This window comes from Aeromonas crassostreae (assembly GCF_054052445.1).
On sequence record NZ_JBSTYM010000023.1, the window covers coordinates 1 to 52,399 of the forward strand.

General features: G+C 62.9%; 40 protein-coding genes, 5 tRNA genes, 1 pseudogene and 1 riboswitch. Of the genes and pseudogenes, 24 read left to right on the forward strand and 22 right to left on the reverse strand.

Features of this window, described 5'->3' with window-relative positions:
* On the forward strand, positions 1-3,279 hold a 3,279-nt coding region (locus ACW5W4_RS15550), incomplete at its 5' end, for a VWA domain-containing protein (RefSeq protein WP_456689991.1).
* A gap of 237 nt (positions 3,280-3,516) precedes the next feature.
* Here the strand turns inward: ACW5W4_RS15550 and ACW5W4_RS15555 are convergent.
* The 3 genes from ACW5W4_RS15555 to ACW5W4_RS15565 all read right to left on the reverse strand — a co-directional run bounded on the left by ACW5W4_RS15555 (position 3,517) and on the right by ACW5W4_RS15565 (position 6,656).
* On the reverse strand, positions 3,517-3,726 hold the full coding sequence (locus tag ACW5W4_RS15555) for a cold-shock protein (RefSeq protein ID WP_041998347.1): 210 nt from the start codon (positions 3,724-3,726) through the stop codon (positions 3,517-3,519).
* Positions 3,727-4,012: 286 nt separating this feature from the next.
* Positions 4,013-4,684: a LysM-like peptidoglycan-binding domain-containing protein gene (locus ACW5W4_RS15560; RefSeq protein WP_456689992.1), complete on the reverse strand. Its 672-nt coding sequence runs from the start codon at positions 4,682-4,684 to the stop codon at positions 4,013-4,015.
* Positions 4,685-4,784: 100 nt separating this feature from the next.
* Positions 4,785-6,656, reverse strand: a complete 1,872-nt coding sequence (locus ACW5W4_RS15565) for a methyl-accepting chemotaxis protein (protein ID WP_456689993.1) — start codon at positions 6,654-6,656, stop codon at positions 4,785-4,787.
* 279 nt (positions 6,657-6,935) lie between these two features.
* Here ACW5W4_RS15565 and gltX point away from each other — a divergent pair, with 279 nt between their 5' ends.
* The 9 genes and pseudogenes from gltX (at position 6,936) to ACW5W4_RS15610 (ending at position 14,115) form a co-directional block, all read left to right on the forward strand.
* A complete protein-coding gene (gltX, locus tag ACW5W4_RS15570; RefSeq protein ID WP_456689994.1) occupies positions 6,936-8,351 on the forward strand; it encodes a glutamate--tRNA ligase in 1,416 nt (471 codons plus the stop codon).
* 30 nt (positions 8,352-8,381) lie between these two features.
* Positions 8,382-8,486 (forward strand): annotated as a pseudogene (locus ACW5W4_RS15575) (glutamyl-tRNA synthetase); the annotation flags it as partial.
* 279 nt (positions 8,487-8,765) lie between these two features.
* Positions 8,766-8,841 (forward strand) — tRNA-Ala (locus tag ACW5W4_RS15580).
* 28 nt (positions 8,842-8,869) lie between these two features.
* Positions 8,870-8,945, forward strand: a tRNA-Ala gene (locus tag ACW5W4_RS15585).
* Between the two features lie 64 nt (positions 8,946-9,009).
* A tRNA-Ala gene (locus ACW5W4_RS15590) sits at positions 9,010-9,085 on the forward strand.
* A gap of 72 nt (positions 9,086-9,157) precedes the next feature.
* Positions 9,158-9,233 (forward strand) — tRNA-Ala (locus ACW5W4_RS15595).
* 40 nt (positions 9,234-9,273) lie between these two features.
* A tRNA-Ala gene (locus ACW5W4_RS15600) sits at positions 9,274-9,349 on the forward strand.
* A 361-nt stretch (positions 9,350-9,710) separates the two neighbouring features.
* Positions 9,711-9,794: riboswitch (cyclic di-GMP riboswitch) on the forward strand.
* 115 nt (positions 9,795-9,909) lie between these two features.
* Positions 9,910-12,954, forward strand: a complete 3,045-nt coding sequence (locus tag ACW5W4_RS15605) for a glycosyl hydrolase family 18 protein (protein WP_456689995.1) — start codon at positions 9,910-9,912, stop codon at positions 12,952-12,954.
* A gap of 219 nt (positions 12,955-13,173) precedes the next feature.
* Complete coding sequence (locus ACW5W4_RS15610; RefSeq protein ID WP_456689996.1) at positions 13,174-14,115, forward strand: chemotaxis protein CheV; 942 nt, start codon at positions 13,174-13,176, stop codon at positions 14,113-14,115.
* Between the two features lie 67 nt (positions 14,116-14,182).
* On the opposite strand, the gene ACW5W4_RS15615 is transcribed toward ACW5W4_RS15610, so the two are convergent.
* Entirely contained in the window at positions 14,183-14,788 is a 606-nt protein-coding gene (locus tag ACW5W4_RS15615) for an arylesterase (protein ID WP_456689997.1), read from the reverse strand.
* Here ACW5W4_RS15615 and ACW5W4_RS15620 point away from each other — a divergent pair.
* Together ACW5W4_RS15620 and ACW5W4_RS15625 are read left to right on the forward strand one after the other, a co-directional pair.
* Complete coding sequence (locus ACW5W4_RS15620) at positions 14,787-15,509, forward strand: ABC transporter ATP-binding protein (protein ID WP_456689998.1); 723 nt, start codon at positions 14,787-14,789, stop codon at positions 15,507-15,509. The genes ACW5W4_RS15615 and ACW5W4_RS15620 overlap by 2 nt on opposite strands.
* A gap of 53 nt (positions 15,510-15,562) precedes the next feature.
* On the forward strand, positions 15,563-18,001 hold the full coding sequence (locus ACW5W4_RS15625; protein WP_456689999.1) for an ABC transporter permease: 2,439 nt from the start codon (positions 15,563-15,565) through the stop codon (positions 17,999-18,001).
* Positions 18,002-18,088: 87 nt separating this feature from the next.
* Here ACW5W4_RS15625 and ACW5W4_RS15630 read toward each other — a convergent pair whose 3' ends face one another.
* From ACW5W4_RS15630 to ACW5W4_RS15640, 3 genes are all read right to left on the reverse strand, one after another.
* Entirely contained in the window at positions 18,089-19,003 is a 915-nt protein-coding gene (locus ACW5W4_RS15630) for a TIGR01777 family oxidoreductase (protein WP_456690000.1), read from the reverse strand.
* A 415-nt stretch (positions 19,004-19,418) separates the two neighbouring features.
* A complete protein-coding gene (gene pta, locus ACW5W4_RS15635; RefSeq protein ID WP_456690001.1) occupies positions 19,419-21,572 on the reverse strand; it encodes a phosphate acetyltransferase in 2,154 nt (717 codons plus the stop codon).
* A gap of 69 nt (positions 21,573-21,641) precedes the next feature.
* Entirely contained in the window at positions 21,642-22,844 is a 1,203-nt protein-coding gene (locus ACW5W4_RS15640) for an acetate kinase (RefSeq protein WP_041998369.1), read from the reverse strand.
* Positions 22,845-23,148: 304 nt separating this feature from the next.
* Here ACW5W4_RS15640 and yfbV point away from each other — a divergent pair, with 304 nt between their 5' ends.
* A complete protein-coding gene (gene yfbV, locus ACW5W4_RS15645; RefSeq protein ID WP_111873473.1) occupies positions 23,149-23,589 on the forward strand; it encodes a terminus macrodomain insulation protein YfbV in 441 nt (146 codons plus the stop codon).
* A gap of 51 nt (positions 23,590-23,640) precedes the next feature.
* On the opposite strand, the gene ACW5W4_RS15650 is transcribed toward yfbV, so the two are convergent.
* From ACW5W4_RS15650 to ACW5W4_RS15660, 3 genes are all read right to left on the reverse strand, one after another.
* Positions 23,641-24,141 (reverse strand): YfbU family protein, encoded by a 501-nt coding sequence (locus ACW5W4_RS15650; RefSeq protein ID WP_456690002.1) that lies wholly within the window; start codon positions 24,139-24,141, stop codon positions 23,641-23,643.
* Between the two features lie 184 nt (positions 24,142-24,325).
* Positions 24,326-24,790, reverse strand: a complete 465-nt coding sequence (gene bcp / locus ACW5W4_RS15655; RefSeq protein WP_456690013.1) for a thioredoxin-dependent thiol peroxidase — start codon at positions 24,788-24,790, stop codon at positions 24,326-24,328.
* Between the two features lie 71 nt (positions 24,791-24,861).
* Complete coding sequence (locus tag ACW5W4_RS15660) at positions 24,862-25,395, reverse strand: glycine cleavage system protein R (protein ID WP_041998376.1); 534 nt, start codon at positions 25,393-25,395, stop codon at positions 24,862-24,864.
* Positions 25,396-25,570: 175 nt separating this feature from the next.
* Between ACW5W4_RS15660 and dapA the strand changes: the two genes are divergently transcribed.
* From dapA to ACW5W4_RS15690, 6 genes are all read left to right on the forward strand, one after another.
* On the forward strand, positions 25,571-26,458 hold the full coding sequence (gene dapA, locus ACW5W4_RS15665; RefSeq protein ID WP_041998379.1) for a 4-hydroxy-tetrahydrodipicolinate synthase: 888 nt from the start codon (positions 25,571-25,573) through the stop codon (positions 26,456-26,458).
* A complete protein-coding gene (gene bamC / locus ACW5W4_RS15670) occupies positions 26,451-27,572 on the forward strand; it encodes an outer membrane protein assembly factor BamC (protein WP_456690003.1) in 1,122 nt (373 codons plus the stop codon). Before dapA ends, bamC begins: the two co-directional genes overlap by 8 nt.
* A gap of 148 nt (positions 27,573-27,720) precedes the next feature.
* Complete coding sequence (locus ACW5W4_RS15675; RefSeq protein WP_456690004.1) at positions 27,721-28,824, forward strand: phosphoribosylaminoimidazolesuccinocarboxamide synthase; 1,104 nt, start codon at positions 27,721-27,723, stop codon at positions 28,822-28,824.
* A gap of 284 nt (positions 28,825-29,108) precedes the next feature.
* A complete protein-coding gene (locus tag ACW5W4_RS15680; RefSeq protein WP_456690005.1) occupies positions 29,109-29,738 on the forward strand; it encodes a DUF2057 domain-containing protein in 630 nt (209 codons plus the stop codon).
* 105 nt (positions 29,739-29,843) lie between these two features.
* Positions 29,844-30,281 (forward strand): HIT domain-containing protein, encoded by a 438-nt coding sequence (locus ACW5W4_RS15685; RefSeq protein WP_456690006.1) that lies wholly within the window; start codon positions 29,844-29,846, stop codon positions 30,279-30,281.
* A 98-nt stretch (positions 30,282-30,379) separates the two neighbouring features.
* Positions 30,380-31,078 carry a DUF3334 family protein gene (locus ACW5W4_RS15690; protein WP_427261512.1) on the forward strand — a complete coding sequence of 233 codons (699 nt, stop codon included), beginning with the start codon at positions 30,380-30,382 and terminating at the stop codon, positions 31,076-31,078.
* Between the two features lie 72 nt (positions 31,079-31,150).
* Here the strand turns inward: ACW5W4_RS15690 and ACW5W4_RS15695 are convergent, their stop codons facing one another.
* Positions 31,151-32,137, reverse strand: coding sequence for a DUF2860 family protein (locus ACW5W4_RS15695; protein WP_427261511.1), 987 nt, complete (start codon positions 32,135-32,137; stop codon positions 31,151-31,153).
* A gap of 280 nt (positions 32,138-32,417) precedes the next feature.
* Here ACW5W4_RS15695 and arcB point away from each other — a divergent pair, with 280 nt between their 5' ends.
* From arcB to ACW5W4_RS15715, 4 genes are all read left to right on the forward strand, one after another.
* A complete protein-coding gene (gene arcB, locus ACW5W4_RS15700) occupies positions 32,418-34,733 on the forward strand; it encodes an aerobic respiration two-component sensor histidine kinase ArcB (protein WP_456690007.1) in 2,316 nt (771 codons plus the stop codon).
* A gap of 52 nt (positions 34,734-34,785) precedes the next feature.
* A complete protein-coding gene (gene dgt / locus ACW5W4_RS15705) occupies positions 34,786-36,147 on the forward strand; it encodes a dGTPase (RefSeq protein ID WP_456690008.1) in 1,362 nt (453 codons plus the stop codon).
* Between the two features lie 519 nt (positions 36,148-36,666).
* Complete coding sequence (locus ACW5W4_RS15710) at positions 36,667-36,870, forward strand: DUF1127 domain-containing protein (RefSeq protein WP_041998408.1); 204 nt, start codon at positions 36,667-36,669, stop codon at positions 36,868-36,870.
* A gap of 412 nt (positions 36,871-37,282) precedes the next feature.
* On the forward strand, positions 37,283-39,256 hold the full coding sequence (locus ACW5W4_RS15715) for a HAMP domain-containing methyl-accepting chemotaxis protein (protein WP_456690009.1): 1,974 nt from the start codon (positions 37,283-37,285) through the stop codon (positions 39,254-39,256).
* Positions 39,257-39,334: 78 nt separating this feature from the next.
* Here ACW5W4_RS15715 and rfaH read toward each other — a convergent pair whose 3' ends face one another.
* The 11 genes from rfaH to ACW5W4_RS15770 all read right to left on the reverse strand — a co-directional run bounded on the left by rfaH (position 39,335) and on the right by ACW5W4_RS15770 (position 50,547).
* A complete protein-coding gene (gene rfaH / locus ACW5W4_RS15720) occupies positions 39,335-39,835 on the reverse strand; it encodes a transcription/translation regulatory transformer protein RfaH (RefSeq protein ID WP_427261507.1) in 501 nt (166 codons plus the stop codon).
* Positions 39,836-39,930: 95 nt separating this feature from the next.
* Entirely contained in the window at positions 39,931-40,731 is an 801-nt protein-coding gene (metQ, locus tag ACW5W4_RS15725) for a methionine ABC transporter substrate-binding lipoprotein MetQ (RefSeq protein WP_427261506.1), read from the reverse strand.
* A 26-nt stretch (positions 40,732-40,757) separates the two neighbouring features.
* Positions 40,758-41,411, reverse strand: a complete 654-nt coding sequence (locus ACW5W4_RS15730) for a methionine ABC transporter permease (protein WP_427261505.1) — start codon at positions 41,409-41,411, stop codon at positions 40,758-40,760.
* 77 nt (positions 41,412-41,488) lie between these two features.
* Entirely contained in the window at positions 41,489-42,532 is a 1,044-nt protein-coding gene (gene metN / locus ACW5W4_RS15735; RefSeq protein ID WP_408797294.1) for a methionine ABC transporter ATP-binding protein MetN, read from the reverse strand.
* Between the two features lie 251 nt (positions 42,533-42,783).
* On the reverse strand, positions 42,784-44,028 hold the full coding sequence (locus tag ACW5W4_RS15740; RefSeq protein WP_456690010.1) for a tetratricopeptide repeat protein: 1,245 nt from the start codon (positions 44,026-44,028) through the stop codon (positions 42,784-42,786).
* A gap of 11 nt (positions 44,029-44,039) precedes the next feature.
* Entirely contained in the window at positions 44,040-44,675 is a 636-nt protein-coding gene (locus ACW5W4_RS15745; protein ID WP_456690011.1) for an energy transducer TonB, read from the reverse strand.
* Between the two features lie 15 nt (positions 44,676-44,690).
* Positions 44,691-45,098, reverse strand: a complete 408-nt coding sequence (locus ACW5W4_RS15750; protein ID WP_041998428.1) for an ExbD/TolR family protein — start codon at positions 45,096-45,098, stop codon at positions 44,691-44,693.
* A 64-nt stretch (positions 45,099-45,162) separates the two neighbouring features.
* Positions 45,163-45,690, reverse strand: coding sequence for a MotA/TolQ/ExbB proton channel family protein (locus ACW5W4_RS15755; protein WP_427261502.1), 528 nt, complete (start codon positions 45,688-45,690; stop codon positions 45,163-45,165).
* A gap of 10 nt (positions 45,691-45,700) precedes the next feature.
* Positions 45,701-47,074, reverse strand: coding sequence for a MotA/TolQ/ExbB proton channel family protein (locus tag ACW5W4_RS15760; protein WP_427261501.1), 1,374 nt, complete (start codon positions 47,072-47,074; stop codon positions 45,701-45,703).
* A complete protein-coding gene (locus tag ACW5W4_RS15765; protein ID WP_408797287.1) occupies positions 47,071-47,835 on the reverse strand; it encodes a DUF3450 domain-containing protein in 765 nt (254 codons plus the stop codon). Before ACW5W4_RS15765 ends, ACW5W4_RS15760 begins: the two co-directional genes overlap by 4 nt.
* A 105-nt stretch (positions 47,836-47,940) precedes the next feature.
* Complete coding sequence (locus tag ACW5W4_RS15770) at positions 47,941-50,547, reverse strand: TonB-dependent receptor plug domain-containing protein (protein WP_456690012.1); 2,607 nt, start codon at positions 50,545-50,547, stop codon at positions 47,941-47,943.
* Positions 50,548-51,297: 750 nt separating this feature from the next.
* On the opposite strand from ACW5W4_RS15770, the gene ACW5W4_RS15775 reads away from it, so the two are divergent.
* Positions 51,298-52,323 (forward strand): ABC transporter permease subunit, encoded by a 1,026-nt coding sequence (locus ACW5W4_RS15775; RefSeq protein ID WP_427261499.1) that lies wholly within the window; start codon positions 51,298-51,300, stop codon positions 52,321-52,323.
* Positions 52,324-52,399 lie beyond the last annotated feature (76 nt).

A 52,399-nucleotide genomic window follows, 5' to 3' on the forward strand; every position in this document is an offset into this window, starting at 1 on the left:
AAGGTGAGCGGCCAGGCCGACCGCCTGTTGAGCGATGCCGATATCCTTGCGGGCAAGGTGGGCTACGAGTTTGACCGTCCGGCCGATGGCGAGGCGCTGACCGTGACCGCCACCCTGGTGGATGCGGCGGGCAACGAATCCCAGCCGGGCAGCGACAGCGCCACCATGTACCACGATGCTCCCCCGGTGACCACGGGTGGTCATAGCATTGGCATGGAAGACACTCCCCTGGTGCTGGCATGGGACCAATTTGGTGCCAGTGATGACCAGGCCGACGGGGATCTGAGTGTGGTGATTGGCTCCTTGCCGCAAAACGGCACCCTGCAGTACCTCAATGGGGCGGGTCAGTGGGTGGCAGTGAAGGTGGGGGATAGCATCACCTCAGGCGAGATAGAGGCGGGCCAATTGCGCCTGGTGCCAGGCAGTCATGAGTCCAGCACCGACAACCGCAACGGGCAGGGCAACGACAGCGGCAACCTCAAGGGGGACTATGCCAGCTTCGAGTTCAAGGTAAGTGACGGCACCCAGCTCAGCAACAGCGGCACCTTGGTGATCGACATTGAGGCCGTGGCCGACAAGCCCATGGTGGAGGTGACCCTGAGCGGCAATGGCACCCTCCTCTACCAGGGGTTCCCGAGCTTTGGCATCAGCACCGACAGTTTCCAGTCAGGCAATATCGACCATAACGCTCTGGGAGTCGGCGCTCCGAAGCGGGACGCCAGCAGCAGCAATGATCAGTTGAATGGTTTCAATACCAAGAATGACTACCTGCTGAGCAGCAAGGGTGGCGGCGACATGCTCTACGGCAAGGGGGGAGATGATCTGCTGGTTGGCGGCAACGCAGCGCAGGGCGATTCCCTCTATGGCGGGGCTGACGACGACATCCTGGTGGCCGGTCTGGGCAACGATGGTCTCTATGGTGGCGCGGGCGATGATATTGCCGTGTTGCGCGGCAACCGGGCCGATTACGTGGTTCAGAAAGGGAGCGGCCACTCGGTCCATGATGCCTGGTTTGATTTCCGCGTGAATGAAGGGGACGCAGGGGTCATCAAGGCACTCCATGATATCGAGCTCGTACAGTTTGATGATGGCATTTACGCCATCAGTCAGGTCACGGGGGAGCTGACCATGGTGCAGCCGACCCAGGTCGATTACCCGGTCGATATCAATGTCTCCCTCACGGACCGCGATGGCAGTGAAGTGCTCGACAGCCTGTTGCTGAGCGGCATGCCGGCAGGGAGCAAGCTCTATCAGGGCCATGATCTGCTCGGCATCGTTGGGGCGGGCGGCACACTCAGCCTGTCTGGGAGCCGCGGCCTGTGGAGCGGCAATGCCCTGGATGTCTCCCTGACTGGCCTCGTCCTTAAGGTGCCTGGTGCCCAGGCGGGTCAGGTGGATCTCAAGGTGGAGGCAACCACGCGGGAGCTGCATACGGATCAGGCCAACACGGCCAGTGATGATGACAGCATACGGCTGAGTTATTTCCAGGGCACGGAAGGGGAGCAGGGGGATCAGACTCGCAGCTATGGCAGCGAGCACAACATAGTGGTGGGGGATCTGGACGGCAGCGTGGTGCTGTCGGGTCAGAACTACAACATCGCCTTCATCGTCGACAGTTCCGGCAGTATCGGTGACGAGGCGATGGAGACGATCCGCACCCAGCTGGAGCAGGTCTTTACCAGCCTCAAGACCAGTGCGGGCACCGACAATGCGGGTACCGTCAATCTCTTGCTCGTGGATTTCGATACCACGACCCGCGGTAGCGTCAGTGTCAATCTGGCCGATAGCGGGGCATTGAAGACCTTGCTCGATGCCCTCGAGGGGATGTCCGCAAATGGTGGCACCAACTACGAGGCCGCATTCAGCAAGGCGGCGGACTGGTTTGCCGCCAGCACGGCGACAAGCAATGTGGATGCGAAGAACCTGGCCTACTTCATCACCGATGGCGAGCCGACCTATTATGTTCTCGCCACGACAGCAAAGTTGAATGAAATCAAGATCTTTGATGGGTTTTACGAAAGTGATACCTATCTCAGTACTACCTCTTTGAACCTCAGCAGCTATGTGATCGGCAATACCGTGACTTATCACGGGCGTGAAGTGGTCAACGAAAAGGGAGAAGTGATCAAGTGGGCTCAAAACATCCTTGGCGGTTGGTCTCCTGTGAAGACGTTGGGCGTCATCGTCAAGGGCAGCAACGGCCAGAACCAGATCCAGCTGCTGGGTGGGGATGGTCGAAACAGCACCGATGACGTTCGCGCCGACGCCTTGCTGGGTTATCAGCTGTTGACCTCAATAGGAGTGATTGTTGAAGCCATCGGCTTGGGAGCGAACATCTCCGAGGACGACCTCAGATCCTATGACTCGGATGGGGTCACCCATACCAATGTGGACGCCAGCGATCTGGCCAGCACCATACTGGGCTCCACCAACAGCAACCTGCCTGGCAGCGACAGGTTTGATGGCGGGGCCGGTGATGACATCCTGTTCGGGGATGCGGTGCACTTCAACGGCATAGCGGGAGAGGGATACGCGGCCATCAAGCAGTATGTGGCGGACAAGTTGAACCAGAGCGTCGTCCTGGATGCCGAGGTGCACCGTTACATCCAGCAGCATGCCAGCGAGTTCGATCAATCATCCGGCAATGACAAGGCGGATGTACTGATGGGGGGCGAGGGGAGCGACATCCTCTACGGTCAGGAAGGCAATGACATCCTGGACGGCGGCGCCGGGGATGACATCCTGTTTGGCGGAACCGGGGATGACTCCCTGTACGGCGGTCTGGGGGACGACAGCCTCCATGGTGGCAGCGGCACAGACACCCTGTATGGCGGAGAAGGCGATGACATCCTCAATGGCGGTACCGGTGATGACCTGCTCATCGGCGGGCTGGGCAACGATATCCTGACCGGAGGTGACGGATCCGACATCTTCATCTGGAGCAAAGGCGATATCGAGGAGGGCAAGCTGATGGTGGATACCATCACAGACTTCAACCCGAGCCGCGATGACGCCTCACTGCGAGACAAGCTGGATCTGCGGGATCTGCTGGATCAGGACGACACTCAGCAGCCGGACGATCTGAAGAGCCTGCTCTCCGTGTTCCAGGACGATGAAGGGGTTCACCTGCAGGTCAAGACATCGGCCAGCAGCGAGGTGAGCCAGGAGATAGTGCTGGTGAACCACAGCTTCGATACCCTGACCGGCAACAGCGGGGCCACCTCGAGCCAGGTGATCGACTTCATGCTCAACAATCACATGCTGGAGATCGACAAATAAGGGTGCGACCCATCCACGGCAAAAACGGTGGCTCAGGCCACCGTTTTTCTTGGTGCGGACCCCGCGCAGGGAAGCGGTGTGGGGCAAGGGAGCAAAACGGCAAGGGGACGGCGTGGTGTTCGAGGCAAGGAACAAGGGCCCTTGACGCGGCGGATCGGGAAGGGGGGCTGGCGAGCAGCGGGAGGCAAATAGAGCGGGCAAATAGGAGGAGAGGACTCCTCCTAGCAAGGCGGCGGCTTAGAGAAGGGTGACGTTCTCAGCCTGCGGGCCTTTCTGACCCTGAGTCACGGTGAACTGAACCTTCTGGCCTTCGGCCAGGGTCTTGAAACCCGTGCTCTGGATGGAGGAGAAGTGAACGAAAACGTCCGGTCCCTGAGCTTGCTCGATGAAGCCAAAACCCTTGGTTTCGTTGAACCATTTGACTTGGCCGGTGCGAATGTCAGACATGTGTAAGTCCTATCTATTGCAAAATGAAACTAACGCCTGGTACAGGCAGGGTTTGCCTAAAAGACAGGGAGAGCCATGACTGACCTGCTGATGTGTCTCAGTCCTACTCAACGGTCCCTGTTAAAAGCAAAACGATTGTACGTGAGCGCCGATCCTTGTCAAACATCGGCCATTCAATCTTTGAGCAAGGTAAAACTATTGCGCTATCAAGCCGTTGCCTATGGGCCGCCGCCATGAAAAAGGAGGCATGACGCCTCCTTTATCTCGATGGGATCCCTCTGGGGGATCACTCCTTGAGGGCGAATCCCTCACCCTGGCGATCGTAGCGATAGAGCACCTGGAAGTCGTCCCGGATCTCGACGCGCTGAATGCGCCTGTCATCCCCGACGAGTATGTTGACGCTCTTGCCGGTCTGCATCCGGGTCAGGGGCCTGTCCGGCCCCTCGATGGCGATGAGCCGACTGAGCTCGACCCCGGGCAGCTGGAACTGGCGGAAGAGGGAGAAGAGAGTCTCACCCGCCGCGACCTTGTGGTTGAGCCACTTGCCGTTCACCGGCTCGGGTTCCGGCGCGGCCACGGCGCCAGTCTCGGGCTGGCGCAGCTCGCCCTGGCCCTGGCCCTGGGCCGGGATGGCGATGGGCACGCTCAGGGAACCCGAGGGGGCCGATTGCGGTGCGCCGGGGGCGGGTTCCCAGGCCAGCAAGATCAGCCAGAGGGGGATCAGGATCAGCAGGGCGATGCCATGTTTGCGGGGCAGGGGACTTTGCCACTGGCGGCCCTCGCTCGCCCTGGCCTTGGGGGCCTCCCTGTTTTTCAGCCGCGCCAGGGTCTGACCCAGTTGCTGGCGCAGGGGCAGGGTGGCTGCATTGATGCGTTCAAGCAGGGATCCTTGTGACTCGTCTCTATGACGCTGTGCTCGTCTGTTATGGCCACGGGGGCGACGATCCGGGGTGGGCACGGCAGTTACCTCTCACTACAATTGCCTGCCATCAGGCAAATCAGGCGCCTATGGTAAACGGACTCGCCCCCGAGGGGGAGAGCCCCTGGCAGGAAATTTATCAGCGCAAGCGGAATTGCCCCAGCAGGTGCTGCAATCGCTCCGCCCCCTGGCGCAGGGCCTGGCTGGCCTGGGCGGTATCGGTTGCGTCCCTGGCGATGTCGTTTGCCAGCATGTTGGTCTTGGCCAGGTTGCCAGACACCGTCTCGGCGACCGAGCTCTGCTCCTCGGCGGCGGAGGCTATCTGGTAGGTCATGTCGTTGATGGTGGCGATGGCCTGGAAGATGCTGGCGAGGGCCGCCTCCGCCAGATCCGCCTCGCTCACCGCTTGCTGCGTCAACTGCTGGCTCAGGGTGATGGCGCCGACGGCATTGGTCGAACTGTGACGTATCTTCTCGATCAGGTCCTGGGTGCTCTGCACCGCCTGCTGGGTATTGCGGGCCAGCTGACGCACCTCGTCCGCCGCACCCTGGGCCTGTTTGGCGGAATCGGCGGTGTTGTTGGCATGGGTGGCTACCTCCTGGCTGACGTAAGACATCTCCTGCACCGCGGTCAGCATCTGTTCCATTTCGGCCTGATGGGATTGCAGGTTGCGATCCGTCTGCCCCGCGATGCGGTCGGTATCCCCGGCGTGGCGATGGACCTCGCTCGCGGTTTTCTGCACGTCGCCGAGCAGCCCCTGCAACTTGTCGATGAAGCGGTTGATGCCGCGGGCCAGTGCGCCCAGCTCGTCCTGGGCCCGGGTGTTCAGGCGCTTGGTGAGATCCCCCTCCCCATCGGCGATGTCATCCACCAGGCTGACCATCTGGCGGATGGGGCCCGTGATGGTGCGGGCGATCACCAGCATGGCGAGCAGGGCCAGCCCCAGCACGATGAGGGCACCGATGAGCTGCTGGCTCATGGCGGCCCGGTTCATCTCGTTGAGCCGGGCCTCCAGCCGATCCGCCCCCGCCAGCACCACCTGATAGGGCAGGGTGACGATGATGGCCCAGTTGCGGGCCATGCCGGGTACAGCGATGGGCACAGAGATGCGAAATGCGCCATCCAGCTCCTGGCGCTGCAGCTCGGGTGTCAGGTATTGCGACCACCCCTCGCCGAGCAGGGTGTCGGCACGCGTGCCAAGCAGGCTGGCATCGCCACTGGTGCCGGTGATGACGCCGGCGGCACTGATGATCAGTGTCTCTCCCTTGCCGTCATAGATGTTGTCGTTGAGCCGCCTGGCTTGCTGGTTGATGGCATCCACCGCCAGATCCAGGGCGGCAATGCCCTTGAACTGGCCGCCCGCCAGGATGGGGCTGGTGATGGTGCTCACCAGCACCTGCTGGCCGTTGATGTCCACCTTGAAGGGATCGATGAGGCAGGCCTGGCCCTGTTGCCTGGGGCAGGCATAGTAGTCGTTGGCGGGATTGCCGAACTCATCGGGTTCGCCCTTTTCGATGGAGAGCAGCAGATCCGAGCCTATGCTGGCACCGTCCCGATAGAAGTAGGGGACGAAGCGCCCCTTGTCGTCGCTGCCAATGGCGCTCTGGCCTGTGAAGGCGCTGTCCTGGCCGTCGAAACCGTCGGGCTCGAAGCCCGCGAAGGCGCCATAGAGCTGGGGCTCCAGGCCAAGCTGGGCCTTGAGCAGCTCGATAACCTGCTGGCGATCCAGGGGCAGCTTGCCCTCCTGTTGCAGGGCCAGGACGCTGGCCAGTTGCTGGGCATAGGAGAGCCCCTTTTGCAGCAACTGGGTGATGGCGGCTGCCTCGGCGCGGGCCTCGGCACCCACCTTCTGCCACGCCTCCTCCTGCAAGGCGGCGCGGCTGGAGTCGACGGTCAGTTGCTGGGTCTGGCGACCAGAATACTGGGTCTGCAGGATCAGGATCACCAGGGCCGTGGTCATGGCAATCCCGGTCATCACCAGGATGCGGTGTGCGATAGAGCGAAACTGCATCATGCCTTCCTTGTCTTAGCGTTAAGTTGGTTGAAATATCGGCTTGGTAGATGAAATATCCAGCCGTTGTTGCAAGTAGAGCCGAAAATGCCAGTGATTTTTGCGATCCCCCTCATGTCCGGGAGGGGAAGGGGCATGGCAAGGCCCTATCCCAGGGTTTTTTGCCATCCGGCGCTGGCCGTGCCGGATGTGCGGGTTTTCCCATCCGTCATTGTCGGTGCTAAAATGCGGCGGTTTTTCTAACGCATTGGCCCAAGGCCCTCTACACAAGGCTTAAAGATGAAAGTCAAAACCCGTTTTGCTCCCAGCCCGACCGGTTTCCTGCACGTCGGCGGTGCCCGTACCGCGCTCTACTCCTGGCTCTACGCGAAAAGCCAGGGCGGCGAGTTCGTGCTGCGTATCGAGGATACCGACCTGGAACGTTCCACTCAGGAGGCGATCGACGCCATCATTGAGGGCATGGAATGGCTGGAGCTGAACTGGGATGAGGGCCCCTACTACCAGACCAAGCGCTTCGACCGATACAACGGCCTCATCGACGAGATGCTGGCCGATGGCCGCGCCTACAAGTGCTACTGCTCCAAGGAGCGTCTGGAGGCGCTGCGCGAAGGCCAGATGGCGAGCGGCGAGAAGCCCCGCTATGACGGCAAGTGCCGCGATGGTGCCCACGATCACCCGGCCGATGCGCCCCACGTCATTCGCTTTCGCAACCCCACCGAAGGCTCAGTGGTGTTCGATGACCACGTCCGCGGCCGCATCGAGTTCGCCAACACCGAGCTCGACGATCTCATCATCCGCCGCACCGACGGCGCGCCCACCTACAACTTCTGCGTGGTGGTGGACGACTGGGACATGGCGATCACTCACGTGGTGCGTGGCGAAGACCATATCAACAACACCCCGCGCCAGATCAACATCTACAAGGCGCTGAACGCGCCTGTGCCGGAGTTTGCCCACGTCTCCATGATCCTGGGTGACGACGGTGCCAAGCTCTCCAAGCGCCACGGTGCAGTCTCCGTCATGCAGTACCGCGACGACGGCTACCTGCCGGAAGCCCTGCTCAACTATCTGGTGCGTCTGGGTTGGTCCCACGGCGATCAGGAGATCTTCACCCTGGACGAGATGATCAAGCTGTTCAGCCTGGATGCCATCTCCAAGTCTGCCTCCGCCTTCAACACCGACAAGCTGCTGTGGCTGAACAACCACTACATGCGCAGCCTGGATCCGGCCTATGTGGCCAAGCATCTGGCCTGGCACATGGAAAACCAGCAGATCGACACCAGCAATGGCCCGGCACTGGCCGACGTGGTGACCCTGCAGGCCGAGCGCTGCAACACCCTGGTGGAGATGGCCGCCCAGAGCCGCTATCTGTTCGAAGATTTTGAGGCGATCGACGAAGCGGCCGCCAAGAAGCACCTGCGCGGCGTCGCCGCCGAGCCGCTGGCTCTGGCCAAGACCAAGCTGGCGGCCCTGGAGACCTGGACCACGGAAGCGCTGCACGAGCTGATTGAAGCCACCGCCGCCGAGCTGGGTCAGGGCATGGGCAAGGTCGGCATGCCGCTGCGCGTGGCCGTCACAGGTCTGGGTCAGTCCCCGGCCATCGACGCCGTGATGGCACTGGTGGGCAAGGAGCGGGTGCTGGCCCGCATCGACCGCGCCCTGGCATACATCGAAGCGCGCATGGCAGCCGAGTAATTCAGAGCGCCGGTACGGGTCAGTCCCCCTCCTGGCATCGCCGACGCCGTGATGGCGCTGGTGGGCAAGGAGCGGGTGCTGGCCCGTATCGACCGGGCGCTTGCCTATATCGAAGCGCGCATGGCCGCCGAGTAAGTCTGCCGCAGTGTGTCATCGGTCTGGTCATGGCCGCTGAATAAACCCTGTTGCCGATGTGAAAGGGCTCCTGCAAAGGAGCCCTTTGTTTTTGTGTTGCGCTCAGATTCATGACATAAAACAGCGACATAGCGACGAGATTGACGGTAAAAACAGCTAACTGACTGAATTTTGACTAAACGCTTCAACGGGGGTTATTTTTGGGTTGACAGCAAAGCGGTCGATGCCTATCATGCGCCTCCGTTGCCAGAGATAACTTTGGTAGCGCCGAGGTGAGTTGGGGTTATAGCTCAGCTGGGAGAGCGCTTGCATGGCATGCAAGAGGTCCGCGGTTCGATCCCGCGTAGCTCCACCAAATTCTCCTCGAACAATCTGGAATCAAAGGGGTTATAGCTCAGCTGGGAGAGCGCTTGCATGGCATGCAAGAGGTCCGCGGTTCGATCCCGCGTAGCTCCACCAGGTTCCAAATTGACAATGCAGTACCCAGGGCAGTGTGGTGTGTATCACCCAGGCCGACCTTTGTGGGGTTATAGCTCAGCTGGGAGAGCGCTTGCATGGCATGCAAGAGGTCCGCGGTTCGATCCCGCGTAGCTCCACCACTATTTGATATTTGAATGGCAGAGTGAGGGCAACCGGCCGCCAGAACCGGTTGTCTAATGAAGAAAGAATTTGGGGCTATAGCTCAGCTGGGAGAGCGCTTGCATGGCATGCAAGAGGTCCGCGGTTCGATCCCGCGTAGCTCCACCAAATTCAGAGTGAAGGTCTTGACCTTGATTCGCCACAACTTGGGGTTATAGCTCAGCTGGGAGAGCGCTTGCATGGCATGCAAGAGGTCCGCGGTTCGATCCCGCGTAGCTCCACCAAATTCTCGTCACGAGAAGCAAAAAGGCCACCGTTATCGCGGTGGCCTTTTTGTCATGGGCGCGTCGGCGCCACGCCATGTTTTGCCTTATCCTGCATCCGGCGCTCGCCGGCCACTCCCATCAAGCACCAAATTCATATGGCGCCATGAGATGGTTCACAGTTTCGCGTCATCACCCCTTGCTTCATGATGGTGACAAATTTGCGGCGGCAGGCTGACATTGTGGTCATGTGCCAGGCGTTGGCGACACGATCGCAGCCGTTCGCCGGTTTCCTCATGACCGGGCAAACATATTTCTCTTTGTGAATGAAGATTGAGCATTTGCGTCGGACTTTCTATACTCGAGCCGTTCCTCACGGAACCCAGGTAAAGGGCAAACCGGCAGTGATGCCGGGACGCAAAGCCTCCGATCTGTCCCATCCGGGCCAGACAGCGGGGTTTCCCAGGGTGACATGAGGGTATGTGGCCCCGTCCAAGGCCTGTTGTCGTTCCCTTTTACCTCCCTGTTGCGATTGCGCTTTCCCGGTCTTAACGCCAAGACAAAACAAGGAAGATAACAATATGCAACAGATCTTGAGGCCCAGCAGGCTTGCCATGCTGGTCGCCCTTGCGGCCGTCCCTGCCTGGGCGCAGGCCGCTTACCCCGCCTATCAGGCCGGCACAGCCTACAAGGCTGGCGACATCGTCAGCAACGTCGGCAACCTCTACGAGTGCAAGGCATTCCCTTATTCCGGCTGGTGCGGGGCTTCCCCTTATCACTACGAGCCCGGTGTCGGCGCCGTCTGGGCCGATGCCTGGACCCTGTCTCAGGACCCCAATCCGCCCGGGCCCGAGCCGCTTGAGCTCGCCCTCTCTTCCCCCGCCGCAGGTAGCTCGGTGAGCGAAGGGGCCGAACTGGCCCTGGCCGTGACCCTGACTGGTGGCAACACAGCGGTCGCCCAGGTGGCCTACCTGGTGGATGGCAGCCAGGTAGCCCTGGCCACGGCCGCCCCCTGGTCCGCCAGATGGTCCGCCAGCGGCGTCGGCCCTCATCAGGTGACGGCCCGCGCCCTGGACAAGGATGGCAACAGCCTGGATGAAGCCCAGGCCGCCGTGACCGTGACCGCCGTGGTCGCCCCCGAGGCGCCTCGGGTCAGCATCGCCAGCCCCGCCGCGGGTGCCAAGCTGACCCTGGGCCGTGCCCTCACAGTGACCGGCAATGTGACCGACGCCAATGACGACGTCGCCAAGGTCGAGCTGTTCGTCGATGGCAAGAAGGTGGGCGAGGACAGCAGCGCCCCCTGGCAGCTGGGCTGGACCCCGCAAACCAAGGGCAGTGTCACCCTGACCCTGGTTGCCGTGGACAGTCAGAGCCTGTCCGACGAGTCGGCTCCCGTGTCGGTCAGCGTCGAAGAGGCCGCCCTGCCGCCCACCGGCGACAACCTCTCCTGCGACGTGCGCCAGATCTACCGCGCCGACGGCAGCGAGTGCATGGGGGATGACCATGGTCGCCGCGTCATCGGTTACTTCACCTCCTGGCGCACCGGCAAGAACGGCCTGCCCTCCTACCTGGTGGGCGACATCCCCTGGGACAAGATCACCCACATCAACTACGCCTTCGCGGCGGTGGACGAACAGAGTCACACCATCAAGGTGGATGATGCCGCCACCAAGCTGACCTGGGACGGGGTGCCGGGCGCCGAAATGGATCCCGAGTTCGCCTACCAGGGCCACTTCAACCTGCTGTCGAAGTACAAGAAGCAGTATCCGGACGTGAAGACCCTGATCTCCGTGGGGGGGTGGGCCGATACCCGTGGCTTCTACACCGCCACCACCAAGGGCGACTGTTCGGTCAACACTGCCGGCATCAACGCCTTCGCCGACTCGGCGGTGGGCTTCATCCGCCAGTACGGCTTCGATGGGGTGGATATCGACTACGAGTACCCCACCTCCATGAAGGATGCGGGCAACCCCAACGACTTCCCGCTCTCCAACCAGTGCCGCGGCAAGCTGTTTGCGAACTATGAAGTGCTGATGAAGACACTGCGCGAGCGGCTCGACAGCGCCGGCAGCGAGGATGGTCGCAAGTACATGCTGACCATCGCCTCGCCGGCGTCGGCCTACCTGCTGCGCGGCATGGAAAACTTCCAGGTCACCCAGTATCTGGATTACGTCAACCTGATGACCTATGACTTCCACGGCGCCTGGAACCACTTCGTCGGCCACAACGCCGCCCTGTTCGACAACAAGGCGGATCCCGAGCTGGCCCAGTGGGGCGTCTACAACCAGGCCCAGTTCGGTGCCATCGGCTACCTGAACTCCGCCTGGGCGGCCCACTATTTCCGTGGCGCCATGGCGGCGGGCAAGATCAACATAGGGGTGCCCTATTACACCCGTGGCTGGCAGGGGGTCACCGGTGGCACCCATGGCCTGGGTGGCAAGGCGGCGCTGCCGAGCCAGAGCGACTGCCAGCCGGGCACGGGTGGTAGCACCATTCCCTGCGGCAACGGCGCGGTCGGCATCGACAACATCTGGCATGATCTTGACAAGAACGGCAACGAGATCGGCGGTGGCGCCGTGCCCATGTGGCACGCCAAGAACCTGGAGCACGCGGCCAGCCTCGGCATCACCAGCATGCCGAGCTATGGCGCGGCCTGGGGGCTGGATGCCAACAACCCGGCCGATGTGATGCAGGGTCAGTACGTGCGTTACTATGACGACAAGGCCCACTCGCCCTGGCTGTGGAACGAGCAGAAGAAGGTGTTCCTCTCCACCGAAGATGAGGAGTCCATGGGTCACAAGCTGGACTACATCATCAAGCGCGGGCTGGGGGGCGTCATGTTCTGGGAGATGGCGGGGGACTATGATTTTGATCCCGCCAAGAACGAGTACGTGATGGGCAGCACCCTCACCAGCCTGGCGTATGACAAGTTCGCCACGGCGAGCAAGGCCAACTTGCAGCAGAACGATCTGCCTGCGCCTGCGGCCCAGCTCGACATCGGCGTCAGCCTCTCCGGCTTCAAGGAAGGGGATTCCAACTACCCCATCAACCCGACCCTCAAGCTCACCAACAACTCGACCCAGACCATACCGGGCGGCACCCGCATCGAGTTCCTGATGCCCACCTCCACCTCCGACACCATCACCGACCAGAGCGGCATGGGGCTGGCCGTGGTGGAGAGCGGCGGCAACCAGAACTCCGACGGCATCGCCAATGAGAAGGACTTCCACAAGGTGGCCCTGACGCTGCCGGGCTGGAAGGCCTGGGCGCCGGGCACCGAGGTGGAAGTGGCCATGACCTACTACCTGCCGGCCGCCGGTGTGCCGAGCGGCATGCGCCTGGCTGCCGGCAGCCAGACCATAGGCCTGAAGTCCGACTTCCCGGCCCTGGCCGAGGCGGTGCTGGGGGGCAGCAGTGGCGGTGACGGCGGCAGCGGTGACACCAGCTGCGCCAGCCAGAGCGTGGATCCGGCGGCCTATCCGGCCTACCCGAGCTGGCCGCGCGGGGATCATGCCAGTGGCAGCGATCGCATGACCAACGGCAAGGCGGTGTGGCAGGCCAACTGGTGGACCAGCAGCGAGCCCAAGGCGGGCGACGGCAGCTGGAAGCTGGTCTGCAACTACTGAGTTGTCCCGGTCGCTGTGTCAGCTGCGAGCCCAGAGCGGGCGATGGCAGCGGGTCTGCAGCGGTTTAGACGGGCATTGACGACGCAAACGGGGCCTCAGGCCCCGTTTTTTTATCAAGAAAATCCATGGGCCGGCCGACATAACATAGCAAGAGCCATGGTAGCGGGATCGGCGAGTCCCTATACTGGGCCAGCATTCTGAAAGGGAGAAAGGGGAGTCATGGCGAGCATATTGGATTCAGTGGATCAACGTACCCAACTGGTAGGGGAGAATCGCCTGGAGCTGTTGCTGTTTCGACTCGGCTCCCGCCAGCTGTTTGCCATCAATGTGTTCAAGGTGCGGGAGGTGGTCAAGCTGCCCCGCCTGAACAAGATGCCGGGGTCCCACCACAACATCAGTGGGGTGGCCAACATCCGCGGGGTCTCCATTCCCGTCATCGACCTGCGCAGCGCCATCGGCATGCGGGGTCAGGGCGTCGAGGGGGAGGCCAATCTCATCATCACCGAGTACAACCGCACCATACAGGGCTTCCTGGTCGGCCAGGTGGCCAACATAGTCAACATGACCTGGAAGGACATACTGCCGCCGCCCCGTTCGGCCGGGCGGGCCAACTATCTCACCGCCATCACCCGGTTGCGGGAGGGGGAGAGCGAGCAGATCGTCGAGATCATCGACGTGGAGAAGGTGCTGGCGGAGATCATCACCTACGACATCCGCATCTCTGAGTCCGTGCTGGACAGGGCACTGCTGCCGCAGATGGCGGGGCGCAAGGTGCTGATCGTCGATGACTCCAGCACGGCACGCAACCTCATCCGTGACACCCTGGCCCAGCTCGGGCTCGAGGTGATCGAATGCCAGGATGGCCTGCAGGCCCTGACGCTGCTCAAACGCTGGTGCGATGAAGGCAAGAGGGTGACCGACGAGCTATTGCTGATGATCACCGATGCCGAGATGCCCGAGATGGATGGCTATCGGCTCACCCACGAGGTGCGCAGCGATCCGCGCATGGGGGATCTCTTCATCACTCTCAATACCTCCCTGAGCGGCAACTTCAACGAGGCCATGGTCAAGAAGGTGGGCTGCGATCGCTTCATCTCCAAGTTCCAGCCAGATCTGCTGGTGGGGGTGGCACAGGAGCGGCTGCGCCAGTTGCTGGGCTGAGGAGCAAGACAGATTGACGAACAGAGGGTCGGCCTGCGCCGGCCCTCTGTTCATTGGCAGGATGCCATCACTGGCTCAGCAGGGGCTCGACGAAGCGGGCGACCTTGTCGCGGATCAGCGGCTGCGCCTCGGCCTTGGGGTGGATGCCATCATTCAGCATGAGTTCAGGGCGGGTGACAATATCATCGAGGAAGAAGGGCAGCAGCGGTCGCGCCTGCTCGGCGGCGAGCTCAGGGAAGATCTGCTCGAACTGGCGCAGGTAGCGGGCCCCATAGTTGGGGGGCAGCTGGATCTGGGTCAGTATGGTGCGGATCCCTTGCCGTTCGGCCATCACCAGCATCTTCGCCAGGTTTTGGCGGGTGAGGGCAGGGGGGAAACCCCGCAGGCCATCGTTGCCCCCCAGCTCGATCAGCAACCAGTCCGGCTTGTGCTCCTCGAGCAAGACGGGCAGTCTGGTGAGGGCCCCCTGAGTGGTTTCGCCGCTGATGCTGGCATTGATCAGCCGGTGCTGTCCGCCCGCCTCCTGCCACTGCTGCCCGAGCAGGGCAGGCCAACTCTGGTCGGCCGGCATCTGGTAACCGGCGCTCAGGCTGTCGCCCAGCACCAGCAGGGTCTGCGCCTGCAATGAAGCGGTTGCCATCATCCACATTAAGGCGAACAGGATACGCGCCATGACTTCAACTCCCATCATTTCGATTAATAACCTCGGCAAGTCGGTGCGCCTCGGCAGTGACAACCTGACCATCCTTGAGGGGATCTCGCTGCAAGTCAAGGCGGGGGAGACCCTGGCCCTGGTCGGGGCCTCCGGATCGGGCAAGTCGACCCTGCTCGGCCTCTTGGCCGGGCTGGACTTGCCGAGCAGCGGCGAGATCCGCATCCAGGGCCACTCCCTCGGCGAGCTCGATGAGGAGGGGCGTGCCCGGCTGCGGGCCGACCATATCGGATTCGTGTTTCAATCCTTCCTGCTGCTGCCGACCCTGAGCGCCCTGGAGAACGTCATGTTGCCCGCCGAGCTGCGGGGCGAACAGGATTGCGAACCCAGGGCCCAGGAGCTGCTGGCGGCGGTGGGCCTGAAAGAGAGGGTGGATCACCTGCCGCCCCGCCTGTCCGGCGGCGAGCAGCAGCGGGTCGCCATCGCCCGGGCCTTCATGACCCGCCCCAGCCTGCTGCTGGCGGATGAGCCGACCGGCAACCTCGACAGCAAGACCGGCGAGACCGTCATCGAGCTCTTGTTCGATCTCAATCGCCGCCATGGCACCACCCTGGTGGTGGTCACGCACGATCTGGCCCTGGCCCAGCGCTGTCAGCGTCAGCTGACCATGGCCGGCGGCCGCTTGCAGGATGACGCCGGGGTGGATGCCTGGGTGCAGCCGAGCCCGGCCTCCGTTAGCTAACGTGGGATGACACACCCGGGGTGGCAGGCATGCCCGTTCGATAGGGAGCAAGAATGACTCATGTACGATTGGCGCTGCGATTGCTGCGCCGGGAAGGGGCCAGCGGCGAGTTGCGCTGGTTCGTGCTGGCGCTGGCGCTCTGTGTCGCCTGTGTGCTGAGCGTGGCCCTGGTGGCGGATCGGCTGGATGCAGGCCTCAAGGCCTCGGGCCGCGATTTTATCGGGGCGGATCGGGCCATCGGCACGGGGCGGGCCCTGGATCCAGCCTGGCTGGCGCGGGCGCAGCAGGAGCAGGTGGCGGTGCAGGCCACCGTCAGCTTCAACAGCATGCTGTTTCACGGCGACGCCTTTCAGCTCGCCTCCATCCGCGCGGTACCCGACGGCTTTCCCTTCTACGGCAAGCTGGAGCTGGAACCCCAGCGCGCCCCCAGGCCCGGGGAGATCTGGCTGTCGGCCCGGCTGATGCAGCTGCTGGGCGCCAGCACAGGGGAGGTATTGGAGGTGGGCAACACCCATCTCAAGGTGGCAGGCCTGCTCGGCCGGGAGCCGGATCAGGGCTTCAGCCCCTTCCTGCTGGCCCCCAGGGCGCTGATCCACAGCGATGACATAGAGGCGACCGGTGCCCTGCTGCCTGCCAGCCGCCAGCAGTGGCGTTATCTGTTCCAGGGGGAGCGGGCCGACATAGGCCGCTTCGAAGCCTGGATCAAGCCCAAGCTGGTGGCGGGCCAGAAGTGGGTGACCCCGGACGATCAGGGCTCCCAGGTCGGCCGCTCCCTGGCCAATGCCGAACGTTTCTTCCGCCTCGCCTCCCTGGCCGGGGTGCTGCTCGGCGCCCTGGCCATGGGGATCGCCGTGCGGCATTTTGCCGAACGTCAGACCAGCATGGTGGCCCTGCTCAAGACGCTCGGCGCCTCCAGGGGCAGTTTGTGGCGGCTGATGGGCACACTGCTGCTCAGCCTCACCCTGGTGGGGGCCCTGCTCGGCCTGGCCGCCGGCAGCCTGATGCAGTGGCTCACCCTGCAACTCCTTGGCAACCTGCTGCCGCCGGATCTGCCGCCCCCCTCCTGGCGCCCCTTCGCCCTGGGGCTGGCGGTCGCGCTCTTCATCACCCTGCTGCTCGCCTTCATCCCCTTCCTGCGCCTGCTCAAGGTGCCGCCACTGCGGGTGCTGCGCCGGGAGCTCTCCGCCAGCGTGCCGACCTGGCTGGCGCTGCCGGTCGGCCTGCTGGGGCTGTTTGGCCTGGTGTGGGGCTTCACCGCCGACTGGGGGCTGGCCCTGGGGCTGGTGGCCGGCATGGGGCTGTTGATGCTGCTGCTGGCGCTGATGGCGGCCGGGTTGCTCAAGCTGGGCAGCCGCCTCAAGGGGCCCCATGCCCTGCGTCTGGCCCTGGCCCATCTCTCCCGGGAGCGGGGGGCCGGGCTGTTCCAGTTGGCGGGCTTTGCCCTGGCGCTCATGCTGTTCGGTCTGCTCTGGGCAGCCCGGGTCGATCTGCTGGACGAGTTCTCCGCCCGGCTGCCGGCGGACGCGCCGAACCGCTTCCTGGTCAACATCGCCAGCGAGGAGCGCCTTCCCATCCTCGCCGCCCTCGGCGAGGCGGGGGCACTGACCTCGGACTTCTACCCCATGGTGCGCGGTCGCCTGAGCAGCATCGCCGGCGAGGCGGTGGGCCCCAACGGCCGGGAGGGGATCGATCGGGAGCTGAACTTCACCAGCACGGCGCAGCTGCCTGCCGACAACCGCATCACTCAGGGGCGCTGGCTTGCGGGCAAGGGGGAGGTGTCGGTGGATGACGAGGTGGCCGAGAGGCTGGATATCAAGCTAGGAGACACCCTGGGATTCAACATTGAGGGGCGGGAGTTCGAGGCGCGCGTCACCAGTTTGCGCCACATCAAGTGGGACAACATGCGCCCCAACTTCTACATGATCTTCTCCCCGGATCTGCTGACCGATTTCTCGCCCACCTGGCTCGGCAGCTATCGCCTGCCGGCCGAAGGCAAGGCGGCGGAGGTGGCGCTCATCCGCCAATACCCCACCGTCTCCCTCATCGATGTGGATGATCTCATCGCCCGGCTGAGCCAGGTCTCCCAGCAGGTGAGCCGCGCCCTGGCCCTGATGCTGGGTCTGGTGACGGTGGCGGCCCTGCTGGTGCTGCTGACCCAGACCCAGGCCAGCATGGCGAGCCGCCGCCGCGAGCTGTTGCTGATGCGCACCCTGGGGGCCGGCAGCCAGCTGCTGCAGCGGATGCTGCGCTGGGAGCTGGTGGCGACGGGCCTGCTGGCGGGTTTGTGCGGCGCGGCCGTGGTGGAGCTGGCGAGTCTGGGCCTGCAACTGGCCTGGTTCGAGGGTCAGTGGCAGTTCCACTGGTTCATCTGGCTGGGGCTGCCCGCCCTTGGCGCCCTGCTGGTCACCCTGGCCGGGCAGGGGATGCAGCGCCAGCTGCTGGCCGGCACCCTGAGCGATCGACTGCGGGGTCTGGGTCAGGGCCTGCTCTAGGGACAAGCGGCCTGGCTGCCAGCAGACATTTCGCCATGACACAGAGCGCTTCCCCCGGGGAGGCGCTCTTTTTATCGGACGGCTGGGCTACTTGCTGGGCTGGGGCCGCTCCAGCAGATTGACGAAGGCCTGGGGCAGGGCCGGGAAGGTGAAGTGAAAGCCCGCCTCCTGCAAACGTCTGGGCAGCACCCTCTGTCCGGTCAGCACCAGATCGGCGGCCTCGCCCATCATGAGCCGCAGTGCCCAGGCGGGAATGCGCAGCAGATGGGGACGCTTGAGGGCCCTGGCCAGCTGCTGGCTGAACTCCCGATTGCTTACCGGGGTCGGGGCCGTGCCGTTATAGATGCCGCGGCACTCCTCATGCTCGAGCAGATAGAGCCAGGCCCGCACCAGATCCTGGATGTGGATCCAGGAGACCACCTGCTCCCCTTCCCCCATGGGGCCGCCGAACCCGACCTTATAGGGGGGCAGCATCCTGGGCAGGGCGCCGCCATCCAGCCCCAGCACCAGGCCGATGCGCAGTATGCAGACCCGGGTCTGCTCGCTGCTGGCCGCCAGGGCCAGGGACTCCCAACGGTGGCAGAGCTGGTGGGTAAATTCCTGGCTGGGGTGGTCGCACCCCTCATCCAGGGGCTTGTCATCCTGGCGGCCGTACCAGCCGATGGCGGAGGCGCTGAGCAGCACTCTGGGGGGATGGCTGGAGAGCTTGATGAGATCGACCAGCTGCTCGGTCAGCAGCCAGCGGCTGTCGCACAGCTGCTGCTTGCGGGCTCGGTTCCAGCGCCCCTGGGCGATGGGTTCCCCGGCGAGGTTGATCACGGCATCTATGTCGTTGAGATCGTCGAGCCGGTCCAGGGAGTCGAGCACCTGCACATCGTGACCCAGCAACTGATAGGCCTGGCTGCCCTGGCGGCTCAGGACCACGACCTGATGCTGCACCTTGAGGTGCGCCACCAGCTTGCGACCGATGAACCCTGTCCCGCCCGTGATTAGAATCTTCATCTCGTCCCCTCCATGTCTGGCTCTACTCTAGTGAGTCGGCAAGGGATGAACAAGCCATGAGACCGAGAGAGGCCGATCCCTGCGGCACCATCTGCATCTGTTGTTTTCTTTCAAATGATCCGGAAACTATCCACAAAAGCTGTGGAAAAGTCTGTAGATTAGCGGTGTTTCTAGCGTTAGTTGGCTGATCTTAAACGACTATTTTCATCTGATCCCGACTGGGGTGCAATTGCGCAATCCCCTGGCGCGAATGTGAGTGTTCGCTCTGGCGTTGCCCCAGGCCGGTCGCCGCGCCGGGGTGGCGACGGCCGAATCGAGGGGATCCGGATTTGATCTCGGGGATCAACATCGGCCGCCGAGGTACAAAAAAACCCGCCGAAAGGCGGGTTTTTCACAAGGTCAGCGGTCGGCGAAATTACTCGGCCTGGGCTGCCTGGATACCGGTCAGGGCGATGGTGTAGACGATGTCGTCCACCAGGGCGCCACGGGAGAGGTCGTTGACCGGCTTGCGCATGCCTTGCAGCATGGGGCCGATGGAGACCAGCTCGGCGGAGCGCTGTACCGCCTTGTAGGTGGTGTTGCCGGTGTTCAGATCCGGGAACACGAACACGGTGGCTTTACCCGCGACCGGTGAGTTCGGTGCCTTGGACTTGGCCACGTTCTCCATGATGGCCGCGTCGTACTGCAGCGGGCCGTCGATGATGAGGTCGGGGCGCTTGGCCTTGGCCAGTTCGGTCGCTTCGCGCACTTTCTCCACGTCCGCGCCGGCGCCAGAGGTACCGGTGGAGTAGGAGATCATGGCGACGCGCGGCTCGATGCCGAAGGCGGCTGCGGAGTCGGCGGACTGGATGGCGATCTCGGCCAGCTGTTCGGCGCTCGGATCCGGGTTGATGGCGCAGTCACCGTATACCAGCACCTGATCCGGCAGCAGCATGAAGAAGATGGAGGAGATCAGGGAAGAACCCGGGGCAGTCTTGATGATCTGCATCGGCGGACGAATGGTGTTGGCTGTGGTGTGCACGGCGCCGGAAACCAGACCGTCCACTTCGCCACGCTCCAGCATCATGGTGCCCAGCACCACGTTGTCTTCCAGCTGTTCGCGGGCGACCACTTCGGTCATGCCCTTGTTCTTGCGCAGCTCGACCAGACGGGCCACGTAACGCTCGCGCACGGCCACCGGATCGATGATCTCGACGCGGTCGGTCAGCACCACACCCTGCTGTTCGGCGACGCGGCGGATCTCCTCCGGGTTGCCCAGCAGCACCGGACGGGCGATGCCACGCTCGGCACAGATGGCAGCCGCCTTGATGGTGCGCGGCTCTTCCCCTTCCGGCAGCACGACCCGCTTGTTGGCCTGACGGGCCAGCTCGGTCAGCTGATAGCGGAACGCAGGCGGGCTCAGGCGACGGGAGCGGGTGGACTTGGCGGAGAGGGACTCAATCCAGTGCTTGTCGATGTGGCCGGCCACATAGTCCTGCACCAGCTCGATCCGCTCGCGGTCATCTTCCGGGATGTCGACGTTGAAGTTCTGCAGGCTGACGGCGGTCTGCCAGGTGTTGGTGCCGGTGATCATGATCGGCAGGCCGGTGGCCATGGCTTGCTGGCACAGGGCCATCACCTGGGGTTCCGGGTGATAGTTGCCGGTCAGCAGCAGGGCGCCCAGCTTGACGCCGTTCATGGCGGACAGGCAGGCGGAGACGATGACGTCGGAACGGTCGCCGGAGGTGACCAGCAGGCTGCCCGGACGGAAGTGCTCGATCATGTTGTGGATGGAGCGGGCACAGAAGGTCACGGTCTGCAGGCGACGGCTGTCCAGCTCGCCCTTGTGCAGGATCTTGGCGGCCAGGTGCTTGGCGAGATCCTTGGCGCGCGGCGCGATCAGCTGGGTGTTCCAGGGGATGCAGCCCAGGATGCGCAGCGGGCTCTTGCCGAACACCTGCAGCACTTCCAGGTTGTGGGCGGCATCCGTGGTGTGGTGATGAGCCTCGAACATCTCGGTCAGATCGGGGCGGGTCACGCCGTGCTCGTCAACCGGGGCGCCGACCTTGTTGATGACGCAGCCGACGATGCGCGGGTTGTTGACGCCACCGAAGTTGGAGCAGGCCAGCTCGATGCGCTCTTTGAGCTTCTGGCTGGAGTCATGACCCGGGTGGGTGACGAACACTATGTCGGCATCCAGGGCCTTGGCGACGTCATAATTCAGCTTGTTGGCGAACGGCTGCTTGTCGGTGGGGACCATGCCCTCGACCACCACCACTTCGGCGCCGCTGGCCTTCACGTGCTCCTCGAAGCGAGCCACTATCTCTTCCAGCAGGATGTCGGTGTTGCTGGTGGAGATCATGTTCTCGGCGTAGGAGAGGGCGAAGGGCTCGGGCGGGTTGATGTTGGCGGCGGCGCGGATCACGGCGGTGGAGCGCTCGGCACCCATCTCGCCCGGACGCGGCTGGGCAATCGGTTTGAAGAAGCTGACGTTGACGCCATGACGTTCCATCGCGCGAACAACGCCAAGGCTCACTGAGGTCACACCGACATCGGTGCCAACCGGGATAAGCATAATAGTGCGTGCCACTTAATACCCCTTGTTCATTTTTTGGGATCAGGAAAAGGCCGCCCTGGGGCGGCCTCACGTTACTGCGGATCAGGCGCCGACGAGGTCCAGCGCGTCGTGGGCAATCACCCACTCTTCGTTGGTCGGGATCACCAGGGCCTTGGTGGTACCGGCCTTGGAGATCACGCCACCCTTGCCGAAGCGGGCGGCCAGGTTGGCATCGTGGTCGATGTCAAAGCCCAGCAGACCCAGCTTGTTCAGGGCCATCTCACGGATCGGGGCCGAGTTCTCACCGATGCCACCGGTGAAGACCACGGCATCCAGACGACCGTCCATGGCGGCGGCGTAGGCGCCGATGTACTTGGCCAGGCGATAGCAGTAAACATCCATGGCACGCTTGGCTTCTTCCTTGCTGTCGTAGTTGTCTTCGACGAAACGGCAGTCGGAGGTGACTTCGGTCAGACCCTGCAGGCCGGACTCCTTGGTCAGCATGGTGTTGATCTCGGCAACGCTCATGCCCAGATTGTCATGCAGGTGGAAGATGATGGCCGGATCGATATCACCGCAACGGGTACCCATCACTAGGCCTTCCAGGGGAGTCAGGCCCATGGAGGTGTCGACGGACTGGCCGTTCTTGATGGCGCAGACGGAGCCGCCGTTGCCCAGGTGGCAGTTGATGATGTTGAGCTCGGAAACCGGCTTGTTCAGCTGCTTGGCCGCTTCCAGGCTGATGAAGTAGTGGCTGGTGCCGTGCATGCCGTAGCGACGGATGCCGTTCTCTTTGTAGAGCTTGTACGGCAGGGCGTACAGGAAGGCTTCCTGGGGCATGGTCTGGTGGAAGGCGGTGTCGAACACGGCCACGTTCTTGTCGGCCAGCTGCGGGAACACCTTGAGTGCGGCGCGGATGCCGATCAGGTGAGCCGGGTTGTGCAGGGGGGCCAGGGTGGCGCAATCTTCGATGCCCTTGACCACTTCGTCGGTGATGACCACGGAAGAGGTGAACTTCTCCCCGCCGTGTACCACGCGGTGACCGATGGCGATCAGGTTTTCGGCCAGGGCCGGATTCAGGGGCAGGATCTTGTTGACGATGTAGTCCAGCGCTTCCTGGTGAGCGGCACCGGCACCCAGATCGGCATTTCCTTTCTCGCCGTTGAGCTTCCACTTGATGCGGGCGTCGTCGAGGCCGAAGCACTCTGCCAGGCCGGACAGCAGGTCATCGCCTGTGGTGGCATCGATCACGGCGAACTTCAGGGAAGAGCTGCCACAGTTAAGTACAAGAACCAGCTTACTCATGAATAAATCCTATCGCAGATTGGGTTGTGTAGGAGGACTGCACGGACGCGAGGGCGCCCAATATCTTCAACTTATCCTGATGAGGGTTGGCAATCTGTTGCTTGCCCCTTGTATAGTGATACAAGGCCCGACATCCTGACGCCTTCCGATGGGGCCCGGAGGGGCCATCGGCGGTAAAAATGGGCGTACAAAGGATAACCTCATTGTTGAAAAATAACAAAGTCATCCTAAACCTTTGTTACATTCCATCAAATTTTTACGCGGTTTTGCCACTTGGCGCGGTCAAAATTGGCTCGGAGGCAGTATGAGCATGACGTCTTTTGGAACTAAGTTACAGCAAGGCCGACATTATATGACGATTTGGCCACGCCGTCCCGAGCTCAATCCACTGTTTCCTGAAAACCGTATCATCCGAGCCACCGAGTTCGCCCTCAAGGTGATCCCGGCCCTGGCCGTGCTCAGCATCATGTTGCAGTTTCAGCTGGGTCAGGATCACTACTGGCCTTCGGTGATGACCAGCGTGCTGTTTCTGCTTAGTCTGCCGCTACAGGGTTACTACTGGCTCGGCCAGCGTGCCGAGACCCGGCTGCCGCCTTCCCTGGCGAACTGGTACCGGGAGATCAACGGCAAGATGAACGAGCAGGGAGGCCGCCGTCAGCTGGTGGCCCAGCCCAGATACGAAGAGCTGGCCGACACCTTGAATGCCGCCTTCAAGCAGCTCGATAAATCCTTTCTCTACGAATAGTCCCGGCAAGGGAGAAAAAGGCGCCTTGGGGCGCCTTTTCTTATGGCCGGATCAGGCCGCCAGTATGTTGCGGATCTCCTGGACGGAGAGCTTGTACTGGCGCGGGCACTGGTGCCAGACGCTCAGCATCCGCTGGTATTTGTCGCGCATGGCGATGTCGCTGGAGAGTTCGTCGCAGGGGCAGTCCAGCTCGGGGAAGCGCTTGTCCACCTCCAGCAGGAAGCAGACATAATCGGCCAGGGCGGCTTCCTGGCTGCGGCTGTAGCCGTTGAAGCGCAGCCGGCTGGCCGCGATTTCGGCCTGATGGGCGGGGGCCAGGTTGCCCCAGGAGATGGCCAGGGCATGGTGCAGCTCCAGGGTGCCGAGCACCTCCTGGCAGGTGGCGAGATCCAGATGGCCGAAGTGCTTCTCCAGCTCGAGGATCTGCAGGCAGTAACCCTTCTCTATGATGGTGCTGGCCCGTTGGTAAAACGCCGCCTTTTCCGGGTTGAGCTTGGCCAGGATCTCGTACTGGTTGCTGAGGATGAGGCGCTCTGTGTGGCTCATGTTCATGGGACTTCTCGCTGCAAGAGGAAACTGGCACCAAGTTAACCCAGATATCAGATGGATTTTTTGATCTGGCAGGGGAGTTGCGCGCAAAAACGGGCCGGGGGGTGAGGCGCCGGGCCTGGCCAAAGAGCGAGGGGGCCATAGGCCCCCTCGCGTCTGATCCCGGATGAGGCCCGATCCGGCGGGCTCAGCCCTTGATGAAGTCGAGCACCACCTGATGGTGATCGCTGGTCTTGAACTTGTCGAAACGGTGAGCAACCTTGCCCGTCTCGTCGATGAGGAAGCTCAGGCGATGGATGCCGTCGTACTCCTTGCCCATGAACTTCTTCGGGCCCCAGACCCCGAACGCATCGGCCACGGCGTGATCCTCATCGCTCAGCAGGCGGAAATTGAGGCCGTCGCGCTCCTCGAACTTCTTCAGGCGCTTGGCCGGGTCCGGGCTGATGGCGAGCACGGTCACATTGAGAGCGGCCAGCTCGGCATTGACGTCCCGCAGGCCGCAGGCCTGGGTGGTGCAGCCCGGGGTCATCGCCTTGGGATAGAAGTAGACCAGCACCTTCTTGCCGCGCAGTCCGCTCAGGCTGACCGGCTGGCCATCCTGATCCGGCAGGGTGAAATCGGGCGCGTTGGCGCCGGCGGACAAGGGTTGGATGGGTTCAATGGTAGACATCTTGACTCCTCGGTGGCTGCCCTCGGGCAGGCTGACGACAGGGTGGGGGCACCTCAGGGGTGCTTGCGGTGAATGATGAACTCGAACGACTCGGCGCCGAGCGCCTGGCAGAAGGCGGCGAAGGCAGCCTCGGAGTCGGTCACTTCGCCGGCGCGTGCCAGGTTGAGCTGGAAGCTCGCCTTGAAGCGGTTGTAGGGCTCCTGCTCCCGGGTCTGGGTCTGCATGGCCTGGATGTCCCAGCCATGGTCGCTGAAGAACTGGGTACACTGGCTGACGATGCCGGGTTCGTCGCGGATCAGGATCTCGGCGCTGGCGTTGATGTCGTATTGCAGGGAGTGATGGCGCTCGGTGCGCTTCATCATGGTGATGAGATCCCACTCCTGGCTGCGCAGGGGCAGGCTTATCTCGAGTTGCATCAGGCTGTTCCAGTCGCCCGACAGCAGCATGATGAAGGTAAATTCGTTGCCGAAGATGCCAAGGCGGCTGTCGACTATGTTGCAGCCACAGCCACTCACGTGGCGGGTCACTTCGTTCACTATGCCAGGCCTGTCCGTGCCGATGGCCGTTACGACCAGGTAATGCGTCATAAGTCCTCTCTCGTCCATTCATTTTGCTGGCGCAGGCCGACTCGGGCGAGCCTGGAGCCGGGTGGGGCATTGCGCCGTTTTGTGGCGGATGGTACCACGGCTTGTCCCCCGCCTCCCTTGTTTTTAAAAGGGGGCAGCTTTACCATTACGCCCCTGAAAATCGGGAGAAATATCCATGTTACGCGGTAGTCTTGTCGCTCTTGTCACCCCCATGCTGGCGTCAGGGGACGTCGATTGGGCCAGTCTGGCTCGCCTTGTCGAGTATCATGTGGCCGCCGGTACCTCGGCCATCGTCGCGGTGGGCACCACGGGGGAGTCGGTGACCCTGAGCGAGCAGGAGCATATCGCCGTCGTGGCCAGGACCCTGGAGCTGGCAGCGGGACGCATCGCCGTGGTGGCCGGCTGCGGCTCCAACGATACCCGCCATGCCATCGCCCTGTCCCGTCGCTTTGCCGAACTGGGGGTGGATGCCGGGCTCTCCGTCACCCCTTACTACAACAAACCGACCCAGGAAGGGCTCTATCGTCACTATTGTGCGATCGCCGAGGCTAGTGGTCTGCCCCAAATTCTTTATAATGTGCCGGGTCGTACCTGCTGTGATCTCAAACCCGAGACCGTTGGCCGGCTGGCCAGGGTGCCCGGGATCATCGGCTTGAAAGAGGCCACCGGCGATCTGGCGCGCACCCCGCTGTTGCGGGCGCTGTGCGGTGCGGATTTCGCCCTCTACAGTGGCGATGACGAGACTGGATGTGATTTTATGCTGCAAGGGGGCGATGGGGTCATCTCCGTCACCACCAATATTGCGGCGGCCCAGATGGCCGACATGTGTCGTGCTGCCCTGGCCGGTGATGCCGGTCTGGCCCACGACATCAACAATCGATTGATGCCGTTGCATCGGACTCTGTTCTGCGAACCGAGCCCCATTCCGGTCAAGTGGGCCTGCGCCCGGCTGGGATTGATAGCGACGGCGACCCTGCGTCTGCCGCTCACCGACCTCACCCCAGAGGGCGAACAGGCGATGACGCAGGCTCTGATGACTGCGGAGTTGATGGCGAGTGTTTAAAACAAACGGAAAGGGAAGTGCAGTGCGTCTGGCGATGAGTGTGGTGACCCTGGCCGTGCTGGCCGGTTGCAGCTCACCGGCGGAGCGCAAGATGGCCAACCGTGGTTTTGAGTATGAGGACGCCCGCCTGGAAGGCCGCGCATTCCTGATACCCGCCGGGTTGCAGACCCCCGCCTTTAACAGCGAGTTCAATATTCCCGCCCTGCCCGAGAGCAGCCGCGAAGGCCCCCTCGGTGCCGATGTGGACGTGCGTCCCCCCGCCCAGCTGCTGACCGTGGTCCCAGGCAGCCAGGTGGTAGCCAATGCGGCCGAGCCCACCGTCGCCTTCTACGCCCTGAGTACCGGGCAGAGTGTGCAGGACGATACCTGGGCCTTCCTGATGAATTTCCTGGCGAAATACAAGGTCACCACCGAGCGCCTCGACCGCGAAGGCGGCGTGCTGGAAACCGGTTGGTTCGACAACACCATGGCCCTCGACGGCTGGGGTGAGGAAGATGACGACTACCAGATCCGTCAGCGCTACCTCTTCAGCCTGAGCCCGGACGACCAGCGCCATGCCATGAAGATGTCGGTCAGGGTGATCGACCACGAAGAGAAGCTGGACGGCGACACCAGCAGCAGCCTGAGCCCGGCCGAGGCGAAGCGTTACGCCACCCGCGCCCTCAACCAGTTCTCCCTCTATTACGACCAGGAGCTCAAGGCGCGGGAGCAGCACAAGAGCAGCGATGGCATGGGCCTGCAACTGGGTCTTGACAACAACGACCTGAGCGCCTGGATTGCCGATGGCTCCTTTGATCAGGTGTGGCGTCGCCTCAACCAGATCCTGCCCGGCTACGGTTTCATCATCAAGGATACCCAGCAGTCCCTGGGCTGGATCGACGTCGAGTATGACGAACCGGGCAGCGACTTCTGGCAGAGCAAAGGGGGCGAGCCCTTCAAGCTGGAGGAGGAGAAGTACCGCTTCCAGCTCGGCGAGATGGCGGGTGGCAAGACCTCCATCACCCTGTTCGACAAGGACAAGAAGCCGGTATCGTCCGGCGTCATCTCCCAGATGTACATCAGCCTGTCCGAGGCATTCGCCAAGGCCCAGGCCGATCAGGCAGCAGTACAATAACAGACAGGGGCCCGGCGCCCCTGTTTTGTTATGTGGATCCCCCGGTGTGACGCCGGGGAGGGCTACCCAGATTTGATCGCATCCATTCCCGAGCCGCGGGGGTGGCTGCTCTGTTTTATTCGTCCCACAACAGGAAGTGTTAAAAGCCATGAGTCTTGCAGATCAAGTATTGGCGGTGAATGACGATTTGCCGATCCGTACCGATAAACCTGTCCATTCAGGCAAGGTGCGCAGCGTCTACTGGTTGACCCCGGCGGACAGTGCCCGGCTCATCAGAGAGAAAGGCTATGACGTGCCGGCCGATGCGCCCCTGGCCATCATGGTGATCAGTGATCGCATCTCTGCCTTCGACTGCATCTGGCAGGGGGTGGAGGGCTTGAACGGCGTGCCGGGCAAGGGGGCTGCACTCAATGCCATCTCCAGCCACTGGTTCAAGCTGTTCAAGGAGAAGGGATTGGCGGACAGCCACATCCTGGACATTCCGCACCCCTTCGTCTGGATAGTGCAAAAAGCTCGCCCCGTGCTGATCGAGGCCATCGCCCGTCAATACATCACTGGGTCCATGTGGCGCGCCTATCAGGATGGCGAGCGGGAATTCTGCGGCATCCGTCTGCCCGAAGGCCTGCAAAAGGATCAGAAGCTGCCCGAGATCCTCATCACCCCCTCCACCAAGGGTGTGCTCAAGGGACTGGACGGCGTGCCGGAAGCGGACGACGTCAACGTCTCCCGCGCCGACATCGAGCGTCACCATCAGGCCTTTGGCTTTCGCTCCCCGGCGGACATCGACCGTTACGAGGTGCTGCTCAAGGAAGGCTTCGGCGTCATCAGCGAAGCCCTGGCCGAGCGGGATCAGCTGTTCGTCGACACCAAGTTCGAGTTTGGCTACGTCCAGGACGCCGCCGGCAACGAGAAGCTCATCTACATGGATGAAGTGGGCACCCCCGACAGCTCCCGCATCTGGGACGGCGCCGCCCTGCGCAATGGCGAGATCGTCGAGAAGTCCAAAGAGGGCTTCCGTCAGTGGCTGCTGAACCACTTCCCGGATCCGGACATACTGCTCAACAAGCACCGCATGCCGGAGCGCTTCGCCCTGGCCCGGGACAACAAGCTGCCCACCGAAGTGATGATGGACATCTCCCACACCTATGTGGGGATCGCCGAGACCATCATAGGTCAGCCGCTGGTGCGCAGCGCCCATCCCAAGCAGGAGATCATCGAGGTGTTGCGCGAGCAGTACGGGCTGATCGACTGAGGCGGATCGCCTTTTTCGCCGCCAGGAAACAAACGTTTACCTGGCGGGGTTGCCTCGGGTACGAGGCGGCATACACGAGCGGGCCCCATTGCGGGGCCCGTTTTCATGTGTGTCATCTCGTCATCGGCGGATCCCGTCACACAAGTTGTTGCAGGCCTGGTCTCGCGAGCATCCCCACCATCTGGTGTAAGGGGGCAGGCGGAGCGGCAGCATACTGTTATCTGGCTGTCACAAAGGCCCGCTAAGGTAGCGGGCCATGTGTGGCACCGATAACGGATGATGAGATGAAACGAGTGTGGAGCCTGGCCCTGTTACTGGGCTGCGGGAGTGTGAGTGGCCTGGCCCTGGCCGATGTCCGAGTCTCGGTACCGGCGCCGTTCCAGCTGCTGGCGGTGCAGGAGGGCAGCTTGCTCGACGAGCATAGCGCCAGTGTCAGGGAGGGAGCCGCCCAGCTGCTGGTGCGTTACGACGGGGTGGAGGAGAGCCGCAACAGCAGCGACAACGATAGCCACCATGTTTCCGAGCCCCAGGTGGTGCGCTTCGATGCCAGCGGCGGCCCCCTGATCCTGACGCCGGCGGCGCTCCCCGCCGCCCTGCGCAGTGGTGAGCAGATGGCCGCCTTTGCCAGGGCGCCCAAGCTGAGCCTGGCTGATGAGCAGGGCCGGCCGGTCGCGTTTGCCCAGGACGAGCTGGTCAGCCGGGGGCTGCAGCTGGGGATCGACTGGCCCGATCGGCTGGCGGACTACAACCGGGATGGCGGCGTGGCGGCCCTGATGGTCGCCGCCGCGCCGACCCCGCGCCCGGCCCTGGCCGTCGAGGCCAGCGGCCTGGAGGCCCAGTTGCAACAGCTGTTCCTGCAGGCGGATCCCGTCTTGCGCAAGCGCTTCATCGGCTGGGCCGTGCCCCGGCTCTGACCTCCCCTGGGCGGGGCGCCGTCACCGCCCTCCCGCTTTCCTTGCCGGGTCGCTTGCAGTAAGGTGGGCACACTGCCGTGCCCACCCTTTTTGCATGAGGTCCCCATGTTCGAACTGCATCCCCGCCTGGCCGCCGATACCCGGGTGCTTGGCGATCTGCCCCTGTGCCGCGTCCTGCTCGCCAAGGAGAGCCAGTATCCCTGGCTCATCCTGGTGCCTCGGGTGGCCGGTTTGCGCGAGATCCATCATCTGGCCCCCTCTCAGCAGCAGCAACTGATGCAGGAGTCCTGCGCCGTCGCCACCTTGATGGAGCAGGCGCTTAACCCCGACAAGATCAATGTGGCGGCACTGGGCAACCTGGTGCCCCAGCTGCATCTGCACCATGTGGCCCGCTTCGTCGGTGACAAGGCCTGGCCGGGTCCCATCTGGGGGGCTCATCCCGTCATCCCCCATGGGCCGCAAGTTTTGGCGCGGGAGGCCGATACATGGCAGACGCGCCTTGGCACTGTTCCCGGGTTCAGCCCGATCGATGCCGATGAGTGACGAAAGAGCGCGCTGGCTCCCAGCCCGATGACAAGGGCCCGCCACGCCGCTCCCTTTGTGTTATAGATAAGCCCATTTTCGCCGTTCAGGAAGAGCCCATGATAGTAACGAGAGCCGATGACGATACCGTGCTGACCACGGAAGATGTACTGCTGAGTCTGTGTAACTCGGTCACCAAGGTGCTGAGCGCGGCCAGCCAGAGCCAGGTGCGCTTCTCCGGCATGGTGCAGAAGATCAGCAAGACCTGCCTCAAGCCCGACATCGGCTGCTTCGTGCTGTTCGATGGCGGCTTCTCCGGTCTGGTGGTGATCAACTTCTCCGCCGCCGCCGCCATGGAACTCTACCAGAACTACATGCTGAGCATGGGGCTCTCCAAGGAGGATCTCGCCATCTCCCACACCTCGGACGAAGTGAGCAACGTGATGGGGGAGCTGATGAACCAGATCGTCGGCAGCTTCACCCACAAGGTAGGCCGCGAGTTGCAGACCCACATCACCCAGAACCAGCCCAAGATGCTGGCCCTGAACAAGCAGGTGATGCTGAGCGTCGATACCAACCTCGACAATCCGGAGTCGCGCCGGGTCACCTTCTTCACCGCCCGCAACAACATCTTCTATCTGGAGCTGGCGATGGACAAGACGGAGTTCATCCGGCTGCACGACGAGGGGCGGGATCAGGAGGAGCTGAGCCCGGACGAGTTGATCGCCCGCACCAAGCTGGCCCAGGCCCCGCAACCGGCGGCGACCGTCGCCAGCGCGAACGAGCACGACGATCTGCTCGATTCCCTCGGCATCTGAGCGCCGTCACGGCATTAAAAAGGAGGCCACCCCTGGGGTGGCCTCCTTGTTTTCAGCCGGCGCCACGCGCCATCAGAAGGTGTAGAGCAGGCCTGTGCTCAGGGAGCTGACGCTGCTGTCGTAGAAGGCGATGTCGGAGTCGGCCTTGGCGTAACCGGCGCTCACCACGGCGGAGAGGGGGGCGACCCCGAACAGTCGATGCCAGAAGAAGGAGCCGCCGATGGCGAACTCATTGGCATCGGCCCGGCGGCCAAAGATCGGCTGGACGGCGTCATAGTCGCGCTTGCCGAGGTAGAGGTTGCTCACCAGGGACCATTGGCTCTGCTTGAAGCCATAACTCAGCTGAACCCCCGTGCTGTCATAACTCTCCGCCCGGCCATCGAGATCGGCCTGGCGGTAGACCAGGGAGGGTTCGAGCAGATGACCCGGGGCCGGTTGCCACAGGTAGCCCAGTTCGAAGGTATATTCCCGACCGTTGCGATCGAGCTGGCGGGCAACCTCGTGACCATAGCGCTCGCCGCTGTGCTCGTTGTCGATGTCGATGTGGCGCACGGTGGCCTTGCCGTTGAAGTTCGAGCCCCAGATCTTGTCCCAGCTCAGGCGCAGGCCGCGAGAGCTGCGTTTCGTGGTCTCCCGATCGACACCGGTGGCGAAGGGATCCTGCCACTGTTTGTTGGGCAGGGCGCTGAACACATAGGCACCGGCGATGATGCCCTTGTCGCCCACCTGCTGGCGCACCCCCAGCTGCTGGGTGAAGTCGAAACGCACCGCATCCTGGATCAGGTTGCCGAGGTAGAGCTGAGTACGGGTGTCGGCGAAGGTGTAGCGCAGATCCGCATTGACGAGGGGGGTCAGGCCATCGGAACGCTCGGCCGCGCCCAGGCTGTCGATGCGGTCATGGCTGTCGTGGCCCTTGTAGAAGTTGGACTCGTAGCTGCTGGCGGTGACGCCGCCGAGCAGGAAGCCGGAGAAGCCGGACTGTTTCGGGATCTCGATGATCTCGGCATGAAGGGGGCCCGCGGCCAGCAGACCCAGGCCGAGTAACAGACTCTTGCGCATTGCTCACTCCTCAAACGAGTAGGATTCAAACAGGTTGACGGACGGCATTATAAGGCGGTGCTCCGCCGCTGTCTGCCTCAATGGCATCCCGGTCGCCCGGGGCGCAGGCGACACCTTGTCACCCGCCCGCCACCGGCGGGGCCCACCGCGCCTTGCTCCGTGCCAGTGAGGGCCAGCTCACAAAGGGGGAGGGCCGAACGCAATAAAACCCGAGGCGAGGCAAGTGTTCCGGGGCGGCTGCTGGTATTCTGGGAGGCACTTGTGGGGAGAAAACAACGAGATGAAGCAGATTAAATCCTGGGCCCAGTATTATGTGGATCTGATGACCAAGCTGGGGCTGGTGCGTTTCAGCATGTTCCTGGCCGCGGCCATCATAGTGTTGGCGGTCTCCATCCAGATGGGGGTGACCCTGTTTCTGCGCGGCACGGTCGATGTGGTCGATCTGGTGCGCTCCGTCTTCTTCGGCCTGCTGGTGACCCCCTGGGCCGTCTACTTCCTCTCCATCGTGGTGGATCAGCTGGAGGACTCCCGTCAGCGGCTGAGCCGCATGGTGCGCAAGCTGCAGGAGATGCGCGAGCGGGACATGGAGCTCAACAGCCAGTTGCAGGAGAACATCAGCCGCCTCAACGCCCAGATCGCCGAGACCAACCGGGCCGAGACCCTGCGCCAGCAGGCGATCGAGGATCTGGAGAACGAGGTGTTCCAGCGGGAGAAGGCCCAGCTGCACCTGGGGGAGCGCACCGCCCTGCTGCGCTCCTTCATCGACTGCTCCCCGGATCTGGTCTATTACCGCAACGAGGACGAGCAGTTCTCCGGCTGCAACACCGCCATGGAGCAGCTCACCGGCCGGGTCGAGGCGGAGCTCATCGGCCTCACCCCGTTCGACGTCTACAAGCAGGACATCGCCAACAAGGTGGTGGAGACGGATCGCCAGGTGTTTGCCAGCAACGAGCCCATGACCTATGAGCAGTGGCTCGAGTACCCGGATGGGCGCAAGGCCTACTTCGAGCTGCGCAAGGTGCCCTTCTTCGACCGCTTCGGCAAGCGGCTCGGCCTGCTCGGCTTTGGCCGCGACATCACCGAGCGCAAGCAGTACCAGGACAAGCTGGAGAAGGCGAGCCGGGACAAGACCACCTTCATCTCCACCATCAGCCACGAGCTGCGCACCCCCCTGAACGGCATAGTGGGCCTGAGCCGCATGCTGATGGATACCCAGCTCACCCCGGCCCAGCACAAGCAGCTCAACACCATCCACCTGAGCGCCGTGACGCTGGGCAACATCTTCAACGACATCATCGATCTCGACAAGTTCGACCGGCGCCGGCTGGAAATCGTGCCGACCCCCATGGACCTGCCCGCCTTCCTCGACGAGCTGGAGACGCTGTCGCGCATTCAGGCGGAACAGAAGGGACTCTATCTGCATTTCGATCGGGATGGAGAGATGCCGCAATTCGTGATGGCCGACGGCACCCGGCTGCGCCAGGTGTTGTGGAACCTGGTGGGCAATGCGGTCAAGTTCACCGACGAGGGGGGGGTGACCATCCGCTGCCTCGCCCACGAGGCCGAGACCCAGGGCAGGCTGGCCCTGCACTTCGAGGTGGAAGATACCGGCATCGGCATACCGCGCGCCCAGCAGGAGAAGATCTTCGCCATGTACTATCAGGTGCAGGGCAAGCAGCACGCCACTGGCACCGGGATCGGCCTTGCCGTCTCGCGCCAGCTGGTGCAGGCCATGGGCGGCCAGCTCCATGTGGACAGCGATGTCGGCGAGGGTGCCTGCTTCACCGCCGAGCTGGAGGTGGCCTGCGTCGAGGCCGCTCCCGAGCCCGAGCTGCCCGACAGCGATCTGCGCCTCGACATCCTGCTGGTGGAAGATGTTGAGCTCAACGTCACCGTCGCCTGCGCCCTGCTCGGCAAGCTGGGGCACCAGGTCAGGGTGGCGCGCACCGGTGGCGAGGCCATCGCCATGGCCAACCCGGATGATTTTGATCTCATCTTGCTCGATATCCAGCTGCCGGACATGACGGGCTTCGACGTGGCGGCCCGGCTGCTGGAACGCTATGGGGAGAGCCTGCCCCCCATGGTGGCGCTGACGGCCAACGTCACCGGCGATCGCCACTATTACCTCGAGCGCGGCATGCAGGATGTGATCAACAAGCCACTGCGCTCCCAGGCGGTGCGCACCGTCATCGCCCACCTGTTCGCGGACCTGGCCGATGAGGAGGCCGACGCCGCCAGCGAGCAGGCCGAACAGAACGACTGGCTGGATCTGGGCTTTTTGACCGACTACGCGGACACGGTCGGCAAGGGGGTGCTGATCTCCAGCGTGGATCTGTTCGAGCAGATGATGCCGGACTACATGGCGGTGCTCGACTCGAACATGACGGCCCGGGACCAGGCCGGGGTGGTGGAGGAGGCGCACAAGATCAAGGGCGCCGCCGGCTCCATCGGTCTGCGTCGCCTGCAGCAGCTGGCCCAGTTGATCCAGAGTCCGGATCAGCCCGCCTGGTGGGAGAACGTGGAAGACTGGATTGAGTCGCTACGCCGTGCCTACCCGGGTGACATCGCCCGCCTGCGCGCCTGGTTGCAGGCATGAACCCCAAGCCATGACGGCGCACCCAAGCGAGGGAGCCCAGAGGAGTGAGCCCATGTACCAGACCCTGATCCCGCCCCTGCGCATCGTCTCCAGGGGGGAGGAGAGCCTGCTGGCGGCGACCGAGTTCGATCGGGCCCGGATCGTCCAGGCAGCCCCGGTGCGCCGCTTGCAACAAAAGACCCAGGTGTTCCCGCTGGATGTGAAAGCCTCGGTGCGCAGCCGGCTGACCCACTCCCTGGAGGTGCAGGAGACGGGGCGCCAGATCAGCCGCCGCATCCTGGGGCGCTTGCCCGCCGAGGCGGTCTGCCCCTGGTCCTTCATCAATCTGGTGGAGATGGCCTGCCTGCTCCATGACGTGGGCAACCCTCCCTTCGGCCACTTCGGGGAGCAAGTGATGGGGCAGTGGCTCGGCGAGCAGCTCGATCCCCTGTTTGCCACTGCCGTGGGGACGGCGAGCGAGCAGTGGCCGCGGCTGCGGGCCGATCTGCTCGGCTTCGATGGCAATTCCCAGAGCCTGCGGCTGGTGCACAGCCTGCACGAGCTCAACCTCACCCTGGGCCAGCTGGCGGCCCTGTGCAAGTATCCCCAGCAGCAGGCTCTCGCCGCGGGCCAGGCCCAGCACCACGGCTGGGCGGCCAAGGGGGGCATCTTCTTCAGCGAACAGCCCCTCTACGCCCAACTTAGCCAGCGCCTGGGCCTGGCGCCGGGCTGCCGCCATCCGCTGGTCTATATCATGGAGGCGGCGGACGACATCTCCTACTGCATCGCGGATCTCGAGGACGCGGTGGATCGGCGGATCCTGAGCCAGAGCGAGCTGATCCAGGCCCTGGCCAGTGCCGACGAGGGGGAGTACATGCAGACCCTGCTCGGGGAATCCAGAGAGGGCAGCGAGGGATTCTTCCCCCACTTTCGCCAGCGACTGACCGAGGATCTGGTGGCGTTGGCGGCTCGGACCTATCTGGCCGAGCATGACGCCATCTTGCAGGGCCGCTATCCCCAGGCCCTGCTCAGCGGCCAGGCGCCGGCGGCCAGGGTGCTGGACACCCTCAAGCGGGTGGCGCGCGAGCAGGTGTTCATGCGTCCCGAGGTGGAGGCCCTCGAGCTGGAAGGCTACGCCGCCCTGCGGGGGGTGTTGTCGACCTACGCCTGTCTGCTGGCCCTGCCCGAGAAGCGCTTCTCCCGGCTGCTGGCGGGGGCGGGGGGCGCGGATCTCTTCTTCGCCCGTCGCCTGTTTCACCGCCTCTCCGCCCGCCATCTCAAGGCATACCGGCTGGCGGTGGCCAGCCCGGATGCCCGCTTCCTGTGCCACGCCGAGCAGGAGTGGTATTACCGGGTGCGCCTGCTGCTCGACTATGTCAGCGGCATGACGGACACCTATGTGCTGGAAGAGTACCGATTGCTGTCTGGGATCTGATCTGGTCTGAGATGCCCCCTGGCCCCTGCTCCATACTACGCAGGAGTGGCATGACAGGCGCCTGCCGGGCGGCGTTGGCAGCGGCATGACGGACACCTAGGTGCTGGAAGAGTACCGACTGCTGTCTGGGATCTGAACTGGTCTGAGATGCCCCTTGGCCCCTGCTCCATGCCACGCAAAAGTGGCATGACAGGCGCCTGCCGCCCCTGGATTTCCCCATGCTGACCCCTTGCCACCCTCCCCAAATGGGGGGCGGGTGGCGAGGGCCGGCTTGTATTGAATTCGGTGCTTTTTTACACTTCCGACACTTGTTCCACTTTTCACCCATAAGGAGACGAATATGCAACATTCAATGGTCAACGTTGCGACTCAACACGGCGCCTGCCGTGAGTCCGTTCGTACTCTTTTGCCGCGTGGAGTGAACAGGTAACCCTGTCACCATTTATCACCCGCGGTTCTTCCGCCGGGTGAATGTCTCCGCTCTTCGGGAGGGCCGCAAGGTTCAAACGGAGAGATCTTATGTCTATCGAACTGACCCTGCTGCGCGGTGCCGCGCGCCTGATCGCCTATCGTATTACCCGCATAGAGCAGCGCCGTACCCTGCTCAATCTGTCCCCTGCCCTGCTCAAGGATATCGGGCTGGAAGGGCAGGCGGTGCAGGTCTCCCACCTGCGGGAGCGGGAATATCAGACCGGCTTTCGGCTTGGGACGCGAATAACCTGATGGGTGGGGGCCTGGCCCCCATACCATCACCCATTGCTTACTCTGGGCGGGCCGTTGGCCCGCCTTGCCGTTTCTTTTCCCGCAGCAACTTTCTCTCATGACGCTGTTTCGTCGTCCGACAAGTGAAAAGCGTGCCGTGTCGTGGTGGTCACACCGCCTTGTCGTTTGGCCCTTTGCAGTGATTTTCCCTCATGACGCGTCCCCGTCGTCCGATAAGTGAAATAAGTGAAAAAGCGCGCCGTTTCATGGCGGTTACTCCGCCGTGGCACCGCAGCGCCACTGTGATACGCTCGCATGTCGACACGGCCGGGAGGGCATGAAGCCTTCCCTCCACTCGCACTCGCACCCGGGCGCGTGGTGACCGGCCCTCTCAATTCGGAGCCAAGAGGTTCCCTGCGGAACAAGGATGTTTATGAAAATTGCCGTAAAACTGTTGCTGGCCTTCGGCTTCGTCAACCTGCTGATCCTGCTCTCTGCCGTGCTCATCTCCCATCAGCAGCATCAGATCGCCGCCTCCGAGCAGGCGCTGATGCGCCAGGCCCTGCCTGCCTTGCAGCGGGACGAGGCGAGCCAGCAGGCCCTGGTGGCCACCGTTTCCTCCCTGCGGGGTTATCTGATCCTGGGGGCGGATCCCGCCCAGGGGGAGCGGCTCAAACAGGAGTGGCAGCAGGCCTGGCTGCGCATTGAGGGTCAGACCATGGCCCCCCCATTGGCCGAGGCGCTGTCCGCCTTCAAGGCGAGCCAGCAGCGGGTGTGGGATCTGGCCCACACGGATGACAACCTGCCCGCCCATACCCTGATGTTGCAGGAGGCCGGCCCCCTGGCGGAGGCGGCCCTGGATCAGCTGCAATCCTTCACCAACGAGGAGGTGGCGACCCAGGCGAGCGAGCTATCTGGGGACAGGCGCCGCCTGCTCAAGCAGGTGGGGGATGCCTACAACGGGCTCTCCAATGCCCTCTCCGCGCTGCGGGATTACCTCATCTCGGGGGAGGATGACTATCGCCAGAAGTATCTCTACTATTACCAGTTCCACCGGCAACGGGTGCAGGAGATAGAGGGGCAGGCGGCTTATTTCACCGAGGCGCAGCGGACGCTGTGGGGTCTGTTCGAGGAGATGTCGACCCCCTTCGGCGAGCTGGTCGATCAGGTGATCGCCGCGCGCCGGGCCCCGGACTGGAACCGGGCCAATCATCTGATGGCCCATGAGGTGGAGCCCGAGTTGCTTCGCCTGGGCAGCCAGCTGGCGGATCAGGTCCGTCAGACCCATGCCGAGGTCGACGGCATGGGGGAGCAGATGGAGAGCGCCAGCCGCCGCATCCGCACCATGCTGATCGCCTCCACCCTGGGGGTGCTGCTGCTCAGTACCCTGGTGGCGCTCTGGCTCAGCCGCCATCTGACCGGCGACATCCAGCGGCTCGAGCGCCGCGCCAGCCTGGTGGCGTCCGGCCGTCTGCCGGCCGAGCCCTTGCCGATGCGGCGCGGGGACGAGCTGGGGCGGCTGACCGGCTCCCTCAACCAGATGTCGGCCCAGCTGCGCCAGCTGGTGGCCGATATTCAGGGGGCGGTCGCGCAAGTGGAGGGGGTCAGCGGCGAGGTGAGCGGCACCACTCGCACCCTGGTCTCGGACCTTGCCAGTCAGCATCTCAGGGTGGATGAGGTGGCATCGGCCATCGATCAGATCTCGGTGACCAGCCGGGAGGTGGCCGGCAACATAGCCCAGGCCGCCAGCGCCGCCACGGCGGCAGAGAGCCAGAGCCGGGCGGGGGAGCAGGCCCTCGGCCAGATGGTGGGCACCATGCAGGCCATCTCCACCATGATAGGGGAGGCCAATGGCGCCATGGCGCGCCTCAGCGCCCAGAGCGAGCAGGTGGGCCGCGTCACCGAGGTGATCGCCACCATCGCCGAGCAGACCAATCTGCTGGCGCTCAATGCCGCCATCGAGGCGGCGCGGGCCGGGGAGCAGGGGCGCGGCTTTGCCGTGGTGGCCGACGAGGTGCGTCAGCTGGCCAGCCGCACCAGCCAGTCCACCGCCGAGATAAGCCAGACCATCGCCAGCATACAGCAGCAGACCCGGCAGACGGTGGCGACCGTGAGCACGGGCACCCGGCTGGTGGAGGAGGGGCGCGGCGCGGTGGAGAGCGTCAGCCATACCCTGCAGGGGGCCATCGATCGGGTGCAGGCGCTGAGCGAACAGCTGGGGGCCATCGCCACCGCCACCGAGCAGCAGTCGCGCACCGCCCGTGAGGTGGCCGGCGCCGTGGAGGAGATAGCCGGGCTCAGCCATCAATCCAGCCACCATGGCCAGCAAGGGGAGGCGATCGTGACGCGCCTGGCCCAGGAGACGAGCCGCCTCAGCCAGGCGATCAGCCGCTTCACCCTGCAGTGAGCGGCGCCTTTGGGCGCCAAAAGAGCGCCCCGCAACCTGAGGTGGTGGGGCGCTTTATCTATGGGCGTCAGGCAAGGATCAATCCAGCCGGCGAAACGCCAAGTTATCGAAGCTGCTGCTGGTCTCCTGATTGAGCAGGTTGACCAGCAGGATCGCCCGTTTCGCGCCGTCCGGCTCCAGGTAGATGGCCTCGAATCCGGCCAGGGGGCCAGATTCGATAAGTACCTTGTCACCCTGACTCGGCAGGCAAGCATAGCTGGCTCTCGCCTCGTCGCTGTCATCCTTGCTCATCAGCTGGTACACCAGCTGGCTGCAGATGGGGGTCCACTCCCGTCCGAAGTGGATGATGCGACTGATGCCCCGGGTGGACTTGAGGGTCACCGGGGTCACCTCCTCGAGATCCACAAAGATAAACAGGTAGTTCGGGAACATGGGTTCGCGGACGGGGACGCGCTTGCCACGGCGCAGCTTCTCGACCTCCACCATGGGGTAATAGGATTCAATGCCCTGAGCCGCCAAATGGGCTCGGGCACGCGCCTCTTCCTTGGGCTTGCAGTAGGCCAGATACCATTGTTTCATGCTGATTGTTTCTTGTTGTCGTCGTGCTCAGGGCTATGATAGCGGCAGAGACGAAAAAGGCCACGCTGACGTGGCCTTTTTGCCTGGAGAGCCGCTTACCAGCCCTTGACCAGACCCTCTTTGAACAGGGTCATGCCTTTTTGATAGACCTCGTCGGTCTGGAATGCCTGCACGAACTGCTTGACCTTCTCGTCATCCTTGTTCTCTTCACGAGAGACGATCAGGTTGACGTAGGGGGACTCCTTGTCTTCGACGAACAGGCCGTTCTCGGTCGGGGTCAGCCCGATCTGACCGGCGAAGGTGTTGTTGATGATGGCCAGATCCACGTCTTCCAGGGAGCGGGGCAGCTGGGCGGCTTCCAGTTCGACGATCTTGAAGTTGCGCGGGTTGGTAGCGATGTCCAGCACGGTCGCCTCCAGGCCGGCACCCTCTTTCAGGGTCAGCAGACCTTGCTTCTCCAGCAGGATCAGGGAGCGACCCAGGTTGGTCGGATCGTTGGGCACCGCTATCTGGGCGCCATCTTGCAGCTCGCTCAGGGCCTTGATCTTCTTGGAGTAACCGGCAATCGGGTAGACGAAGGTGTTGCCGACCGGCACCAGCTTGAAGCCGCGATCACGGATCTGGGCATCCAGGTAGGGTTTGTGCTGGAAGGCGTTGATGTCGATGCTGCCATCGTTCAGGGCCACGTTGGGGGTGACATAGTCGGAGAAGGTCACCACCTCGACGGTCAGGCCAAACTTGTCCTTGGCAACCTTGGCGGCGGTCTCGACCAGTTCGGTCTCGGGGCCGGCGATGGCGCCAATCTTCAGGGTCTTGCTCTCTTCCTTCTGGCCGCAGCCGACCAGTACCAAGCCAGCCAGCAGAGCCGCCGCGATGGATTTAATGGCTAATTTCATGAAAACCTCCTGTTAGAAATCGACGTTTAGCGATGATCGCATTTGTTGACCAGGCGCTCACCTGCGCTCTGGATGAGTTGAACCAGTACCACCAGAATGGCCACGGTCACCAGCATGACGGTGGGATCGAAACGCTGGTAGCCGTAACGGATCCCCACGTCTCCCAGGCCGCCCCCCCCGATGGCACCGGCCATGGCGGAGTAGTTGACCAGGGTCACCAGCGTGATGATGACGCTGTTGAGGATGCCGGGCAGGGCCTCTGGCAGCAGCACCTTGGTGATGATTTGCAGCGGCTTGGCGCCCATGGCCTTGGCGGCCTCGAGCAAGCCGTCCGGCACCTCCATCAGGGCCCCTTCCACCAGACGGGCGATAAAGGGAACGGCGCCTATGGTGAGCGGCACTATGGCGGCTATGGTGCCGATGCTGGTGCCGACGATGAGTCGGGTCAGCGGTATGATGGCGACCAGCAAAATGATGAAGGGCACGGAGCGGCCTATGTTGACCACGACCCCCAGCAGGCGGTTGAGCACCGGGTTGGCCAGGATCTGACCCGGTTTGGTCACGTAGAGGGCGACCCCCAGGGGCAGGCCGAGCAGGCAACCGAACAGGGCGGAGGCGGACACCATGATAAGGGTGTCGCCAAGGGCCGTGATGAGCAGATTAATCATGGCGTCGGACATAACCCATTACCTCCAGCTGAATGCGATTGTTGATCAAGGCGTGCGTCTGAGCGGCTTCAGGGGCCGTGAACAGCGGACTAGTCATGGCGTCGGACATAACCCATTACCTCCAGCTGTATGTGGTTGTCGATGAAGAACTGTTGCGTGGCCTCGCACTGGGCCTCGTCGCCGAACACCTCGGCCAGCAGGAAGCCGAACTTGACCCCGCCCGCGTATTCGATGTCCGCCGCCAGTATGCTGACGTCTATGTTGAAGCGGCGGCTCGCCTCCGAGATGAGCGGGCTGTCGACGCTGGCGCCGGTGAAGCCGAGCTTGAGCAGCGGATAGCTGTCGGGGACCCGGGTTGGGGTCATCCTGTCCTGATACTCCTGGGGCACGTCCAGGTGGATGGTGGAGTGGATGAAGTCGCGGGCCAGCTGGGTCTTGGCGTTGCTGAAGAACCAGGCCACTTCCCCCTGTTCGATCAGGCTGCCATCGCTGATGATGGCCACCTCGTCACAGATCCCCTTCACCACATCCATCTCGTGGGTGATCAGCAGTATGGTCAGCCCCAGCTTGACGTTGATCTCCTTGAGCAGGGTCAGGATGGAGCGGGTGGTCTGGGGGTCCAGGGCCGAGGTGGCCTCGTCGCACAGCAGCACCTTGGGGGCCGGCGCCAGGGCACGGGCGATGGCGACCCGCTGCTTCTGCCCGCCGGAGAGCTCGGACGGATAGGCATGGGCGCGGGCCTCGAGACCCACCAGGGCCAGCAGCTCCAGCACCCGGGCCTGGATGCGGGCCTTGTCCCATCCCGCCAGCTCCAGCGGGAAGGCGATGTTGGCGGAGACGGTGCGCGAAGAGAGCAGGTTGAAGTGCTGGAAGATCATGCCGATCTGGCGGCGGGCCTGGGTCAGCTCGCCATCACCGAGGGCGGTCAGGTCCTGGCCATCGACCACCACCTGGCCGTCGGTGGGTCGCTCGAGCAGGTTGACGCAGCGAATGAGGGTGCTCTTGCCGGCGCCGGAGGCACCGATCACACCGAAGATTTTGCCTTGGGGTACATGCAGGCTCACATCACGCAGGGCGTGCACGGCGTCACTGCCTTTACCGTAGACTTTGTTGAGGGCATTCAACTTGATCATGGATTCTTCCGTGCCAAAGCCTTAAAGCACAGGGCGCTACAGGCGGGTAAGTTGGGCAGAGGTTACACTGGGTTTGCTCTGTCATCATGGTTGATGATGCTAAGATGTCTGGATGGCTATGTCAACGTGTGTTTTTACGTCTAGACGTCTAAAACCTGGATCTCCCTCGCCACGAACCGGCAATGAAAAAAACCGCTCCGAGGAGCGGTTCTGGTCATCTGGGCCGCGTCACGGGGCGCGTCCCCCTCGCCTCACTGGGTCTGGCTGTCCTGCGCCTGCGGGGCCTGCTCCTTGAGGAAGCTGATCCAGGGGGTGGCACGACCGCTGACCTGGCCATTCTGGGCGGCCTGGGTGAAGGCGGTGAGCGCCTCCTTGGGCCGGTTCTGCTCGAAGTAGGCCACCCCGGTCAGGAAGGTGAGGTCGGCTCGCTGCAGCGCGCTGGCATTGCCCGCCGGCTTGCCCGCCAGGGCCACCAGATCCTGATAGCGCTTGCTCTGGATCATCATGCGCGCCATCTTGAGCTGCAACTCGGCGTTGGGCGCCTGGCGGTAGGCCGTCATCAGGGTATCGATGGCCGGTTTGAGCTCCTTGGCCTGATGCCAGTAGTTGGCCAGGGTCTTGAGGTTGGCCACGCTGCGCTCCACCTTGCCCTCCTTCATGGCCTTCTCCAGCACGCGGGCGCCGCGGTGGGGAATGCCGGCGAAGGCGAGGTAGTTGGCCAGGCGCAGCAGCTCGGCCTGCTCGGTCAGCATGCCGAGCCGGTAGGCGCTCTCCAGGGCGGCCAGCGCCTTGGCATCATTGCCCGCCTGCATATACATGGCCGAGAGCTGGGTCCAGTACTTCTTCTTCTCCGGGAACATGCCCACCAGGGTGGTCAGTACCTCGGTCGCCGGCTTGTACTGTTTCAGCTCGTAGTGCGCCCCCATCTTGAGCAAATACCAGGACTCGGGGGCCTTGCCGGCGGAGAGACGGATGGCACTGTCTACCGCCGGAATGGCCTCCCGGTACTGCTTGAGTTGGACATGGGCGTTGGCCAGGGTGATGTAGGCATGGGGGGTGGGCTTGTCATCCTTGCCAAGGCTGGCAAACCACTGCTTCATGGTTGCCACCGATCCCTGGTAGTTGCCCTCGGCCATGTAGAGCTGGGCCAGGTTGTAGCGCACCTGCTGGGCCACGGGCTGGGGCAGGCCGCCGGTGGCAATGGCAGCGGCGAAATACTTGGTCGCCTTGCCATATTGCTCCTGCTGCGCCGCCAGGAAGCCCAGGGTTTGCAGTATCACCCCCTTGTCATAGACCTTCTCCCCGACCCCCGAGAGGGCATCTTGCAACTTGGCATTGGCTTCGCCGTACTGCTTGGCGGCGATCAGCTCCTGGGCCTTGTTGACCGCGCGGTAGGCGCGGTCGGAGAGGGCGGGTTGTTCGGCGGCCCAACTGGCGGTGCTCATCAACACGGCCAGGGCGACCGGGGCCAATATCCCCTTGTGTAACTTGTTCATCGCCACCTTCCTTAGTTGACCGCGAATTCGATCTCTTGCCGCATGCGACTCGCTTGCGGCTTGCCATCGACCATGGCGGGTTTGAATGTCCACTTGGCCACCGTCTTGCGCGCCTCCTTGCCGAGGTCATAGCTGCGGGGCTGCTCCTTGACCACGCGCACGTTGCTGACGGTACCCCGCTCGGTGACGGTGAACTCCAGCAATACCTTGCCCGAGGCCAGACCCGCGAGGGCGGCCTTGCGCGGCATCATGGGCTCGAAGGTGGCCAGGGGGATGGCGCCATTGTTGCCTCCCATGCCACCGCCGCCACCCCCTGTGCTGTAGGCGCCGAGGGCGTTGCCGCCGGCGATGTTGACCGGCAAGTCCAGCTTGGGCATGTCCATGGCCATGGTCTGCATCTGCGGCTTGTCCGGGCTCGACACCTCCATCTCGGGTGGGGGGGGCGGGCGCTTGGGCGGCGGTGGCTTGGGCAGTTCTCTCTGTTTCTCTTGCAGCGTCTCCTCGGGCTTGATGCGGATGAAGTCGACCATGCTGACGTCGTCTTGTTCCAGCAATTCCCGGCGCTCCTGGTTGACCAGCTTGTCCATTCCCCAGAACAGGCCGAATACCACCAGGAAGGCGGCTGCGAAGGATATCAGGTATCTCATTGGTGACCCCTGGCATCAGCCTTCTTTATTGGCGGCGATGGAGATGTTCTGCACCCCGGCCATGCGGATCTGATCCATGACTTCCACCACGATACCGGACCTGGATTCGGTATCGGCCTGGATCACCACGGCGCCCTCCGGGTTCTCGGCACGCAGCCGCTCGATGTTGGCACGCACGGCGCCCACCTCGACCTGGCGCTTGTCGACCCAGACCTGACCGTTCTCACGCACGGCCACCATGATGTTGCCCTTCTTGACCGTCTCGGCGGTGTTGGCGCTGGGGCGGTTGATCTCCACCCCGGCCTCCTTGACGAACGAGGTGGTGACGATGAAGAAGATCAGCATGATGAACACTATGTCCAGCATGGGGGTCATATCGATCGCCGCCTCGTCTGCGCTGCTCGCGCTGTGACGCTTTCTCATAGCAAAAACTCCTTGCTTGTACCGGGTGGCCGGGTCTGGCCCGGCCACCGCATCGTTCCCTGACTCAACCGTGCTTCAGGCTGTCTTCCAGCTTGTCCACCGCCAGCCTGCCCTTGTGCTCCAGCCGGCTGGCGAAGAACAAGCCGGAGAGGGAGGCCACCATGCCCGCCATGGTCGGAATGGTCGCCTTGGAGATGCCGGAGGCCATGGCCCGCGGCGATCCCGTCCCCGTGATGGCGAGGGTGTCAAACACCTGCACCATGCCAACCACTGTGCCTAGCAGCCCCATCAGCGGACAGAGGGCGATCAGCACCTTGATGATCGGCATCCCCTTGTCCACCGCCAGGGCCACCCGGGAGACCAGCTCGCGCCGGATCTGCCTGGCAGACCAGGATTGATGGTCATGGCGGGCCAGCCAGGTCTGCTGGGTGCCCTTGGCCTGCTGCGGATAGACGGTCAGAAAATAGATCCAGCGCTCGAGCAACAGGGCCCACATCACCAGGGTGAGGAAGAAGATGGCGACCAGCACATCTCCCCCCATCCCCAGAAAGCGCCGGATGGATTCCACTTCCTCAATCAACCAGAACCACATGGAAGACTCCTTACGCTGCGGCTTTGGAGGCGTGCAGGCTTTCCTGATAACGGGCCACGAACCCGGCGCTCTGCTCTTCCAGCACCTGGATCAGGCGACGGCTCTGGGTCTGTACCACTGTGTAGAGGAACAGCATGGGCACGGCGACCACCAGGCCTTGCATGGTGGTGACCAGGGCTTCGGAGATGCCGCCGGCCATCAGCTTGGGATCGCCGGTACCGAACAGGGTGATGGCCTGGAAGGTGGCGATCATGCCGACCACGGTACCCAGCAGCCCCAGCAGGGGGGCGACCGAGGCGATCAGCTTGATGATGCCCACCCCCTTCTCCAGGGTCGGCACGTTGCGCAGTATCACCTCGTCGAGCTTGGACTCCAGATCCTCTATGTTGTCGCCCTTGTGGCCCTGATAGGCGGCCAGCATCTCACCCAGGGGATTGCCCTTGATGATGGCGTCTGACTTCATCTGCTTGCGCATGGCGCCGCCGAGGAGGGAGAGGCGGGCGCCGCAGAACAGGGCGATCAGCACCCCCACGGCCCCCAGGGCCAGGATGACGTAACCGACCACGCCGCCCTGATCGATCCGCTCGGCCAGGGTGGGGGACTGCACCAGCAGGGAGAGGATCACGCCGCGGGAGGGATCCACATAGATGGGCTCGAGCCCGGCGCCACCCTGCTCGAAGCCGGCGATGAGGGAGGTCATCTTGCCGTCGGGCTGACGGGAGAGCTCCTCGAACTTGCCGGTCTCGGGGACGAAGTTGAGGTACTTGCCATCGGCGACCGTGTTGAACTCGCCTATCTGGGTGACGGTCTGGTCGGCCTGGCTCCCCTCGCCATAGACGACGGTGGCCGGGATCCGGCTCACCTTGCCGGCGTCTATCATGCGGCTGAGGATGGTGGTCCAGAACGCCTCGAGATCACCGCTGGAGGGCAGCTCCTTGCTCTCGGCCAGCCTGGTGAGCAGCGGGCCCTGCTCCGGGTATTCGACCCGCAGCGGCGAGGCGTTGAAGATGCCCTTGAACTCGCCGGCGAACTGGCGCACCACCCCGAACATCTCCCCCATGTTGCCGGAGCGCTGGCGCAGGGTCTCGGTCAGCTCGGTCAGCTGCTTGTCGTTGGCGTCGAAGCTGGCCTTGAGCTGATCGCCCTTGGCGGTTTCGGCGGCGAGATCCGCCTTGGCCTTGGCCAGCAGGTTGGCCTGCTCATTCTTGTCGGCCAGGAAGCGGGCCTCCCGCTCCTTGTTGAGCTGGGATTCGGTCAGGCTGTCGGCCTTGACCTGGCTCAGCAGGGCATTGAGATCCACCGGCTTCTCGGCGGCGGTGACCGGCAGGGTGAACAGGGTCGCGCCGGCTATCAGCGAGGCGATCGTGAGTCTGAGTCCTTTCATGATGCTTTCTCCGCAGTGTGAACCGGCAGCTTGATCAGGGCAGGGGGCGCCTGCTTCTTGGCGATACGAAGGCCTTGTTCAACCGCACTGCGATACTCCTGGGGCAGGGTGTCCCACTGGCGGGTCTGCTTGTTCCACACCCCTGTCTCCATGCCGTCCGGGGATTGGTAGAGCAGGGCGATGCGACCGACCCGCAGGAATTCATAGGTCTTCTGGGCGCCATCCTTGTCCAGGCTGGCCTTGTAGGCTTCTATGGTGCGGCTGAAGCCCTCTTCTATCTGGTAGGCTTCGAGGATCTTGCGGTACTTCTCCGAGATGGTGACGTCGGCCCGGTTCATGAGGTCGGTCAGGGCGGCGACCCTGTCTTCGCGCTCCACCTGCTGGAACGGCAGGTCCAGCGCCACGAACTGCTCGAGGGCGTCGATCATCTTGAGCATCAGCGGCACCACCTCGGTGCTGGTTTGATCTATCTGGGCTATCTGGCGCGCCATGGAGGCCAGCTCGCTGCTCTGGGATTCCACCATCTTGCCGACCTGCTCGTTGTAGGTGCGCAGGCTGTCGAGCTGGCGCAGGCTCGCCTTGTACTGGGCCAGGGCGGACTCCGCGCTGTCGGCGTAGTTGTCGATCTTCTGCTGGGACACTTTCGAGGCATTGTCGGTGGCGGCCTGGGCGTCTACCGCCTGACCGGCGGTGGCGGCACTCAGGTTGAAGCTGGTCAACAGAGCGGCCGATACCAGGCTGCCCAGGAGCGCTTTCTTCATTGTCATAGTCCTTGTTTTCATAGGATTACCCTATCTCCGTTACTTCCTTGGAATCTTGGGCAAAGCCGGCCCGGGGGCCGGCTTGTTGTCATGTCAGCAAAGGGATCAGAACTTCTGGGTGTAGTCGAGGTAGTAGATGCGACCGTCGATGCTGTAGACCTCTTCGTCGTAGGTGAAACCATCGCTCTCGAGGGAGGGGGTGCGATTGAACATGTTCTTCACCCCGGCCTGCAGCTTGCCGTTCCAGGGGGTATCCACGCCGACGTTCAGGTTCCAGGTGGTGTTGGAGGCGATGTGGCCCACTTCCTCACCCGTGTCGGCGATATAGTCCTGGCTCTGGGAGTCGATGTAGTTCGCGCTCAGATAGGTGTCCATGTTCCACCACTGGGGCACGTTCACGCCGATCCCGGTGTTGAAGCGCAGCTGCGGCATGCCGTTCTGGCCGATCTTGTCGATCTCGGGGCCGCCGGCGTACAGGCCTTCCTTGTACTCCAGGATGTAGGTGCCGCCGAAGTCGTAGCGCACGGTGGCGACATCCAGGTCGTAGTTGTAATCGAGCTTGAAGTCCAGACCGCTGGTGTTCAGATCCCCCAGGTTGACCATGGGAGAGATGACGTTGCGGATCTTGCCGTCGCTGCGACGCTCGACCAGGCTGGAGCCGCCGTTGTTCAGCTCGTCATAGATGATGGACTGGGTGGAGTTGAGCTGGATGACATCCTCGATCTTGATGATGTAGTAGTCCAGGGAGAGGTTCAGGTTGTCGAGGGGGCTGTAGCTGGCACCGAAGTTCCAGGTGTTGGCCGTCTCTTCCTTCAGATCCTCGTTGGAGGTGCGAGTGGTGTTGTACTGCTGGTTCGGGCAGTCGGCCGCCGAGATGCCGTTGTTCTGGCAGTAGACGTAATCCTTGGCCCAATCCGCGGAGAAGGAGTCTGCCGCGTAGAGATCCTGCAGGCTCGGGGCGCGGAAGGATTGCGACCAGGAGGTGCGGAACATTAGGTTGTCCAGGGGCTGATAGCGCAGGCTCGCCTTGGGCGAGAAGGCGCTGCCAAAGTCGCTGTACTTGTCATAACGACCGGCGATGCTCAGCTCGACCTCGTCCAACACCGGGATCAGGGTCTCCAGGTAGACGGCGGTGACGTTGCGATCGCCGCCGGAGGAGTTGCCGGAGGAGCCTATGATGTTACCCGCCTCGGACTGGGCGTCATATTTGTCCGCATAGATCCAGTCGTTGTACTCGGCGCCGGCATACCAGCTGACCGGGCCTGCGGGCAGCTCGCCCATGTCCCACTGCACCCCGGCGTACCACTGGTAGAAGTCCATGGTGGAGCGGCGGCTGGTGTCGGCGGCCATGGCGGCCGTGGTGTCTGAATCAAACTCGCCATTGACGAACTTGCCATCGGCCACGGCCTGCTGGGCGGCAGAGGCCAGCACATAACCGGTGCCGTTCTCCTTGTTGTCGGTCTTGGAGTACATGTAACCGGCGTTCCACTGCATATCGCCTACGGCTTCGGTGGGCAGGGTGCCCTCAAAGGCCAGGTTCAGGCTGCCGGTGGTGTCCGTGACCAGGTTGTCGCGGGGGCCGACGTTGTTGAAGCGGTAGTAGACGTAGGCGGCTTCCCCCAGACTCTGGGTGGCGGCGGCGTCCAGGCCGTTCTGGCTGTAGAAGTCGGCATTTTTCGGGTTGGCCGCATCCACGGTGAAGAAGCCGGCAGCCGGGGCGAAGCGACCGAAGCTCTCGACCCGGGAGGCAACGATCTGCGGCACGAAGTCGACGCTGTCGCTGATGTGGTAGCGGCCGTTGAGGTAGAGGGTGTCGCGGCTGCGGGAGGCGGTGGTGGCGGCCACCTTGCCGTAGTCATAGTTACAGCCGCCATCGAAGTTGGTGAAGGGCTCTTTGCAGGTGCCGTTGGCGTCGGTCACCCCGGCCAGGGGGCCGTAGCTCCACTGGGCATCGCCATTGCCATCGACGCCGGTGATCCCCTCGACGTTGCGGCCGTAGGCGCTCGGAGACTCCTTGCCCTGCTTGCTGAGATAGTCGCGATCCCGGGCGAAGATGATGTCTTTCTTGTCATGTTCATAGACGGCCATCAGGGAGCCCTTCTCCCCGGTGATCCCGGCCATCACTGAGCCGCTCTTCTCATCGCCCCCCTCTTCGCTCGGGCTGCCGAGGCGGCCCTGGAACTGCAACCCTTCATAGTCCTGCTTGAGGATGACGTTGATCACGCCGCCGATGGCATCGGAACCATAGATGGCGGAGCCGCCGTCCAGGTTGACTTCCACCCGCTCAACGGCGGCCATGGGAATGGTGTTGAGGTTGATGGCGGTGCCGCCCATGGTGGGGGAGCCGGCGACCCGCTTGCCGTTGAGCAGCACCAGGGTACGCTCGGAGCCCAGCCCGCGCAGGCCGACCGTGCCTTGCGACTGGAAGGAGCTGCCCGAGGCGGGGGAGACGCCACCGAAGGAGTTGTAGGAGGCTTGCTTGAGGTAGTCGGCCACCGTCTGCTGGCCGGACTGTTCTATCTTGGCCTTGCTGACGGAGACAACCGGGGTGGCGCCTTCGACGTCGACGCGGGAGATGCGTGAGCCGGTGACCTTGATTTTCTGCAGCTGTTCGACTTCCTGTCCCTCTTCTGCATGGGCAGAGGGGGCCGCCACTGCTGCGCTCGCCAACGCGAACGCGATGGCAGCAGAGATCCTGCTTTTCCTAAGCATCGCTTATATCCTTCCTGGTTGTTTATTGTTTGCTTCCTGAACCGCCCTCGTTGGAGCGGTGCGTAAGGCTTATCAAGTTTTGGCGGCGGGCGTCAATTGACCGCCCCTGGCTGGGGGAGTCAGGGTGGGAAGGGTGGGAATACCGAGTGAGTGGCGTTTTCTTGGTGAGATATTCTGGCTGAAAAACAAACCGCGAGTTAATGTTTTGTTAATTTCGCTTTATTCAAATTATCCGATTAATGTGGAACTTATTAGTATCGGCACGGTCTCTCTGTTTTTTATTCCATACTTTCCCTCTCTAACGACATTTTTATCTGCATCTCTGCCGTTCGCCCCTGGCCTTCGTCATGGCTGGTCTGATGAGCATGAATGGCCCCTTTTCTATATACCTGGAAATAACCAGGGGGAGGTCTTCTATTAAGATGATGAAAAACATCGTTTTTTGTTAACTTCCTGACGAAATGCAAACAATGTTTTAATGGGTTTAATCATTTTTTAATGCTGGATTTTTATCTTGAATTGGGTTTTTCAGAAAAAAGAGTGCAGTGATTTACGCTGTGGCGACAGTTTGGCGGAGGAGGGCGGTTATGGACTTCGTTTTACTTGATTTTTGTTGCAGAGGTTTTACAGTGGCCGAGCGGATTGTTTGCCAAATAGTCACTCAATCCAGCGAGTAATGCCAGGAAGGAGAGGCGAGTCACAGGAAATGACTGGCCACACAATAACAACAAGGACGAGGTTCAACCCACCATGCTGTCGTATTTCTTACGTCGGATGCTTTTGATCATCCCGACGTTTCTCGGTATCACGCTGCTGGTCTTCACCGTTACCCGTTTCGTGCCGGGTGGCCCGGTGGAACGCATGCTGCTGCAGGCGCAGGTCTCCCAAGGCGAGTCCGGACGCTCCAGTGGCAGCAAGGGCGCGCAGGCCCTCTCGGACGAGCAGATCGAGGAACTCAAGGCCTTCTACGGTCTCGACAAGCCCATGCTGATCGCCTACTGGGAGTGGCTGCAGAAGCTGGTGGTGCTGGATCTCGGCGAGTCGACCCGCTACTACGAGCCGGTGTGGGATCTCATCAAGGAGAGGCTGCCGGTCACCGCCTTCTTCGGCCTGGCCACCTTCCTGCTCAGCTATCTGGTCTCCATCCCGCTCGGGGTAGCCAAGGCGCTCAAGCACAACAGCCGCTTCGACTCCCTCAGCTCCATGTTCATCTACATGGCCTATGCGCTGCCCGCCTACGTGGTGGGGATCTTCCTCATCACCGTCTTCGCGTTTCATCTGGAGTGGCTGCCCATGGGGGGCTTCCCCGGCGATGACTTCGAGTACATGGAGAGCAGCTGGGACCAGATACGCACCCTCTTCGCTCACGCCCTGCTGCCCCTCATCGCCTATGCCATCGGGGATTTCGCCATCCTCACCATGACCATGAAAAACAGCCTGATGGAGAACCTGTCGGCGGATTACGTGCGCACAGCGGTGGCCAAGGGGCTGCCGTTTCGCAAGGCGGTCACCGACCACGCCATGCGCAACAGCCTGATCCCCATCGCCAGCCATCTGGGCAGCGTGCTCACCGTCTTCTTCGGCGGATCCTTTCTCATCGAGACCATCTTCAACATCGACGGCATAGGCCTGCTCGGTTACGAGGCCATCGTCGAGCGGGACTACCCCACCGTCATGGGGATACTGGCCATCACCTCCATGCTGATGCTGGTGGGCAACATCGTCTCCGACATCTGCGTCGCCCTGGTCGATCCCCGCGTACGGTTTGGAGAGTAATCATGAGTCAGATCTCTATTGCCATGCCGATGCTGATGTCACCCTATATCGTCTCCGATATCTGCGTTGCACCTTC

Excerpts from the sequence above, each read along its gene's own strand:
- ACW5W4_RS15555 (WP_041998347.1), bottom strand. The coding sequence starts at position 3,726 with ATGTCTGACATTCGCACCGGCCAAGTCAAATGGTTCAACGAAACCAAG.
- ACW5W4_RS15565 (WP_456689993.1), bottom strand. The coding sequence starts at position 6,656 with ATGCAGTTTCGCTCTATCGCACACCGCATCCTGGTGATGACCGGGATT.
- gltX (WP_456689994.1), top strand. The coding sequence starts at position 6,936 with ATGAAAGTCAAAACCCGTTTTGCTCCCAGCCCGACCGGTTTCCTGCAC.
- ACW5W4_RS15605 (WP_456689995.1), top strand. The coding sequence starts at position 9,910 with ATGCAACAGATCTTGAGGCCCAGCAGGCTTGCCATGCTGGTCGCCCTT.
- ACW5W4_RS15610 (WP_456689996.1), top strand. The coding sequence starts at position 13,174 with ATGGCGAGCATATTGGATTCAGTGGATCAACGTACCCAACTGGTAGGG.
- ACW5W4_RS15620 (WP_456689998.1), top strand. The coding sequence starts at position 14,787 with ATGACTTCAACTCCCATCATTTCGATTAATAACCTCGGCAAGTCGGTG.
- ACW5W4_RS15615 (WP_456689997.1), bottom strand. The coding sequence starts at position 14,788 with ATGGCGCGTATCCTGTTCGCCTTAATGTGGATGATGGCAACCGCTTCA.
- ACW5W4_RS15625 (WP_456689999.1), top strand. The coding sequence starts at position 15,563 with ATGACTCATGTACGATTGGCGCTGCGATTGCTGCGCCGGGAAGGGGCC.
- ACW5W4_RS15630 (WP_456690000.1), bottom strand. The coding sequence starts at position 19,003 with ATGAAGATTCTAATCACGGGCGGGACAGGGTTCATCGGTCGCAAGCTG.
- ACW5W4_RS15640 (WP_041998369.1), bottom strand. The coding sequence starts at position 22,844 with ATGAGTAAGCTGGTTCTTGTACTTAACTGTGGCAGCTCTTCCCTGAAG.
- yfbV (WP_111873473.1), top strand. The coding sequence starts at position 23,149 with ATGAGCATGACGTCTTTTGGAACTAAGTTACAGCAAGGCCGACATTAT.
- ACW5W4_RS15650 (WP_456690002.1), bottom strand. The coding sequence starts at position 24,141 with ATGAACATGAGCCACACAGAGCGCCTCATCCTCAGCAACCAGTACGAG.
- ACW5W4_RS15660 (WP_041998376.1), bottom strand. The coding sequence starts at position 25,395 with ATGACGCATTACCTGGTCGTAACGGCCATCGGCACGGACAGGCCTGGC.
- dapA (WP_041998379.1), top strand. The coding sequence starts at position 25,571 with ATGTTACGCGGTAGTCTTGTCGCTCTTGTCACCCCCATGCTGGCGTCA.
- ACW5W4_RS15675 (WP_456690004.1), top strand. The coding sequence starts at position 27,721 with ATGAGTCTTGCAGATCAAGTATTGGCGGTGAATGACGATTTGCCGATC.
- ACW5W4_RS15680 (WP_456690005.1), top strand. The coding sequence starts at position 29,109 with ATGAAACGAGTGTGGAGCCTGGCCCTGTTACTGGGCTGCGGGAGTGTG.
- ACW5W4_RS15685 (WP_456690006.1), top strand. The coding sequence starts at position 29,844 with ATGTTCGAACTGCATCCCCGCCTGGCCGCCGATACCCGGGTGCTTGGC.
- ACW5W4_RS15690 (WP_427261512.1), top strand. The coding sequence starts at position 30,380 with ATGATAGTAACGAGAGCCGATGACGATACCGTGCTGACCACGGAAGAT.
- ACW5W4_RS15695 (WP_427261511.1), bottom strand. The coding sequence starts at position 32,137 with ATGCGCAAGAGTCTGTTACTCGGCCTGGGTCTGCTGGCCGCGGGCCCC.
- arcB (WP_456690007.1), top strand. The coding sequence starts at position 32,418 with ATGAAGCAGATTAAATCCTGGGCCCAGTATTATGTGGATCTGATGACC.
- dgt (WP_456690008.1), top strand. The coding sequence starts at position 34,786 with ATGTACCAGACCCTGATCCCGCCCCTGCGCATCGTCTCCAGGGGGGAG.
- ACW5W4_RS15710 (WP_041998408.1), top strand. The coding sequence starts at position 36,667 with ATGTCTATCGAACTGACCCTGCTGCGCGGTGCCGCGCGCCTGATCGCC.
- ACW5W4_RS15715 (WP_456690009.1), top strand. The coding sequence starts at position 37,283 with ATGAAAATTGCCGTAAAACTGTTGCTGGCCTTCGGCTTCGTCAACCTG.
- rfaH (WP_427261507.1), bottom strand. The coding sequence starts at position 39,835 with ATGAAACAATGGTATCTGGCCTACTGCAAGCCCAAGGAAGAGGCGCGT.
- metQ (WP_427261506.1), bottom strand. The coding sequence starts at position 40,731 with ATGAAATTAGCCATTAAATCCATCGCGGCGGCTCTGCTGGCTGGCTTG.
- ACW5W4_RS15730 (WP_427261505.1), bottom strand. The coding sequence starts at position 41,411 with ATGTCCGACGCCATGATTAATCTGCTCATCACGGCCCTTGGCGACACC.
- metN (WP_408797294.1), bottom strand. The coding sequence starts at position 42,532 with ATGATCAAGTTGAATGCCCTCAACAAAGTCTACGGTAAAGGCAGTGAC.
- ACW5W4_RS15740 (WP_456690010.1), bottom strand. The coding sequence starts at position 44,028 with ATGAACAAGTTACACAAGGGGATATTGGCCCCGGTCGCCCTGGCCGTG.
- ACW5W4_RS15745 (WP_456690011.1), bottom strand. The coding sequence starts at position 44,675 with ATGAGATACCTGATATCCTTCGCAGCCGCCTTCCTGGTGGTATTCGGC.
- ACW5W4_RS15750 (WP_041998428.1), bottom strand. The coding sequence starts at position 45,098 with ATGAGAAAGCGTCACAGCGCGAGCAGCGCAGACGAGGCGGCGATCGAT.
- ACW5W4_RS15755 (WP_427261502.1), bottom strand. The coding sequence starts at position 45,690 with ATGTGGTTCTGGTTGATTGAGGAAGTGGAATCCATCCGGCGCTTTCTG.
- ACW5W4_RS15760 (WP_427261501.1), bottom strand. The coding sequence starts at position 47,074 with ATGAAAGGACTCAGACTCACGATCGCCTCGCTGATAGCCGGCGCGACC.
- ACW5W4_RS15765 (WP_408797287.1), bottom strand. The coding sequence starts at position 47,835 with ATGAAGAAAGCGCTCCTGGGCAGCCTGGTATCGGCCGCTCTGTTGACC.
- ACW5W4_RS15770 (WP_456690012.1), bottom strand. The coding sequence starts at position 50,547 with ATGCTTAGGAAAAGCAGGATCTCTGCTGCCATCGCGTTCGCGTTGGCG.
- ACW5W4_RS15775 (WP_427261499.1), top strand. The coding sequence starts at position 51,298 with ATGCTGTCGTATTTCTTACGTCGGATGCTTTTGATCATCCCGACGTTT.